70 protein-coding genes are annotated in these 54,503 nt (G+C 61.7%); 27 read left to right on the forward strand and 43 right to left on the reverse strand.

Translation table 11 applies throughout. From position 1 onward, the window contains the following. Positions 1-458 precede the first annotated feature (458 nt). The 5 genes from CPI83_RS30815 to CPI83_RS28800 all read right to left on the reverse strand — a co-directional run bounded on the left by CPI83_RS30815 (position 459) and on the right by CPI83_RS28800 (position 3,816). Positions 459-614 carry a hypothetical protein gene (locus CPI83_RS30815; protein WP_157920636.1) on the reverse strand — a complete coding sequence of 52 codons (156 nt, stop codon included), beginning with the start codon at positions 612-614 and terminating at the stop codon, positions 459-461. A gap of 839 nt (positions 615-1,453) precedes the next feature. Further along, positions 1,454-1,801 carry a HepT-like ribonuclease domain-containing protein gene (locus CPI83_RS28785; protein ID WP_157920637.1) on the reverse strand — a complete coding sequence of 116 codons (348 nt, stop codon included), beginning with the start codon at positions 1,799-1,801 and terminating at the stop codon, positions 1,454-1,456. A gap of 36 nt (positions 1,802-1,837) precedes the next feature. Next, positions 1,838-2,134, reverse strand: coding sequence for a nucleotidyltransferase domain-containing protein (locus CPI83_RS28790; RefSeq protein WP_097388274.1), 297 nt, complete (start codon positions 2,132-2,134; stop codon positions 1,838-1,840). Between the two features lie 132 nt (positions 2,135-2,266). After that, positions 2,267-3,313, reverse strand: a complete 1,047-nt coding sequence (locus CPI83_RS28795; RefSeq protein WP_157920638.1) for an HNH endonuclease signature motif containing protein — start codon at positions 3,311-3,313, stop codon at positions 2,267-2,269. Positions 3,314-3,579: 266 nt separating this feature from the next. Next, positions 3,580-3,816: a hypothetical protein gene (locus CPI83_RS28800; RefSeq protein WP_097388276.1), complete on the reverse strand. Its 237-nt coding sequence runs from the start codon at positions 3,814-3,816 to the stop codon at positions 3,580-3,582. A 295-nt stretch (positions 3,817-4,111) separates the two neighbouring features. On the opposite strand from CPI83_RS28800, the gene CPI83_RS28805 reads away from it, so the two are divergent. Then, positions 4,112-5,542, forward strand: a complete 1,431-nt coding sequence (locus tag CPI83_RS28805) for a protein kinase (RefSeq protein WP_097388277.1) — start codon at positions 4,112-4,114, stop codon at positions 5,540-5,542. Between the two features lie 221 nt (positions 5,543-5,763). Here CPI83_RS28805 and CPI83_RS28810 read toward each other — a convergent pair whose 3' ends face one another. After that, positions 5,764-6,876, reverse strand: coding sequence for a hypothetical protein (locus CPI83_RS28810; protein WP_097388278.1), 1,113 nt, complete (start codon positions 6,874-6,876; stop codon positions 5,764-5,766). A gap of 317 nt (positions 6,877-7,193) precedes the next feature. Beyond that, a complete protein-coding gene (locus CPI83_RS28815; protein ID WP_157920639.1) occupies positions 7,194-7,409 on the reverse strand; it encodes a hypothetical protein in 216 nt (71 codons plus the stop codon). A gap of 86 nt (positions 7,410-7,495) precedes the next feature. Between CPI83_RS28815 and CPI83_RS28820 the strand changes: the two genes are divergently transcribed. Further along, entirely contained in the window at positions 7,496-7,975 is a 480-nt protein-coding gene (locus CPI83_RS28820; RefSeq protein ID WP_097388280.1) for a DUF4333 domain-containing protein, read from the forward strand. Here the strand turns inward: CPI83_RS28820 and CPI83_RS28825 are convergent. Together CPI83_RS28825 and CPI83_RS28830 are read right to left on the reverse strand one after the other, a co-directional pair. Next, the gene (locus CPI83_RS28825) at positions 7,959-9,335 is read right to left on the reverse strand and encodes a hypothetical protein (RefSeq protein WP_097388281.1); all 1,377 of its coding nucleotides are present in this window, start codon (positions 9,333-9,335) and stop codon (positions 7,959-7,961) included. The two genes, CPI83_RS28820 and CPI83_RS28825, sit on opposite strands and share 17 nt — an antisense overlap. 196 nt (positions 9,336-9,531) lie before the next feature. After that, positions 9,532-9,777: a hypothetical protein gene (locus CPI83_RS28830; RefSeq protein WP_232816957.1), complete on the reverse strand. Its 246-nt coding sequence runs from the start codon at positions 9,775-9,777 to the stop codon at positions 9,532-9,534. 207 nt (positions 9,778-9,984) lie between these two features. Here CPI83_RS28830 and CPI83_RS28835 point away from each other — a divergent pair, with 207 nt between their 5' ends. Further along, on the forward strand, positions 9,985-10,548 hold the full coding sequence (locus CPI83_RS28835; RefSeq protein WP_097388282.1) for a GtrA family protein: 564 nt from the start codon (positions 9,985-9,987) through the stop codon (positions 10,546-10,548). A gap of 76 nt (positions 10,549-10,624) precedes the next feature. On the opposite strand, the gene CPI83_RS28840 is transcribed toward CPI83_RS28835, so the two are convergent. Then, the gene (locus tag CPI83_RS28840; RefSeq protein ID WP_343229963.1) at positions 10,625-11,167 is read right to left on the reverse strand and encodes a metallophosphoesterase; all 543 of its coding nucleotides are present in this window, start codon (positions 11,165-11,167) and stop codon (positions 10,625-10,627) included. Between the two features lie 185 nt (positions 11,168-11,352). Here CPI83_RS28840 and CPI83_RS28845 point away from each other — a divergent pair, with 185 nt between their 5' ends. The 12 genes from CPI83_RS28845 (at position 11,353) to CPI83_RS28895 (ending at position 19,602) form a co-directional block, all read left to right on the forward strand. Beyond that, a complete protein-coding gene (locus CPI83_RS28845; RefSeq protein ID WP_097388283.1) occupies positions 11,353-12,123 on the forward strand; it encodes a hypothetical protein in 771 nt (256 codons plus the stop codon). 99 nt (positions 12,124-12,222) lie between these two features. After that, positions 12,223-12,438, forward strand: a complete 216-nt coding sequence (locus CPI83_RS28850; protein ID WP_097388284.1) for a hypothetical protein — start codon at positions 12,223-12,225, stop codon at positions 12,436-12,438. A gap of 159 nt (positions 12,439-12,597) precedes the next feature. Beyond that, positions 12,598-12,774, forward strand: a complete 177-nt coding sequence (locus tag CPI83_RS30820; protein WP_097388285.1) for a hypothetical protein — start codon at positions 12,598-12,600, stop codon at positions 12,772-12,774. A gap of 30 nt (positions 12,775-12,804) precedes the next feature. Then, positions 12,805-12,957 (forward strand): hypothetical protein, encoded by a 153-nt coding sequence (locus CPI83_RS30825; protein ID WP_157920640.1) that lies wholly within the window; start codon positions 12,805-12,807, stop codon positions 12,955-12,957. Between the two features lie 274 nt (positions 12,958-13,231). Next, a complete protein-coding gene (locus CPI83_RS28860) occupies positions 13,232-14,023 on the forward strand; it encodes an ABC transporter ATP-binding protein (protein ID WP_097388286.1) in 792 nt (263 codons plus the stop codon). Continuing rightward, complete coding sequence (locus tag CPI83_RS28865) at positions 14,020-15,633, forward strand: ABC transporter permease (RefSeq protein ID WP_232816959.1); 1,614 nt, start codon at positions 14,020-14,022, stop codon at positions 15,631-15,633. Before CPI83_RS28860 ends, CPI83_RS28865 begins: the two co-directional genes overlap by 4 nt. Positions 15,634-15,700: 67 nt before the next feature. Next, positions 15,701-16,816, forward strand: coding sequence for an alpha/beta fold hydrolase (locus CPI83_RS28870; protein ID WP_097388288.1), 1,116 nt, complete (start codon positions 15,701-15,703; stop codon positions 16,814-16,816). Between the two features lie 186 nt (positions 16,817-17,002). Further along, on the forward strand, positions 17,003-17,500 hold the full coding sequence (locus tag CPI83_RS28875; protein WP_097388289.1) for a hypothetical protein: 498 nt from the start codon (positions 17,003-17,005) through the stop codon (positions 17,498-17,500). Positions 17,501-17,554: 54 nt separating this feature from the next. Beyond that, complete coding sequence (locus CPI83_RS28880) at positions 17,555-18,118, forward strand: hypothetical protein (protein ID WP_097388290.1); 564 nt, start codon at positions 17,555-17,557, stop codon at positions 18,116-18,118. A 133-nt stretch (positions 18,119-18,251) separates the two neighbouring features. Further along, complete coding sequence (locus CPI83_RS28885; protein ID WP_232816960.1) at positions 18,252-18,632, forward strand: DUF6188 family protein; 381 nt, start codon at positions 18,252-18,254, stop codon at positions 18,630-18,632. Positions 18,633-18,748: 116 nt separating this feature from the next. Then, the gene (locus tag CPI83_RS28890; protein WP_019748128.1) at positions 18,749-19,099 is read left to right on the forward strand and encodes a hypothetical protein; all 351 of its coding nucleotides are present in this window, start codon (positions 18,749-18,751) and stop codon (positions 19,097-19,099) included. A gap of 65 nt (positions 19,100-19,164) precedes the next feature. Continuing rightward, a complete protein-coding gene (locus tag CPI83_RS28895; RefSeq protein ID WP_097388605.1) occupies positions 19,165-19,602 on the forward strand; it encodes a hypothetical protein in 438 nt (145 codons plus the stop codon). On the opposite strand, the gene CPI83_RS28900 is transcribed toward CPI83_RS28895, so the two are convergent. From CPI83_RS28900 to CPI83_RS28910, 3 genes are all read right to left on the reverse strand, one after another. Beyond that, positions 19,580-20,332, reverse strand: coding sequence for a hypothetical protein (locus CPI83_RS28900; RefSeq protein ID WP_097388606.1), 753 nt, complete (start codon positions 20,330-20,332; stop codon positions 19,580-19,582). The two genes, CPI83_RS28895 and CPI83_RS28900, sit on opposite strands and share 23 nt — an antisense overlap. Then, positions 20,329-20,886, reverse strand: a complete 558-nt coding sequence (locus CPI83_RS28905; protein ID WP_157920641.1) for a hypothetical protein — start codon at positions 20,884-20,886, stop codon at positions 20,329-20,331. Before CPI83_RS28905 ends, CPI83_RS28900 begins: the two co-directional genes overlap by 4 nt. A gap of 143 nt (positions 20,887-21,029) precedes the next feature. After that, on the reverse strand, positions 21,030-21,434 hold the full coding sequence (locus tag CPI83_RS28910) for a hypothetical protein (RefSeq protein WP_097388293.1): 405 nt from the start codon (positions 21,432-21,434) through the stop codon (positions 21,030-21,032). A 421-nt stretch (positions 21,435-21,855) separates the two neighbouring features. Here CPI83_RS28910 and CPI83_RS28915 point away from each other — a divergent pair, with 421 nt between their 5' ends. Further along, positions 21,856-22,074 (forward strand): hypothetical protein, encoded by a 219-nt coding sequence (locus CPI83_RS28915; protein WP_157920642.1) that lies wholly within the window; start codon positions 21,856-21,858, stop codon positions 22,072-22,074. Positions 22,075-22,271: 197 nt separating this feature from the next. Here CPI83_RS28915 and CPI83_RS28920 read toward each other — a convergent pair whose 3' ends face one another. From CPI83_RS28920 to CPI83_RS28930, 3 genes are all read right to left on the reverse strand, one after another. Next, positions 22,272-22,958 (reverse strand): nucleotidyl transferase AbiEii/AbiGii toxin family protein, encoded by a 687-nt coding sequence (locus CPI83_RS28920; protein WP_097388295.1) that lies wholly within the window; start codon positions 22,956-22,958, stop codon positions 22,272-22,274. Next, positions 22,951-23,445 (reverse strand): helix-turn-helix transcriptional regulator, encoded by a 495-nt coding sequence (locus tag CPI83_RS28925; RefSeq protein WP_157920643.1) that lies wholly within the window; start codon positions 23,443-23,445, stop codon positions 22,951-22,953. Before CPI83_RS28925 ends, CPI83_RS28920 begins: the two co-directional genes overlap by 8 nt. 145 nt (positions 23,446-23,590) lie before the next feature. Next, positions 23,591-23,848, reverse strand: coding sequence for a hypothetical protein (locus CPI83_RS28930; protein ID WP_097388297.1), 258 nt, complete (start codon positions 23,846-23,848; stop codon positions 23,591-23,593). A gap of 201 nt (positions 23,849-24,049) precedes the next feature. Between CPI83_RS28930 and CPI83_RS28935 the strand changes: the two genes are divergently transcribed. Further along, the gene (locus CPI83_RS28935; RefSeq protein ID WP_097388298.1) at positions 24,050-24,307 is read left to right on the forward strand and encodes a hypothetical protein; all 258 of its coding nucleotides are present in this window, start codon (positions 24,050-24,052) and stop codon (positions 24,305-24,307) included. A 524-nt stretch (positions 24,308-24,831) separates the two neighbouring features. Beyond that, entirely contained in the window at positions 24,832-25,953 is a 1,122-nt protein-coding gene (locus CPI83_RS28940; protein WP_157920644.1) for a hypothetical protein, read from the forward strand. A gap of 225 nt (positions 25,954-26,178) precedes the next feature. Here the strand turns inward: CPI83_RS28940 and CPI83_RS28945 are convergent, their stop codons facing one another. The 3 genes from CPI83_RS28945 to CPI83_RS28955 all read right to left on the reverse strand — a co-directional run bounded on the left by CPI83_RS28945 (position 26,179) and on the right by CPI83_RS28955 (position 30,160). Beyond that, a complete protein-coding gene (locus CPI83_RS28945; protein ID WP_097388300.1) occupies positions 26,179-28,971 on the reverse strand; it encodes a hypothetical protein in 2,793 nt (930 codons plus the stop codon). A 129-nt stretch (positions 28,972-29,100) separates the two neighbouring features. After that, a complete protein-coding gene (locus CPI83_RS28950; protein WP_097388301.1) occupies positions 29,101-29,868 on the reverse strand; it encodes a hypothetical protein in 768 nt (255 codons plus the stop codon). A gap of 130 nt (positions 29,869-29,998) precedes the next feature. Then, positions 29,999-30,160: a hypothetical protein gene (locus CPI83_RS28955; protein WP_157920645.1), complete on the reverse strand. Its 162-nt coding sequence runs from the start codon at positions 30,158-30,160 to the stop codon at positions 29,999-30,001. A 141-nt stretch (positions 30,161-30,301) separates the two neighbouring features. Between CPI83_RS28955 and CPI83_RS28960 the strand changes: the two genes are divergently transcribed. From CPI83_RS28960 to CPI83_RS28970, 3 genes are all read left to right on the forward strand, one after another. After that, positions 30,302-30,625: a hypothetical protein gene (locus CPI83_RS28960; protein ID WP_097388303.1), complete on the forward strand. Its 324-nt coding sequence runs from the start codon at positions 30,302-30,304 to the stop codon at positions 30,623-30,625. 92 nt (positions 30,626-30,717) lie between these two features. Further along, entirely contained in the window at positions 30,718-31,128 is a 411-nt protein-coding gene (locus tag CPI83_RS28965; RefSeq protein ID WP_097388304.1) for a hypothetical protein, read from the forward strand. A 61-nt stretch (positions 31,129-31,189) separates the two neighbouring features. Further along, the gene (locus CPI83_RS28970) at positions 31,190-31,822 is read left to right on the forward strand and encodes a hypothetical protein (RefSeq protein WP_097388305.1); all 633 of its coding nucleotides are present in this window, start codon (positions 31,190-31,192) and stop codon (positions 31,820-31,822) included. 222 nt (positions 31,823-32,044) lie between these two features. Here CPI83_RS28970 and CPI83_RS28975 read toward each other — a convergent pair whose 3' ends face one another. From CPI83_RS28975 to CPI83_RS28990, 4 genes are all read right to left on the reverse strand, one after another. Then, complete coding sequence (locus tag CPI83_RS28975; protein WP_097388306.1) at positions 32,045-32,509, reverse strand: hypothetical protein; 465 nt, start codon at positions 32,507-32,509, stop codon at positions 32,045-32,047. Positions 32,510-32,708: 199 nt separating this feature from the next. After that, on the reverse strand, positions 32,709-33,320 hold the full coding sequence (locus tag CPI83_RS28980) for a hypothetical protein (protein WP_097388307.1): 612 nt from the start codon (positions 33,318-33,320) through the stop codon (positions 32,709-32,711). Between the two features lie 111 nt (positions 33,321-33,431). Continuing rightward, positions 33,432-33,665 carry a hypothetical protein gene (locus CPI83_RS28985; protein WP_202975886.1) on the reverse strand — a complete coding sequence of 78 codons (234 nt, stop codon included), beginning with the start codon at positions 33,663-33,665 and terminating at the stop codon, positions 33,432-33,434. 132 nt (positions 33,666-33,797) lie between these two features. After that, entirely contained in the window at positions 33,798-34,124 is a 327-nt protein-coding gene (locus CPI83_RS28990; protein ID WP_157920646.1) for a DUF3846 domain-containing protein, read from the reverse strand. A 228-nt stretch (positions 34,125-34,352) separates the two neighbouring features. On the opposite strand from CPI83_RS28990, the gene CPI83_RS28995 reads away from it, so the two are divergent. Continuing rightward, positions 34,353-35,300, forward strand: a complete 948-nt coding sequence (locus CPI83_RS28995) for a helix-turn-helix transcriptional regulator (RefSeq protein ID WP_097388309.1) — start codon at positions 34,353-34,355, stop codon at positions 35,298-35,300. Between the two features lie 5 nt (positions 35,301-35,305). Beyond that, the gene (locus CPI83_RS29000; RefSeq protein ID WP_097388310.1) at positions 35,306-35,548 is read left to right on the forward strand and encodes a hypothetical protein; all 243 of its coding nucleotides are present in this window, start codon (positions 35,306-35,308) and stop codon (positions 35,546-35,548) included. 189 nt (positions 35,549-35,737) lie between these two features. Here CPI83_RS29000 and CPI83_RS29005 read toward each other — a convergent pair whose 3' ends face one another. The 12 genes from CPI83_RS29005 to CPI83_RS29055 all read right to left on the reverse strand — a co-directional run bounded on the left by CPI83_RS29005 (position 35,738) and on the right by CPI83_RS29055 (position 40,512). Next, positions 35,738-35,950: a hypothetical protein gene (locus CPI83_RS29005; RefSeq protein ID WP_097388311.1), complete on the reverse strand. Its 213-nt coding sequence runs from the start codon at positions 35,948-35,950 to the stop codon at positions 35,738-35,740. 114 nt (positions 35,951-36,064) lie between these two features. Further along, complete coding sequence (locus tag CPI83_RS29010) at positions 36,065-36,391, reverse strand: hypothetical protein (RefSeq protein WP_097388312.1); 327 nt, start codon at positions 36,389-36,391, stop codon at positions 36,065-36,067. 283 nt (positions 36,392-36,674) lie between these two features. Next, a complete protein-coding gene (locus CPI83_RS29015) occupies positions 36,675-36,929 on the reverse strand; it encodes a hypothetical protein (protein ID WP_097388313.1) in 255 nt (84 codons plus the stop codon). A 14-nt stretch (positions 36,930-36,943) separates the two neighbouring features. Continuing rightward, the gene (locus tag CPI83_RS29020; RefSeq protein ID WP_097388314.1) at positions 36,944-37,171 is read right to left on the reverse strand and encodes a hypothetical protein; all 228 of its coding nucleotides are present in this window, start codon (positions 37,169-37,171) and stop codon (positions 36,944-36,946) included. A gap of 166 nt (positions 37,172-37,337) precedes the next feature. Then, positions 37,338-37,553, reverse strand: a complete 216-nt coding sequence (locus CPI83_RS29025; RefSeq protein ID WP_097388315.1) for a hypothetical protein — start codon at positions 37,551-37,553, stop codon at positions 37,338-37,340. 186 nt (positions 37,554-37,739) lie between these two features. After that, a complete protein-coding gene (locus CPI83_RS29030) occupies positions 37,740-37,967 on the reverse strand; it encodes a hypothetical protein (RefSeq protein ID WP_097388316.1) in 228 nt (75 codons plus the stop codon). Positions 37,968-38,054: 87 nt separating this feature from the next. Beyond that, entirely contained in the window at positions 38,055-38,339 is a 285-nt protein-coding gene (locus CPI83_RS29035; RefSeq protein WP_097388317.1) for a hypothetical protein, read from the reverse strand. A 101-nt stretch (positions 38,340-38,440) separates the two neighbouring features. Beyond that, complete coding sequence (locus CPI83_RS29040; RefSeq protein ID WP_097388318.1) at positions 38,441-38,674, reverse strand: hypothetical protein; 234 nt, start codon at positions 38,672-38,674, stop codon at positions 38,441-38,443. 175 nt (positions 38,675-38,849) lie between these two features. Then, positions 38,850-39,257 (reverse strand): hypothetical protein, encoded by a 408-nt coding sequence (locus CPI83_RS29045; RefSeq protein ID WP_097388319.1) that lies wholly within the window; start codon positions 39,255-39,257, stop codon positions 38,850-38,852. A gap of 329 nt (positions 39,258-39,586) precedes the next feature. Next, positions 39,587-39,754 (reverse strand): hypothetical protein, encoded by a 168-nt coding sequence (locus tag CPI83_RS30830; protein ID WP_157920647.1) that lies wholly within the window; start codon positions 39,752-39,754, stop codon positions 39,587-39,589. Between the two features lie 271 nt (positions 39,755-40,025). Continuing rightward, on the reverse strand, positions 40,026-40,235 hold the full coding sequence (locus tag CPI83_RS29050; RefSeq protein ID WP_118605424.1) for a hypothetical protein: 210 nt from the start codon (positions 40,233-40,235) through the stop codon (positions 40,026-40,028). A gap of 46 nt (positions 40,236-40,281) precedes the next feature. Beyond that, positions 40,282-40,512 (reverse strand): hypothetical protein, encoded by a 231-nt coding sequence (locus CPI83_RS29055; RefSeq protein ID WP_097388321.1) that lies wholly within the window; start codon positions 40,510-40,512, stop codon positions 40,282-40,284. Positions 40,513-41,030: 518 nt separating this feature from the next. On the opposite strand from CPI83_RS29055, the gene CPI83_RS29060 reads away from it, so the two are divergent. From CPI83_RS29060 to CPI83_RS29070, 3 genes are all read left to right on the forward strand, one after another. Continuing rightward, the gene (locus CPI83_RS29060; protein ID WP_097388608.1) at positions 41,031-42,275 is read left to right on the forward strand and encodes a lipase family protein; all 1,245 of its coding nucleotides are present in this window, start codon (positions 41,031-41,033) and stop codon (positions 42,273-42,275) included. Positions 42,276-42,335: 60 nt separating this feature from the next. Beyond that, the gene (locus CPI83_RS29065) at positions 42,336-43,280 is read left to right on the forward strand and encodes an alpha/beta hydrolase family protein (protein WP_232816967.1); all 945 of its coding nucleotides are present in this window, start codon (positions 42,336-42,338) and stop codon (positions 43,278-43,280) included. Positions 43,281-43,584: 304 nt separating this feature from the next. Next, on the forward strand, positions 43,585-44,772 hold the full coding sequence (locus tag CPI83_RS29070; RefSeq protein ID WP_097388322.1) for an FtsK/SpoIIIE domain-containing protein: 1,188 nt from the start codon (positions 43,585-43,587) through the stop codon (positions 44,770-44,772). Between the two features lie 694 nt (positions 44,773-45,466). Here CPI83_RS29070 and CPI83_RS29080 read toward each other — a convergent pair. The 3 genes from CPI83_RS29080 to CPI83_RS29090 all read right to left on the reverse strand — a co-directional run bounded on the left by CPI83_RS29080 (position 45,467) and on the right by CPI83_RS29090 (position 46,990). Then, positions 45,467-45,883, reverse strand: a complete 417-nt coding sequence (locus CPI83_RS29080) for a DUF2690 domain-containing protein (RefSeq protein ID WP_097388324.1) — start codon at positions 45,881-45,883, stop codon at positions 45,467-45,469. 187 nt (positions 45,884-46,070) lie between these two features. Then, positions 46,071-46,478: a hypothetical protein gene (locus CPI83_RS29085; RefSeq protein WP_097388325.1), complete on the reverse strand. Its 408-nt coding sequence runs from the start codon at positions 46,476-46,478 to the stop codon at positions 46,071-46,073. Between the two features lie 83 nt (positions 46,479-46,561). Then, positions 46,562-46,990, reverse strand: a complete 429-nt coding sequence (locus CPI83_RS29090; RefSeq protein ID WP_097388326.1) for a hypothetical protein — start codon at positions 46,988-46,990, stop codon at positions 46,562-46,564. Between the two features lie 52 nt (positions 46,991-47,042). Here CPI83_RS29090 and CPI83_RS29095 point away from each other — a divergent pair, with 52 nt between their 5' ends. After that, positions 47,043-47,609: a hypothetical protein gene (locus CPI83_RS29095; RefSeq protein WP_097388327.1), complete on the forward strand. Its 567-nt coding sequence runs from the start codon at positions 47,043-47,045 to the stop codon at positions 47,607-47,609. Positions 47,610-47,711: 102 nt separating this feature from the next. Here CPI83_RS29095 and CPI83_RS31110 read toward each other — a convergent pair whose 3' ends face one another. From CPI83_RS31110 to ligD, 5 genes are all read right to left on the reverse strand, one after another. Beyond that, on the reverse strand, positions 47,712-48,722 hold the full coding sequence (locus tag CPI83_RS31110) for a hypothetical protein (RefSeq protein WP_198586387.1): 1,011 nt from the start codon (positions 48,720-48,722) through the stop codon (positions 47,712-47,714). Between the two features lie 79 nt (positions 48,723-48,801). Then, positions 48,802-49,941, reverse strand: a complete 1,140-nt coding sequence (locus tag CPI83_RS29105) for a hypothetical protein (protein WP_097388328.1) — start codon at positions 49,939-49,941, stop codon at positions 48,802-48,804. Positions 49,942-50,157: 216 nt separating this feature from the next. Then, the gene (locus tag CPI83_RS29110; RefSeq protein WP_097388329.1) at positions 50,158-51,138 is read right to left on the reverse strand and encodes a hypothetical protein; all 981 of its coding nucleotides are present in this window, start codon (positions 51,136-51,138) and stop codon (positions 50,158-50,160) included. 1,193 nt (positions 51,139-52,331) lie between these two features. Then, positions 52,332-52,664, reverse strand: a complete 333-nt coding sequence (locus tag CPI83_RS29125) for a hypothetical protein (protein ID WP_097388332.1) — start codon at positions 52,662-52,664, stop codon at positions 52,332-52,334. Between the two features lie 716 nt (positions 52,665-53,380). Continuing rightward, positions 53,381-54,361, reverse strand: coding sequence for a non-homologous end-joining DNA ligase (gene ligD / locus CPI83_RS29135; RefSeq protein WP_232816961.1), 981 nt, complete (start codon positions 54,359-54,361; stop codon positions 53,381-53,383). Positions 54,362-54,503 lie beyond the last annotated feature (142 nt).

The raw sequence follows: 54,503 nt of genomic DNA on the forward strand, positions 1-54,503 counted from the left end.
TGGATGGGCTGGTCCGCATCTGGTCACTGTCAACACGCACCGGAATCGCAGCCGATAAGTTCGGGGCATGCCTACGGCTTTAGTACGACCCAGAATTCAGGAGCTCCTAGCCCTAAGCGAATCAGGCGACGGCGATGTCACCGGCGAGCCAGCCAGTTGACCTCGATCGAGCACGAGGCCACGCTAGCCACATCACGGCCGCGAACACGAACTCGTCACCTATCCGCGCACCAGAGCTCAGCGATACAGTCGGTCCACACACTCAATGACAAGGGCTGGGGAACTGAATGGATACCGCGTGGGACATCGACCTTTCAGAGCCACGCCTTGCGGCAGATCTAAAGAGCCGCAGGAACATGCTCAGTTCAGGAGGATATGTATGTCTCGGCTGCGGAGTGCCGGTGTCCCCCGGCGCCATAGAACCGCACAATATTCCGTCGCCCTACTTTGCGGCCCGCTCAGGACCACACGATGACGAATGCACCGTCGACGGCGACAAGAACCCCACCGTCACAGACACCTGCCGCCCCAGCAGAAAGCGCCGGAACCCCACCGGCACATATCCATCCGAGCTGATACTCGCCGAGTCCCACGACCAGGTCGACAATCGACACCCGAACCCGGAACACCGCATCCCATCACGATCAAGACCGAACACCCCGTCTGCCCAAGCGAAAACAGGCCACTCACAACGCGTCCGCACGCTAACGCACATCGCGCGAACCTTCGTCGAACTCCCTCTCGACCGTACCGAGATGCCCCTTCATATCCCCGGTATCGACACAAATCGGTACTCGACCGTCTTCAAACAACTGAACAACAAGGACGTCGATCAATACCCCGAACTACGGATATTCCACGCCGAACTCGCCTGGGCATCGGAGATGCGCACCACGGCAGAGAGCATCTCCATCCCCCTGTACGCCGGAGCCCGCGACCCGCAAAACCCCGCACGCGTCATCAACGGCCACCGCGTAACAGTTATCTGGTCCCACTGGACACCACGACTGCGTGCGCTACTCGAGCACAACCTCCAAAGGCTCCGGGATCTCCAACGTGAGCGAACTCGAACACACACCCCCACGCCGACTAAGTCCAAACCTCGCGTCTTCTTCGTAGGCAGACAAAGCCCCACTGATCCAACCGAATTCGTCCTCGAACACCACGGACTCATCGCCGCGTTCGACGCAACCCTCACCTACCCGCCAAGGACCAGCCGACCACAATTCACAATGCCGAACAAACCCCGACGCCGGACAACTCTCCCACCGAGAAGACCCCGCCGGTAGCTCACGCATCCCCGGCGGGCGCTGCATGACGTCGTCGATCTCGCTTTTGATCACCAAGACGGGCCCGCCGACTGCAACGTCGACAGGGCAAGCGGCACTGAGCTATTGGGCCCCGGTTCATTCGCACCTGCAACGTCTGTCAGATATCGCGCACCCCGAGATACCTATCGCAGTTCGCCCAGAATCACTTCGATTCGATCTCGGACACCATCCAGCCGGTATTCGACGACGTCCCACATGATGCTCGGATTCACCTCACTGTAAGCATGAGAGATGATGTTGCGCATCGCGATCAACTTGTTCCACGTATCGTCGTGGTGCTCACGGAAGAACTCCGGAAACTGGTCACGGATCTTCGCGAGATGCTCCCCCGCTACCTGCACTCGCATCAAGGTTCCATCCCACAACAGCGAATCGTTGACCAATGCCTCAATCGATCCCGGTCGCGAATCGCGAATCTTGACCAGTGCTTCAACGACAGCGGACAAATGCGGAGCCGGAGTCTTGAACATGGGTGTCATCCTAGCTTCGCGCGGCACGATCGAAGATCAGATGATTTTCACCATGTCAGGTTCGATGTAGGGCGCGAAGTGCCTATTGAGCTGGGTCACGACATCCGCCCCGCCCGGCAACCGGCGGTTCAACTCCTCCTGCAACGCCAAAAACGCCCACGGGTCTCCGTCTGCTGCAAAAGTCACCAGCAGATCGAGGTCGCTGTCAGGACGCGCAGACCCACGCGCGTAGCTTCCGAACACCCATGCTTCGGCTGCTCCGTAGCTCTTCAAAAGCTCGACCAGATCCGCGAGAGCAATTGGCAGTCGAAGCTCACTCACCGTCTGCGCCATAGCTGCAGTTTAGCGCCTTCCCACCAGCGCAAGCATCAGCTCAGTGCGAAGCGCATACATTTCTCGATGGGCACGCTGCGACTGCGGGACAGACGGTAAGGGGGTTCGGACCAGCAGGCGGCGGTGAGGTGATCAGTAGAGGTCGACGTCGCCAGCTTCCGGCCTGGCTTGCTCCTCCCAGAGTGGCACCTCGAAGTCGCCCCTTGACTGAACCTCCCTTTGACCCCCACTGGTCCCCGAGTCGTTTTGATAGTCCACAATCGCGATCTCGGCCGAGCCATCCGACTCGTAGGATCCCCGCACGACTACGATCCGTTCCTCGATTCGTACCTCATTGACAGTGATGATCATCAGACCCTCAACCGAACCCAGCTCTGCACTCGAACCCTCCTCCAAGGCTCCACGTAGCTGATCGGCCTGATCGTCCCTGATCGCACATTCGACAGCACCGAACGCGATGTCCAACAACTCATCGAAGTCCCACCTGAACACCTCTTCAAGGGCAACTTTCGCGCGCCTCGAACCTTCGTCCAGGACTATCGGACGAATCAGCGGGCCGTCTGCGAACGTACGCTGATCCAAGCACCCGTGATCGCTGTACTCACCTCTGTAGACGTAGGCAGAGAGGCCTTCCAACACTGCGGGCGCCTCGGATCGAAAACGGTCAATCAAGGTCGGGCCGAGAGTCAACAGGCATTCCTGCACCGACGCAGATGAAAAGTCTACTGCCAGAAGTTTGCTCATCGATTTCATGAGGCCGAACTCGGAACGAAGATCCATCACCGACTTCTCGACTGCAGCTTGCCTATCGTGTGCCCTTTTCAGCCAAACTGCCAGTGCCTCAACATCTTCGAAGGTGCCATCTGACTTGGTTGAGTTGCATGTGGTACAGATCGGAGCAAGGTTGTGCGCCCGGTGGAGGCCGAAACGCTCTGCCTGAGCAGGAGGGAGATACTTTTTCTTGATCGGTTCGAGATTGGCTGCGGAAATTGACCAGGGAACAATATGGTCGATCTCGGAACCAGCGAAAGTCACCCGGGTTCTGCAGAGATAGCACCGGCCCTTCCCTTCTTTGAGAAGAGCGGCCCGCAGAATCGCATTCGCCTCGCTGTCCCCAGGCCGGTAGCGAACCTCATATGTCTCTACGTTACTGGCCTTAGCCTTGGGAAACATCGTCACCCCGTGACCGTACCAACTGGCGTCGACAGAAAACGACCAGTTTTCGTCGTCGTGACACGCACTGTCCAGAAGCACGTCGCGGGCTCGTGATCAGCGTGGATGAGACAACCCAGACAAGATTCATCTCAGCATCAAACGGTCACTCGCAGGCGAGACGACGCCACCTCGCTCGCGTCTGACCGTGTCCGACCCGCTCTCGGCTATCGCGCACTCCACGGGCCAACTATGGGGAGTTCAGTACTGCCGACAAAGCACCAGGAAATGCGTCAGGTTTCAGTATCGGCTTCGGTGAAGATCAGCCGGAACGCAACTTGCACGGTCCCGAATTCGTCTTCGACGTTGAATCCGTTCTTCACGAACACGACGTTGCGATCGCGGTCAGCATCGGCGAAGTTGATCGCGGCCCCGGCTATCGCGATAACAGCATCGCGGGGTTCTGTGAACTTCTCTATTGTCGTCCGGCGCGCGGTAGGAACTCGGTCGAATCTGACGAAGCTAACCACCAGCCGTCAGGCCTTTCTCGACCTTCCGTTCGACATCAGATCGCGCGCCCGATCGGAAGTGCGTGATATGACTATCAACGCTGGCCGAGTGAGCCGATACGCAGTCCACGGAGTGCACCTATCTGTGTAAATCGAGCCGAAATAGCGCTCCGAGGGTATCGCAACCTGGATTGTGCAAATGGCACTGCCCTGATTGGACGCGCACCCACGTGCACCGCGAATGGCACCAGCGCGCAGAGGGCAGTAACACACGATCCGAGAAGAATGCCGCGGTGGACACAAGTATCGTCCACCCATGAGCAGGAAACGTTTGGCGGTTCAGGAAGGTAAATTCTACGGCCGGGATCAGCGCTGGGAGGCCGGAGATGTCGTGGCGCCGAACAAGCATCACGTGAGGTTCACGTGGGACTGTCGATCCGACACGTCCGGCCGATTCGTCATCAAGGGGTCTCGGTCTCGCGCAGAGGACACGATACGACGATTTCGAGACGAGGTCGCAGGCATGCGGCGACTCTCCGGCGCCGACACCTCGGGCGTACTCCCCCTCATCGACTCCTGTTCGACGGAAGACGAACTCTGGTACGTCATGCCTCACGCGGATATGTTGGCCGACGAGCTCGAGGGCGCCGACTTCAACGACGTGGTGGGCGCATTTGCCACTCTCGCCGACACACTGGCGAGACTGGCAGCGGACTCCAACCCAGTCTTTCATCGTGACATCAAGCCGGACAACATCTTCTGGCACGACGGCGGTCCAGTGCTGGCCGACTTCGGTATAGCTGCGTGGGCAGATTCCGAATGGAATGTGACTGCCGATGGCGACAAGCTCGGTCCCATTTATTTCCTAGCTCCCGAGGCCAGGTACGTCCGGGAAGGGCTCGACTGGCCGAAGGCCGACATCTATTCACTGGCGATGACGTTCTGGTCAATTGCGGCCCCGAGGCTGGTTTCGCTGACGGGCGAGTCGACTGTCCGCGTGCCCCCGCCTGGGCCGGTATTGCGTTCGCAGCAGCAGTTTTCGATGTATCGGTTCGGTGGGGGCGATGCCGCTGCCCTCGACGTTCTGATCGAGCGGGCGACGGCCTACAATGCCGAAGACCGCCCGACGGCTGCCGAGTTCCGTGACGAACTCCGCGCTTGGTTGGATTTGTATCCCGGCCGTCATACGCCTCCCGTACTAGTCCCTTCGAAAAAGGGGCGCGGGTTCGAATATCTGCAACACGTGCTCGATCAACTCGATAGATACCAGCGAGACTTTCTCGGGGTGATCCGAAGTGAGTGCGAGGTCGCAGTCGGACCCGTCGAATGGGACGACACTGCCCGTGTCGACTTCGATCCACGAAATGAATTTGGCTTCGACAATCAGCCCCGCTTGGCTGCCGTCATGGATGAGCACGGCCGCTTTGAACACGACGATTGGGATGGTTCTTTCGTCCTGGCGCTCCGTGACAAAGGTGAGCACAAACGTCTCGTCGTCGGTGGAATTGTCGACCACAAGGGCACGGTTGATCTGATGACCGAATACCAGGAACGCGTAGATGGGCGATGGAAACTCCTGGTGGCGGGTACGGATGCAGCGTTGCCGATCAACCGGCTGACGACCCGTAAAAAGATCCGTGGGGCGATTGCCGCAGCGCTCGATGCCGCGACCACTCCCCTCACCCGAAACGATGGCGAGCGCGAATGGATCGGTGAGCGCGAATGGATCGGTGAGCGCGTCCTCTGAATCGCACTAGTATCCCGATGTCTTTCGATTCTTCAGTTCGGCTGCCCTAGCCAGTGACACGGAAGGCGGTGAGACGTAGTCGACTTCCGACTACGTCTCACCACCTTCTCGGCTCACACGGCAACAGGTGCGGACACAGTCACCAACCGCGAGAATGGAACAGCCTGCGGCACTGCCGGTTCGGTCACCATCGACGTAGCGCAGGCGGAGCGCTAGCCCCTCTACCCGACAGGCTTCCAGGTCCCCAGCCGCGAGGCGGTGAATTGGCCGTCATTGGCGCCGATCGTGACGGTGACTTGCTGAGCGGAGGAGACGAAGTTGTTGTCGATGATGTCTCCGGAAACGCTTGTCCTCTCCCAGTATCCGTCCTTGAAGAGGCGGTCGGATGCAGTCGTCTGGTAGGTACCGGGAGGGATCTGTCCGGGGCCGGTGCCGACGATGTAGGTGGAGCTGGGGTACCAGCGTTCGATGTCGCCAGCGAGGACCCGGCGGTACGTCTCTTTGATCTTGTCGTCGCCGAACACCTCGATGCCCTTGGCGAGCATGTCGGCGTTCCAGGATTTCATCCAGTCCTCGAAGAGCTGTGTCGGGGAGGTCGGAGCGGTCTTGCTGTCAGCGCGCTCGTTCACCTGGCGGATGAAACTGATCATCGCCGTTGCCGGGAGCCGGACCGGGTCAGTCGTCGATCCCGAGGTGGTGGACGGTGAGAACATCTTCGATACCGGCCACCGCCGGTCGTACGCGAGCTTGTTGAACTGGTCCTCCGGGGTGTCGGCGAATGTCGGTAGCGCTCGGCGCACCAATTCGGTCGGAGCGAACGGGGTGTCCGCTATCTCGATCTCCGTGATCGTGAACTCGAAGTCCGTGCCGGTTCTGCTGGCAAAGTCGTCACTGGACCCGTCGTGCCGTGGGCCGGTCACCTGAGGCAGGAGACCGAAGGACATCTTGTATTCGAAGTCGTTGGTGATCTTTTCGTTCTTCGACGACCCCTTGTTGTCGAACGAGTAGTACGTATCGACGGGATTTCCATCATGGCGCACTTGGACTTTCGCGCGGAAGTTCTTCACTCCGCCAGGTGTGACCGGTTCGAGTTCGACGTGCACGACCGGGCGGTTCGTCCCCATGGGGCCTGATGCGGTCGCGGTCGAGTAGTAGAACGATGCACTGACACCGTCGACTTCGACGATCTTGCGATTAGCCGATTTCACGGACTGGTCGACGACGACTGTCCGGCTTTGTGCCTCGTCCTCGGCTGACGAGCTACCGCAGGCGGTGATGATTGTCGTCCCGAGAACTGCCGTCAGCCCGATGACGAGGCCCTTGATCACGCGCATGGCACGGCCGATTGTTGCCGGGGCGCTTGCTCGGGTTGCTGAGCGAGTCGACAGATCGGTGAAAGCGGCAGTGGTGTCATCTCATCCTCGGTATCCGGAACTTTGCCCACGCTTTACTGAGCGGGAGTCCAGAGAATACTTACCAGAGGGTGCGGCCGAACACCTAGCTCAGCGGTGTCTACCTCGGCGGCAGCGTCTCTCACCGCTGTCTGGTCTCCCTGTTCCACGCGGCGGCGGCACAGACACCTCGACGAACTTCTGACGCGCTCGCTGATAGATGCGCACCAATCGCCAAAGCGCGCCGTAGTCGCCGCTGTTCAATCCGAGTCGGGGCCAAAGAGGCTCGGTCCGACCCTCTCCTCGATCGACCTAAATGTGGTTCCGCGGCAGAGCCGCACCACCCCTGCTATGCCGCTGACGGCGCCGAGCGCCAGCATGACAATCCCGTTTGGCTCTTGGGGACCGAACACTGCGAGCGCGACGCCGATCACCACGACGGCGATCAGGATCGCCACGGTCCCCTCGATCTGCATGGCGTGTCCTTGCCCCGCGTATCGCGGACCTGGCGCCTGTTTCGTCATCGCTTCTCTCCCCTGTTCAGCGCCCAGACTATCGTCCGGTGCCGACTACAGCCGCGATCGATCCGGGGGCGCTCACGTGGGAAGATCCTTCGATGTCCATGCAGCAGCCAGGCACGCCGCCGTCCCGCCAGCCCCTGCTCTGGGCGTTGGGCGCAGTCTCGCTTGTCGCTGTCGCCGCCATCGTCCTCGCCGCCTTCCTGGTGGGCCGTCAGTCCACGCAGCCGGGATCCTCGCCCGCCACTGTCCAGGAGTTCACCTATCCGCCCGCCCCGACCACTACGGACGAGCCGGAGGCCAGCCGCTACTTGGACGGGATCGATGTCGCGAAAGGCGTGAGCAAGGTCGTCGCCGAGTCGTACGGCGCAAGGGATCTCACCGATATCCACTGCCCGGATCGAGAACCCATCCAGATCATGAACACGTTCACGTGCACGTTCCGGATCGCTGGCGAGGCTAGTGAGGTCACTGTCACGGTCACCGATTCCGATGGCTCGTTCGAGGTCAGCCGTCCGCGCTGACCTGGCGCTCTCCGGCCAGGAAGGTCGCCCATCCGCTACTTCCTTCGTGGGATTTCCACCACCTGTCGACCAGATCCACTTTGACAGTCCACTGCTCGGATTCGGGATCGGCACGTACGAATTGGGATGCAGGGAAAACCCAGGCTCTGCGGTCCTTGAACGCCACCAGGCGCTCCGATCGTCGCCGCCGTGCGACCTCGGATTCGCTGATGTCCAACAGGGCTGCGACGATGCGGATGTTCAGCAGCCATTCCGGCGCGTCTTCGTCGGCACCGACACGGACGGGCCGGTTTCTCATCAAACGTGTTACCGCAGCGTTTATTCCGTCGATGACGGCGTCATCTCGCCTGTCACGTACGCCGCCGTTCCCGGGGAATAGTTCTTGGACGCGCTTACCGAAGTGCGTGATCACCCGGCGGCGCCGACCGGGCGCGCCCTCCCACACTCTTCGTGGATCCACCTCGGGGGCGGCGTACCCCGGGACGGAGGTCAGTCCGTCGATCAGGGCATCGACTTTTCTCTTGGCGCCGTCCCTCACGATCATGGCCATGGCCGAATTGAACTCGATCCCGATGTCCTTCGGTTTGTCGGCTGTTTCGTTCGGTCCGCCGACACCCGGCGCCGCCTCGACATCAGCACAGAAGTGTTCGCTGAGGTAGTCGTAGATGTTGACTGCAAGGACGAGATTTCTCTCGACGATTTCCCAGTCGACGTTCACACCCAACTTGCCTGGATCGACTTTCAGCGCGTAGGACGGGTGCGCCGCAAAGGAATTCCTCAGCGCCTTGACGTACCCGATCTCGAGTTTGGTGTGCACCATGAACTCGGTACTGATTCGCAGGGCGGACCGTGGGTAATGCCGCGTACTGGCGTCGTCCGGGTTGGTGAGGTTCGCGATATGCGTGATGGTTTCGAGGTCCGCGTCGGTCCCCGCCGGACTTCGATCGCTCGACTTGATATTCGCTTTGATCCGCGAGATGACTTGCCTCAAGGACTTCGTAGTCGCACTGGAGTCGAAGACGCCCGCCACGTCGATGATCGCAACGCGCCCTTGTGCCCGCAGTAGACCGAGTACGGCCTCGCGCACCGCCGCGTTCGCCATGACGATCGGCTCACTGAGTGCTCGCGCCAAGTAGTGATACGTGTAGTAACTGTCGATCGCCTGCCCGATCAGGAGTTCCCCAGTATCCGAATGCGCCTCGTCGACCGGTATCGCTGCGCTCAACTGTTGGAGCAGTGATTGCTCAACACCTGACAGAACGGAATCGGTATCGGCGGACCGGTCGGCGAGGCCGAAGTTCTCCGCAAGTGGCGGATCGCTGTCTTCGGTTGGGCCGATAACACCGAACATCCCCATCATCGTCTATTCCGTTCCCTGTGGCAGCAGCGTCTCGACCATCCTGCCACCCCAGACATCTTCCTCTATGCGGACCGGAAAGCACCTTCACTGCGCCTACAACCGACGAATCGGCCCCCGCCGACCTTTCAGTCAGCGGGAGCCGAGAACCACAACACACAACAACACAGGCCCACGAGCGGTGGGACCGTTTCGGAACTTACAACGGCGTGACGATGCTGCGCAACGCGGTGTCGATGTGGTCACTGTTGTAGCCGTGATCGTCGCCGAAGGCGGAGTACCCCTTCACGGCGTGGAACAGATCCCACCGGTACCTCACGTCCAAGTCTTCGACGGCATCGGCGCGGGGGAACTCGCCCTTGCGGTATTTCTCCCGCACGCCATCCGTATCCACCGGCTCGATCAGTTCCTTCAGCGCCGCAACATGCTGCTCGGTCACCTTCACTGCGCACACCCTTTCTCTGCCTTTGATTCTGTTCTCCCACAATCGTATAGCGGATAGCGCCTTGACAGTCGGATCGGCGAGCTGACCAACCAGACCACGTTCCGCGTTGCGCGACAACACCTTCGCGCACTCGACATGACCTTCAGGCCACTGTCACGAATCCGTTGAGACGAACTGCGACTCCCCTGCTGCGGCTAGTGTCGAGCAATGGCGTTCGTCGGAAAAATTGTTAACAGGCTTCCCGAGCGAGTTCTCGTGAGAATTCTCCCTCACGCGGAGATGCTCAAGTTCCTGGTCGTCGGCGGTATCGCCTTCATCGTCACCACGGTGTTGTTCTTCGGCTTGAAGTGGACAGTGCTGCCCGAGCATCCGGTGACGGCGAACATCCTCGCGATACTGGTCGCCACGGTCGTGTCCTATGTCCTCAATCGCGAATGGTCGTTCGCGCAGCGCGGCGGTAGGCAGCGGCATCACGAGGCAGCGTTGTTCTTCGTGATCGCCGGGGTCGGGACGGGCATCAATCAGATTCCGCTGTGGACTTCGCGGTACGTATTCAATTGGCGGCAACCGGAAGTGTCCATGGTGATGGAAAATCTGGCGGATTTCGTCAGCGGCTCACTGATCGGAACACTTCTGGCGACAGGCTTCCGATGGTGGGCGATGCGCCGATTCGTCTTCCCGGACGAAATCCTCGACGGCCCTACTGGTCTCGACAACGACGTCCCGCCTGGCCTCGATGTTCCTCCTTCCGAGACGACAGCGCACGACTGACCGTTCGAGGCGAGCACATTCCACGCCCGTTCCCGTCCAGCATCTCCTGAATTGCCACCGCCCACGGCCGGTGCGGTCACAACGTGACGATCTGCATCCCGTGCGTGTAGATCACGCTCGTCCGTCCCACCTGTTCGAGAACAGGGTTCGGATACGTGTGCCCGTGCAGCAGGTACCGCGGGCCGACCACGTCGACGTACTCTCGCAGCGCCGTGATGCCGACGTGGGCCGCGTCGCTACTGTCGTTGATCCCTTCCGGCGGAGCATGGGTGACAACGACATCGACCTTCCATGGATACGCGGCGAGGATCGCGGCGTATTCCTCCTGCGTGTACAGCACGTCCGGCTCGTTCTTGTACCGCACACATCCTTCGAGCCCGACGACACTCATCCCGTTGGGGAGCCGCCCTTTCCTGCCGTGCAAGTCGGTGATGCCGAGTTCGTCCAAATATCCTCGGGAACAGTGATTCCCGTAGACACCGAACTTCGGAATCGTCACGGACGCCAGGTCGCGGAGGTAGTACTTGTGCAGGTCTCCGCAGGTGATGACGCACTCGATGTCGTTTTCGACGATTGTCGTCAGAAGGTCCACTTCGGCGGGCCGGTCCGCCAGAATCATCGTTCGCACGTCTCACCTCGAGATTGGGCCGGTCGCATCACGCGACAGCGTTGTACCGCAGATGTTTACACATATGCAGCTGGCGTGGTTCGCACGGCGGTTCCGCGTCGCGACCGCTCCCGCAGTCAGGTCCGGTGACCGGAGCGGTACGCTCCCGACACTTGTCTAACTAGCAGGAGGCCCTTGTGCAGTCCCGTCGACGCTTTTCCGCCGCAGCCGCGATCTTCTGCGCTGCCGTGTTGGTCTCCGCTGCGTGTTCGAACGACTCGACACGGGGTCAGGCGGTTGCAGCGGACGCTGCCTCCACCAGCACGACGAAGACCACCGCCCGCGACGTCTCGGCGCCGTCACGGCCGTCCACGACGACGAGAGCGCCCGGTGTGTCCAACAGTGGGCCGACGGCACCTGAGGTCGTCGAGCAGGGATGGAGCTTGGTCGCGGACGGCGACTTCGTCACCTACGGCATCCGGGTCCACAATCCGGGGTCGGCTGTCGCCTTCTCCGAGGTCACGGTCACCGCCCTCGACGCGTCGGGCACACCGTTGGAAACGAAGCAGGAGACTGTGGCCTTTCTCGCCGCTGGCGCGGACGCCTACGTCGGCGGCATGCTCATCGATTCGTCCGCTATCGCCGATCTGAAGGTCACCACCGATCCGGGCCGGTCACCGTCGCGTTCGGATCCGCAGGTCACCGTCACCGCTGAGGCCAAGCTCCTGGGAACCGGGTACGACACTCGGGTCGCATTGACCGCGCAGTCCGACAGCGCGACCACCCTCAAGTCCCCTCAGCGGATCTTCTACGTTTTCCGTGATGCGGGCGGCGAAATCGTCGGCGGCATGTTCGGTTTCACGCAGAGCGCCATCCCGCCGAACGGCACGATCAACGAGGCCACGCCGGTCACCGGATTCGCTCCGGCGACCGCCGCCTCCGTCGAAGTCACCGTCAGCGCGTTCTGACTACGGGCTCACCGATTGCGTCATACTGAAGGTCGAAGCAAACGCGCACGCCGCCAGTCGATTCCGCGCAGGAATCCAGGAAGTAGAGAGAGCCACCGTATGAGTGCCACCAGCATCAGTCCCGGGGACACCGTCCAGAGGATCGTCGCCGACGGCGTCGGCACGAACCAGGACCGTTTCACCGCACGCGTCGTCGCTGTCGAGGGCAGTTACGCCAGCCTCGAGGACGGCCGCTGGTTCGACGTGAACGGCGAAGCACACGACATCGCCACACCGGGCAAGGTTCACACCGATCTACTCCGCAAGATGTTCTGACGCACCCTCGCACCCTCGCAACGGCTCCCACCCCTTCCCCGGGTTGGGAGCCGTTCTTGTCGCTGACAGTCCACTAGTGCACGACCGCCATAGCCGAGAACCCGTCAGCCGCATCACCTTCCCCGACCGCGACACGAACTTCTCACCTATCCTCGACGCATGAGTTCCCCCGCCGCTGAATCAGATTCACCACTCAAAACCTTCCGATTCCACTGGAAGGACGGACACCCGAGCACCGACTACCAGGGCACCAGCGCCCGCGACGCCCTCACTCGAAACGGATACGGACAAGGCGTGATGGTCGGCCTGGATTACTGGGAACCACTCGACAGCTAACCGCACCTGACCGCATCGGAGAAACAGCTCATGACAACGAACGAACCCACCCGCAGCGACCTCGTCAGCGGCATCCCCGAGAACATCGCTGGCCCCGACCCCGACAGGCCAAAGTATGTTCCCGGCGTGCAGTGGAACCCCGAGGCCGGGCACTACGAATCCGCTGACGCAGATCGGGTGTAAATTCGACTCGTACACAACAACACTCAAGCCCCTGCCCACCGAGAAGGTCGGCAGGGGCTTTCCCGTGCACCCACGATGGACCGTTCACCCTGGTCCGGCGGCGACGCTCCACCTCGCTCGGTCGCGAATACCACCATTCAGCATCACCCCCTCGAACTCCATTGGCGCCCAACATGCCGAACACGCACGCGGCCTGAGACCTACACCGGCAGTGCGCCGCCCGCTCCAGAACCAGGCCTCCGCGCCTGCGCCTCCATCCAGTTACCCTCGACCAATGCACCCTCTCCCCCACCCTGGACAGTTACCGCCCGGACCGATGGCTTTGCATGTGGAACACCTCTGCATGGCGTTCGGCGCGAAAGTTGCCGTGAACGACCTTTCCCTCGCGGTGCCCTCCGGTTCGATGTTCGGTTTGGTGGGGCCGAATGGAGCGGGAAAGACGACCACACTGTCGATGGCTGTCGGATTGCTCCGCCCGCACTACGGTCGCAGCCTGGTGTACGGCTACGACGTATGGAACGACCCTGTGGCAGCGAAAAGTCTGCTTGGGGTTCTGCCCGACGGTTTGGCGCTGCCCGCCCAGTTCACCGGTAATGAACTGCTCACCTATTTCGGACGCCTGCGCGGCATGCCCGAGGACGTCATCGCGTCGCGCCGAGATGAATTGTTGGCCGCTCTCGATCTTGCCGATGCAGGTGGAACGGTCATCGCCGACTATTCAGCGGGCATGACGAAGAAGATCGGGTTGGCCTCGGCCTTGTTGCACGGCCCTCGCCTACTGGTACTGGATGAGCCGTTCGAAGCTGTCGACCCTATTTCTTCGGCCGGAATTCGGAGCATTCTGCTCTCCTTCGTCCACTCAGGTGGCTCCGTCATTCTTTCCAGTCACGTTATGGCCCTTGTCGAACAACTGTGTACTCACATCGGAGTCATCGCACACGGTCGCGTAGTGGCCTCCGGAACGGTCGACGAGGTGCGGGGCGACAACACACTCGACGAGGCATTCGTTCGTCTTGTCGGTAGCCGCAGTCCCAATCCCGACGGCCTGTCATGGATGCGCTCATGAGCTTGCCAACGACGTGCACCGCCCCAACCTCACTGTGGCGCACTGTTCTCCGCATGCGCGTGACCCTCTACAAACGCCAATTCACCGGCGGAAGGGCCGTCATCAAAGTCGTGGCAGCGCTGTTCGGCGTTCTGGGGGCAGCTCTGCTGTGCCTGCAAGCCTCGGGGACGAGCGCGAACTCTTCCGAACTCGTCGGCGGCACAACCAGTCTCGCACTGTCGGCTATCGGCGTGATGTGGATCTTGATGCCGATCATGTCCGGTCTCTCGGACGACAATCTGCACCCCCGACAGTTCCAACTACTCCCCCTCGAACCTGCCCGGCTCGCCCGAGCACTGTTCTCGACGTCGCTGGTCGGTATGACCGTCCCGATTACCGCGTTGGCTGCCGCAGCGATACCGATCTATGCAGCAACCCACCATGCTGCCGCGTTGCCTCTGGCGATCGTTGCGTGGCCCACAACGGTCCTGCTGATGGTCGGCACCTCACGGGTCGCGATGCTGGCGATGTCGCAGCTCCTGCGGAGTCGTCGCAGCCGCGAACTGGGACTGTTGGCATTCGGCACGTTCTTCGGCGGTCTGTATCTGCTGCAATTTCCGCTGCAGAGTCGCCTCGGCACGGTCGTGGACGGCGACGTCACGTGGCCGCTCACGGTCGCGCATTCGATCCCGTTCGCGTGGGGAATCACCAGTGTCGACGCAGCAGCAGGAGGCGCCTGGCTCCTCGCCGCCGGAGTAGTCCTCGCCCTGGGGCTGGTCGATCTCGCACTGCTGTGGTCATGGCAACGCCTGGTCGTTCGCTTCTTCAACGGGAAGGTCGCAGAATCAGCGGGCGCCACTTCCGTGCAATTGAAGAACCAGGGCCGCGACATTCGAACCGGTTGGCGCGCATCCCGACTGGGCACCGTCATCTCTCGCGAGCTTTCGCTCTGGCACGGAGACATGCGCCGACGAACACAACTGCTCTCCGTTGCCATCATGACCTTGGTCTCCGGCTTCGGACCGCTGATCTCGTCATCTATCCCCTTCTCCGCCGCATGGGGTGCCTGGTTCCTGATCTACCTGGCAATGGCAGCCGGATCGAATCTGTACGGATTCGACGGCGCATCGATCTGGCATCTGGTGATGATCCCCGAAGCCGCTGCCGCTGACGTCCGGGGCCGACAAATCGCGTGGGCGATCGTGATGACACCCTTCGTGGTCGTCGCAACAGCTGCTGTACGGATCTTCGGGGACCTCGGGACCGACCGACTGGCCGTGCCGATCGCCGTCGGCATTTCGATGATGGGAGTCGGTGCAGGATTGGTAGTGGCGATATCCGCCAAAGCGCCCTACCCGGTTCCGGAGATGAAGAAGACGTTCTCCTTCAACACCCGCGGGTCTTTCAACGGCTCGTCCTTCGGACTGATCATCCTCGCCATCGTCATCTTCGCCGCGACAACGGCGCCCGGCGTTCTACTCGGGGCGCTGCTACCGAACCCGGTGAACTATTTCGCCATCCCTGTCGCTGTTGCGATTGGTGCACTTGGTGCTTGGATCGGGGGTCGCGTCGCGATCACCCGCATGCAACGCGAGCCGGACCGGATCCTGTTCGCCGTCACGACAACATAGCCGCCCGGAACAACCCGCAGGGGCCACGTTGGCAGCAATTCCAAGCCGACCGGTACGGTTACAAAGCATGTTCACCGTTTGCCGCCGCGTCTCGATCGCCATCTCCTCCCTCGCCCTTCTGACGAGTTTTTCCATCATGGGTGCTCCTGCAACACACGCACTTCCGGCGCTACCTTCGGGTTCGTCGGCGACGGGATCGATCGAGACGCCTGCGGGTATCGACAGCGAGGTGACCTTCGAATCTCGCGGGATCACGTTTTACGGGAGCCTGAGGTCACCCTCGGGCGTCGAGCATGCTGATCTCGCTGTGCTGCTTCTGCCGGGAAGCGGTCCGACCGACCGCAACGGCAATCAGGAGAACGCCATGGTCTTCCCGAATACTCTCGCGCATGTGGCAGACGCACTTGCGGCACAGGGGATTCCGAGCCTTCGGTTCGACAAGTTCGGATCCGGGCGCACAGGCCTTGCAGGTACGTCGCCGGACGCTTTCGACTACGGCTTCGACATGCAAGTGGATGACGCGCACAGCGCGCTCGACGTGCTCGGCGACCTGACGTCCACACCTGCCACGCGCACGGTCGTACTCGGGCACAGCGAAGGCGCCCTGACCGCGCTCGCCCTGCAACAGCGCACTGCACTGCCGCTCGCGGGACTCGGCCTGCTGCAACCTCTCTCGCAGCGATACCTTGATCTGCTCTCGCACCAGATAAGCGCCAGCCTCGACCGGACTGTGCAGGGTGGGCAACTTTCGGAGACCGACGCTGACGCCGCACGCGACAGTCTCGCTCGCACAGTGCAGTCCCTACGAGTGAGCGGCACCATCCCCGCCGACCAGGATCCGCTACTAGAAACTGTCGGTTTCGTCCCCGCCAACGCCCGCTTCCTCTCCGAGGCCGACCGCTACGATCCAGCCGGGCTCGCCGCAGCCCTGTCGCCTTCCACGCCCGTCCTGATCACGTGCTCCGAAAAGGATCTCAACGTCAGCTGCGACCAGGTGCACCGTTTGCGCTCGGCAGCCTCACCCGAGGCGACCACCTTCCTGCAGCTGACGACCGCGAACCACGGACTCGGCGACATCGGTGTCCTTGCACCCGGGCAATGGGACGCGATTGCGCCGGTGCCCCTCTCAGGCCAGTTCACGCAGGCACTGAGCCAGTGGATGACGTCGGTCGCGCAGCGCTAGCCGGACAACGTCTTAGAACACCTCCCTCCGGTGGGTGGCACGTTGCGCACCTCGATCGAGCGACCCGCACATTCGGGCCGCCCCCTTGGCTCGGCGCCACTCGCCCAGAGCCGCTATCGCAACGAGCGAAGGCAACACACCTCGTCCTCGACCAAGATCTCCAGTCTGTGCTGATCTAATCGGGGCATGATCACACAAGGCTTGGTCGATGCCGAGCACCACACGTTCCTCATCTCCGCGGCAGACACCGATCCCACGGAAACCTATTCCGAGGGGCAGGTGTTCGACGCAGGCAACAACCTGATCTCCGTTCACACCGGCATCGCCTACGGACCGGTGAACGTCACCCTCGAACAGCTCTCCGGCGACGACGAAATGTTTCTCAACGGTGGCCCCGCGATCGACCTCGACGCCTGGGACAACGTCGAAGAGGTCCACGTAGTGTGCCGCCAACCGATGCTCTTCATCACCTTGTCGAACGAAATCGTCGAGGAGTTCGGGGAACTCACCTCCCCAACCGGCGCACGTTGCTTCCGAATCGCCACGCGAGGACGTGCTGAGCACTGGGACATGGACGTCGACTCCGCCACCGAGGACTATCTCATCCAGACTTGGCCCGCTGGCAGCCCGTCGATGATCCGCGAGATCAAAGCCACCGACGGTGTGTGGCCCGTCGAACACTGAACCGGCGCCTGCCGACCACCCTGACTGGGACGCCCGTTTTGAAGGAGTGATGTGATGTTGGTCGAAAGCAAGCCCTGGCCGAGTATGCCTGCCCTCACCCTGGAAATTCACGCGCCTCGGCTGGTCACGGGGCACGAGATTCGCGTCATCGGAGTTTCCTTCGGCTCAGAAGGTGATTCCCTTGTCATCGATGCCCTTCTATGCGGTGCGCCCAGAATCTTGTTCAACGTGGCGTCGATGCCGTTGGCAGTGGTGTCGAAGGAATCGGACGGACATCCGATCGTCTACGGCGTCGACGGAATGCTCCCCGACGGCGGAATCGACGAAATCCCCCTACTACCGGGACTTCCCGACGGGTCGATGTCCTTGTACCGCGCCGGGCTGGTGTTGGGCGGCGACTTCCGCGTCCAAGCACAGGCTTACCGTGTGGTGGACGGGATCGTGTACTTTTCGCTGCACTGCAGAACCGAGCAGGGGACGCTCATGAACTACGACGTCGCCTCGATCACAGTCGATCTTCTTCGAAGGCGAGCTGACGGCACCTGCGACATCGACATCCTCGCCGCATCCGGCGCTCCCTCCACAGAAGGAAGACTCACGGCACAGCCGGTGGATTGAGGCCGAGGGCCGCGAAGTCGTTCCCGATTGCCGCCCTGGTCGACTGACGATCACATGACAGTGCACCGGCCCTACGTTCTCCCGCCCATGCGGGGCACAGCAGGTGCCGTCATATCCTTCTGAGGTGAACGCGATGAATCTTCCAGGCGCCGGACAGCGGGTTGCCCGTGCCGAGGTCGGTCACGCTTTACAGTTCGAAACTGACGAGCGCGTTCGATACTTGGTCGAGGAGAATCCCGTGCTCACTCGCCCCGACGACACCGAGATGGCCATCACCCTTCCGGCACCTGTATCCGGGGTAGACATTGCGGCAGAACTGATCGGCGCGACAATCGAACTCAGCACCTGCCCCGCAGACGGGTCACTCGTCGTACTGTTCGACACCGGTGCCGTGTTGTCGGTGCCACCGTCGCCGGACTTCGAAAGTTGGAACGTTTCCGCACCCGGGAACGTGCTCGTCGTTTCGACCCCTGGTGGCGCGATCGCAGTGTGGAACTGGCCAGACCGCGACTGAGGTGACCATCCGCGAGACCAGCATCACCGCCCGGGGTCACGCGCACGGCGACACGTCGGCCGCATGATTAGCCCGTGTCGAACCGTCCTGAACGCCAAGTATGAGGAGACTTCGCGATGACTTCCGATCCCCCGCAGGATTCTTCAGCCGAATCGCCAGATCACTATCCTCTGGTCCTGGAGGTAGCCGACGACTATGTTCACGGCCGAAGATCTCTGCACTCCTTGGTGACCTTCTACGAATCGATCGTCGACAAGTACGAGGAAGAACAGCGCGACCGGCATGAAGTCCTACGCTGGGCATGGCTGCAGATCGAAATCATGAATGCGCTACGGCACGACGATCCGAGCCGCGCACCGCAAGACGAGAAAAGGGTGCGCGAAACCATCGATGAGTTCGTGACCACATTCCGGTCGCTCTATTCCGCCTCAGCGGTCACCGATGATGCTGGCAATCAGCAAGTTTGATCGCTCGGTGAGGGTGGCGCTGACGACAGCGCCGCAACTCGGCGGCACATGCCATGATCATGCCCATGACTGGCATTCGGATCGCGTGGCTTGCGTTGGCAATCGCGGTGGGGGTATTGGGATCTGCGAGCGCTCAGTGGCCGGTGTACGAAATCACCAGTTGCGAAATCGGTTTCGATTCGTTGAGTTCGGCGGTATGCCTCGGCACTGTTCACGAGTACTTCGGTCGCCAACTGTTCCTGGTGTTGGCTATTCCCGTGGCGCTGTGCATCGTTCCCGCGGTGATCCCGCGGCCTGTGGTGTCTTGGCTCGTTGCCGGTGCGATGCTCTCCACTGCGGTGTGGGGCTTCGCCGTCGCGTTCAGCTCCACAACCCCGTCTCTGATAGCGATGGTGGGGAGTGTTCCGGCGGCCTTGCTTGCGTTGGTTCTCGCCGCGACGCATCAGGTGATTGCCGTGAGGGACAGGGCTGCCGCGGGGACTACGCTCCGAGCCCGACGTTAGTCCAGATGTCGAGGTAGGTGGAATAGTCGACGAGGTACGGGGCCTCGTCTGACGACCACACCACCCCTCGGACGGCGTCCCCGTCGACGTACAGACAGAGGTATCCGCCGCCACCGGAGTGGAACGTTGCGACGCAGCGCGAGGGCTCGGGGTACTCGTCGGGGGCCAGACCGTCCAGGATTCCCCACTCGAAGGCGTCGATGCGAAACATCTCTCCCAGCGGCAGAGGCCCGACCGTTCTCCCAGCGATGTCGTACCAACCGTTGTGAAGGTGAGTGTAGAACCGCGTGAGACTCACCGGAAAGTGGTGCCACGCTGCAGGGACGTCCTCGTCGTCGGTGACCGGCCTCCCACCGAGGTAGTACATGTCGCCCCCGCCCGCCGCGGTCATCCGGTACAGGAGAAACCACTCCCGCCGAGATTTGAGCAAGGCAACGTCGACGAGACTGGCAGAGATCGTCTTGTAGGTGTCGGACATGATCGGTCGCCCAAAGTCGTCCCACCGCTTCAAAACTTCCGCTACGCGCCACGCACGGTCCCCTGAAAGCGCGTGCAGCCAGTACTCCGGCAGCTGCCGACGGTCCTGGCTCGTGAGGTCGTCGATCTCGACCAACTCGGGTGCGCCGACAAATCTCGCAACATGCTCCAGATCCACTACGTCTCCCATCGAACCGACTGCGGGACTTACCGTGCGTTGGTCAGTGCGTTCGGTCCCTCGGATTTCGGTCATCCGAGGAACGGAACCGTCTCCCCCGTGCGGCCCTTCCGCGACAACCACTCTTCGATCCCGATGACATCGACCTCGGAGATCGAAGCGTCGGCCAAGCATTTCCTCGTCAACTCAGCAGACTTCTCGTCGATCAGAACCCATACCAAGGATGCGGGATCGCGATCAGGCATTTCGGCGATGGCGGTCAGTTCGTATCGAGCGAGCCTCGGCCACAATTTCCATTGTGCGGCGAAGTACTCCATTTCGTGGCGCACGCCGGTGTCCAGGTCGATCACGTACTCCCACAGCCGTCGGACCACGACCAGAGTTCTGGTTTCCCGTTCCCACGTGTCGTAGGGAATGCCGAGGTCGGGCGACTCGGCCAACGGCAACCAGAAGGCGTATTTGCTTTCCACGAGAGTGACGAATTCCTGAAATTCGCGGTGTGTCTGCCTCACTCGGGCTCGGACGCGCTCACGCGCGATGTGTGCATCAAGCCTGGCACTGTCTCGCTCTCGGGCGAGGCGGGCATCGAATGGAGCACTGTCGCCGGTTGCCGAAAAGTCGCTGGACATGATCGCACGGTACCAGTCGGCGTCCAACAACACCGCGCGTAGATCAATCGTTCGGGCGAATCACTCTGCAGTTCAACATATCAGGCACACTGATGCCTCTCCGTGTGCGCCTTCGTCGAGACCCTGACCAACTCTCGACGTGGTCACCGGGATGCAGAACGCGTACGCATGAGACCGAAGATCCGTGCGGCGATCATGGCAAGGGATCCAGCCACAACAGCCAGTGCCGAGTACACCGCGATCGATAGACCCCACGCGGGCCCTCGGACCGCGTAAACGCCGGAGTCGACGTCGAAGCCCCGGCACTCATGCCCGACGGGCCACCACATGGCCACATCGTCGACGGTTCCGCTGGCGCGTTCCCAGTTCGGCGCGCGGTAGCCGAATTGCGCCGGGAACGTCTCGCGGCACCCACCGGCGTTCGACCACTGGTAGTCCGCCGCCCACAGCACACAGAACGCAAAAACAGTTCCGCACAACACAAGTGCCACACTGGTCCGGATGACTCGATCAGTCGACCAGCCTGCGAGGATCATCAAGATCAGCACAACGATCGATTCTGTGTGGCGAACTCCACCGGGCCATCGCCGTCTGAACATTTCGCCGACACCGCCAGCAATTGCAGGGCGCCGGTCCCGACGTGCCGACCTGTTGATTTCTGTGCCACGCGTACTCCCCCATTCGGATCGGCCGCGGGAACAGACGTTTGATTTCGTTCCATTCGCCTCATAGTCCGATGTCCACCCAGCCTGCCAGCTTTCGACTGCAGAGGAGACCGACGCATCCGGTGATCATGCACGACTTCCGGACTCGGGTTGATGCGGAGATCCGTTGTGACATGTCCACCACGACAATCGGAAGGATCGATACACTCGTGCCCTCCGCAGATCGCGAACTATTCCGTCGAAAGGCTATGCAATGGGGACGCTTTGGTTGGAATCCGATGACTTCGGAGCTAGATGGGGCGACGTGCCCGATAGCGCATCGGAGAAAATACTCGAGAAGGCCACCACGCTGATCGGATCGCCGCACGCTGTGACCACAGCATGGACTCAGCCCGGCAATGGCCAATTCCTGATAGCCCGGGATCAGGTGCACACCTTCTGGAATGACGCGTCGGAGGCTCACGTCGACGAGATAACGGAGGTGGCGACGGAGCTGCTGGGAGAGCCAGACACTGTGGCGTAAGCGACTCTATGCGCCGGTGCCGTTACCCGAAAATGAGATGACCCAGAGACGCTCAGAACTCATCACAGAAGGGGTCGGACTCAATCGAGTTCGACCCCTTCCTCCGTTTCTGGCGATCGTCGCGGGCCAGCCGTCGATCACGTTTACTCACCCACCGCCAGACTGGTTCTCACTGGCCCTTTTTCGCGTAAGCCGCCCTATCGGTATAGCCGCTGTATGCGATCCCACAACAAAGCCTTGGGTGTGGAATCCATCTTCAGTTCGCGAATGCACTGATCGAGCCGGTGAGGATTGTCTCGGTGGTAGTCGATAGCTTTGTCGAGGTCCCTCACGACAGACGAACCGTAGGCTGCCTCGGCCTTCTCAACGGCCTCGTCCATGAGGCCGTTGCTGGGCTCCATCATGGCGAGGTCGATCAGGTCTCGGCTGAAAACGGAGGTGTCTGCCCATCTGTCGGAGTTCGCAAGAAGTTTACTTGTTGCCATGTCGAGTAGGGACAGCGTCGCCACCCCACATACCTGGTCGTCCCGCCCCGGAATTTCGAAGCTGATACGCCCTTCAGAAACGATCTCGAACTTGATGGGTGTACCGCCGACATCGAGAATCGCCCGGATCCCGTACTGGTCCGCCACGGGGTCACGGACCAACGGGACCTGGCGCACCATAATCGATTTGAATCCTGAGCTCTTGATCAGCTCTCGGAGCGTTCGGTACCCGGCTGCGCTCGAAACCATGAAGTCGACGTCGATCGACTCCCTGAACTCTCCGAAGCGGAGTGCTATCGCAGTCCCTCCACCGAAATAGCAACTCGTGTCGCGAAATAGTTCGCTGTTGAGTGATTCGAGAACAGTTTCGATGAGGTTGTGATGGCCTCTGCTAAACAAGAAGAACTCCCTTGCTGTATTTGTCCGCCAGAGCCTGGATCAGAGCTTTTTCCTTGTCGCTCATAGCGGCATGGTCGAGGTGACGCCAATTGCGCTCGTAGGTCCTCAAGGCCTCGAATCCGTCAAGGCAACTATCGGCATCGAGCTGCCAAGCTGCGGCGCTCAGTAGCGGGTAGTCACCCACTCTCACCTTCGCTGGAGTTTCGGTGTTCACTGGTTCGTCCGCGCTGCTTTCCGTCCACTGCGGGCGAGCATCCGTTAGCTGAAGATGCAGACCCACCGCCTCGGCGGCATTCACCAGTGCTCCTACCGTGACTGATGGCGCGCCGCTCTCGACTCGATGCAGCGTTACCCTTGACTGTCCAGCGGACTCAGCTGCGACGGTCGCACTGATCCCTAGCTGTCGTCGACGATCTTTCAAGGCCGCGCCGATAGCAATCAGCGACTGCTCGCTGGGCTCGGATATGGAGGGATTCTTCGACGGCATGTATCTCATTCTATACATTCAACCGCTTCGGTCAAGGTTGGCGCTGTCACTCTCAGCTGCGCAAAAGTAGGCGGGCGCAGACGCTGTGGTTGCCACCCTCGCCACCGGCGAACCCCCATCATCCTTCCTCCGTATTGCCATCCTCCTACTCGAACCAGCCAGCAAGGTCGGCACACAACTCTCGTGCCACACGAACTACCTCCGGCCCTTCGTCTTCCGGAGAGAAGTTGGCGATTTCGCTTGTGCGAGCGAGGACGGAATCAGCGCTCTTCTTCTCGTCCAGCATGGGATAGACATCGGAGGCCAAGTGCCGCGCTTCTACCGCCACTTTCACGACGTCTTCACTTCGGGGGTCGACAGAATTGATCAAGGTCATCAGGTCTGCAACCGGGTTGTTGCTCATAATCGAATCCTTCTGTCGTAGTGCCGGTGCGGCGACCGGGAGTTACACGGGCTGTGCGTGTGCTGGACGTTCGTAACCACCATGGCGGGTCTCAAATGCTTTCGCGCTGACGTGCGGTTACCCCGTTGCGGCGGCGCCACCACGCGGCGCCGGGACAGAGGAGAGCAATGAGCGGTCACGGGACCGGCGTCAGGAAAACTGATGGCACGAAGCTCGGGCAGCGAACCGTCCGATGTCGACGTAGTAGGCAGCGAGAACCGTAGCGACGCCGAGAAGGTCCTACCCGGCATGTTACTTCGCGCCGACGGATTCGTTCTCAAGTTCGTCGTCGTCCTCGATTTCCCGTTCGAACCCGCATTCCTGGCACTGCCCGATGGTCGGTTCACTGGCGTCGGCCGGGGCGATGAGCTTAAGATCCAGGTCCTTGCATTCCGGGCACAGGTACTTGTTGAATTGTGACATCGTCGCTCTCCTCTGTTGATTTTGTTTGTTCGCAATGTATCTGACTGGCTCCACCTGTGTTCCACGCAGCTTGGAGCCCAGGCAAGTGGTGTGGCGACCGCCGTCTCGAGCGTCACCTCCCGGTTCTCGTGAGAGCACTTTGTCGCGAAAACATCGAGGCTGCAGTCACATGCGCCGATTGCAGCGCTGTCGTTGACCGCGTGCCGATCGCACACCGTTCACCGGGAAAGATGTCGCAGATCATCCTAGTTCCTCTCTAAGACAAAGGTTCATGGTCAGTTTCGATTTCCCGGATGTCGTCGATTGATTGCTCGACGAACCACAGTCGACGGCTAATGGCTACTATTTCTTTGTGACCAACGGGGGGAACACCTACGAACTGCCGACCCTTCTCCCGGTTCAGGCTCGGCATCTGTACGTATCGCCGATCGAGAAAGAAGGATTCCGTGAATCGAGTTGGACGAGTGGGCGCATCAATTTGCGTGGCAGCGTTTTTCGCTGTGGCAGGGTGCAGTAGCGACGTGAGTGCCGACGACCCGAATGCAGGTGAGTCGACATCTTCGGCGGACGCCGAGAATGCAAGCAATGCGTCTACCGCTGTGGATCCGTGCTCGGTGGCATCGGTCCCGGGTCAGATGTGCCGGACCGTAGCATCAGCACCAATTGAGCACGCGGACTTCACGAATCAGATTGCGGTATCGATCAACACCTCGCCGACGATCGAAGTTCGGGTCGCGACGAAGGCAGGGGGCGTCGCCACGCATCAGGTGTATCCGACCTCGACGTCCGGCGGCGGTGGCCTCGGGCCGACGGGCGACTTCCCCTCCAAACAGGATCACTTCCTCACCTCTGTCAGCGACGTGACAGGGGACGGCGTCCCCGAAATCATCGTCCAGACTGGACAGTTCGCCGATCACTCCGAGTACCAGGTGCTCCGCCTGGGCGAGAACGGGACGTTGGCTGTGGTGAACGCCCCGACATACAACAAGTGGACGACCGGTAACGACGTGTGGGCGACATACAACACCACGGACCCGGACATCGGCTTCTTCCGTTGCCCGAAGCCGGGGCAGCCTGGTGTCACCACGAATCCCCTGCAGAGCATCAACGTCAACGATGACGGCCGCGGAACCCGCGTCGACTATCTCCACGATCACAAGTCCGGCGCGTGGACTCAGGTCGCACAGGAACCGGTGACGATGCAGATGGGTGTCTCGACGGAGCCGTTCCGTGCATTCGACTGCACCGATGTCGCCACTCGTACCGATCGCACCCCCGAAGACAAGAACACCCCGTTCACGCCGGAGACCGCAACGTCGACTGTCGCAGCGCCGAGTACGTCCGAGGCCCAAACATCTACTGTCGCAGAACCGTGCACGTTCGATCCCTACCGTGGCAGGGCAACCACGATCTCTTTCGACTCCGGGCACCTCGACTGCGCTGACGCCCAGCGCATCGCCCACGAGTACCAGACCAGCGACATTCCGCCTGGCGGCAATGCCGCGCACCGGGACAACGGCGAGTGGCATTGCTCGTCACCGACTGCAGGCGAGAACGAGCGGACCGGCCGCATCATGAGTTGCTCCGCATCGGGTGAGGCGTCTCCGTCGTGGCATTTCTATGTCGTGGTCGAACCCAGGTAGCCCACCTGGTTCAGCATCACCGCTGTTGGTGTGCATGCGAAAGTCCCCCGCGGTCCGTATGGACGGCGGGGGCTTTCGTTTGTTCGCTGCGGTTTCCGAAGGTGGGGCGGTCAACGATCGCGTCGACGGGAGGCCTCGGCGACGACGATGTCGATCTCGACTTCGGTTGCGCCCGCGCGACGGGCCTCGCCCAGGGAGAAGCCGGATCGCTCGTCCACAGCACCTCTACGGATCCACGAGGCACGGGACCTCGACATGCCCGAATCCCGCGAGGTCGATCTGCCGACCGGGATGCCACTCCCCCGGCGCCTGGTACCGATGGCTGCGGGCGTGGGCGTCGAGCACCGACAACGTTTGTCCTTCAACCGGGTGATCATGAGCGCGGGCGATCGAGATCAGCCCCCACAGGTTCCTGGGGTGGATTGGGTCGCCCAGCTTGAGAGTCTCGAGGTGCGGCTGCCAGAGATCCTCGGCCCCGGTGCCGTAGTCCTCGTCGAATCGTCTCCTGGCGGTGGCGGTCTGCTCAGCTCTGATCACTTCGGACACAGCCTTGACGTACTGGTCCACCACCGCGTTCTCAGCTTGGGCGCGTTCACGCTCTTTCGCTGCGGCGGCGGCAACTCTGCCGGTCCAGGCGTCTACCCGCGCGAGTGCGTCCACGTCGGCCCACGCGAGTCGGGCACGGACGTCGCCGTATCGTGTGGCGCTCTCCGGCCACCAGGGGATGCCGACTTTGTCGAACCGTGGCCACGACGGATCGTCCGGGGAGGCGGAGTACTGAACGAACGACGGGCCGTACCGATTCCCGCGCTCTTCGGTCAGGTGAACACCGTTGCGGTCCTTTGTGATCTGGAATGTACGCGCGGTAATGAGGTCGTCGTCGATGTTGCGGTATTTACGCAGCCCCTGCTCGCGCAGCGGCGTTTCCTCGGGCGGTAGCGGGTTCGTCCAGGAGTACGAGATCAGCTGCCGCGAGGACGGGCGCCGCTTGTCGTGGGTTTCGGTGATGCACAGCGCGATCGCGGCGGACTGCGCGCAGGCTTCCGCGATCACCGCTTCCCGTTCGGGGCCGGTGAGGTAATGCATCGGGTTTGCGGCGAAATTCCAACGCTCCCAGTCTTCGTGCGCCCATCCTGGCCGCAGTAGCGTCGCACTACGCACAGGAAGGTGCTGCCAGCGCTCTGTTGTCCCCAATGTGCCGTCGGCGTCGATCGGGGTGATGTCGAGGAACACGTGAGGATCGTGCGCGGGCGAGGATGCCGCGTAGACGTGCCAGGCCCCTTTCCTGTTGCGTGCCACGCACACCGCTCCGGGGACGGCGCGCCCGGCCGCGATGATCGTCGCCGTCGACGGGTCGGCGTCGTGTGAACGCCGGGAGCGGTATTCGGCGAGGATCTGCCGGACAGCTCGGCCTTCGTGGGTGGGGTTTCCATTCAACGGCTTCGCCCACGTGTTCGCGAGTTTCCACCAGTGCACCAGCTCGTCGAGCACACCGTCGACCGTTTCGGGCTCAGCCCCGGCATCGATCAGTTGCGCCGCCAGCAGCACACGAAACGGGCCCTCCGTCTGGGCCTCTGAGTCTTTCGCTGCGATCGCCGATCGTAGAGTCGGCACCATCGTCAGGAAGTGGGCGCTGCGATCGTCGCGACTGTTGAGGTAGTACTGCAGTTCCTCCCGGGTGGCGAGGTCGAACGGCAGCACCCACGAATCGGTGGGCAGCACCAGGCATGATGCACGGGACGACGGGGTCACCGGCATTTCTCCGCCGTAGACGTATCCAGGCCGGTCGGGGATCGGGACATCGCGCTTCCACACCGTGTCGGTGCGGGTGTAGCGAACGATGACACCTCCGTCTCGGCGGTCCTCGATCAGGTGCGGCACACCGGATTCGGGGACGCATCCGACGCTCCGCGGGTGCAACCGCGGATGCCGAGCGGCGCGGTACCGGCCATCACCGTCCCGCCGCAGGTCGTCGAACGCCGACGCGTGCCAGTCTCCGATGATCCGCATCCCGGGGCGCATCTTCGCGTTCAATCGCCGTTGCCACTGTCCGAACGACTCGCGGCCGTCGCCCAGCTGGATGGACGTCTCATCGTCCTGAATGAGGACGACTGTGCCGCTGTCCTGCGCCTCGACGGTCAGCAGATTCACCCCCGCCGGGGGCAGTGGATGCCAGACCGGGGTGCGTTCGACGATTCCCTGCAGCACCAGCATGATTCGCATGTAGTGACGACGACGGGCGTCGGCCTGCCGTTCCAGTTTCATCCACTCGTCGGAGCCGGGAACCAGCGGCTCCCCGGCTGCGCGGCCGAAGCCGAACAGTCGCCGATCGAACACTTCCACGAACTCAGCGCGACGAGGCAATACTCGGTCGCCGACGGTGATGTCCGCTGTCAGTAGGTAGAGCTTCTCGCCGTTGCGCAGCAGCCACCACGAGCGGGAGTTCTCAGCGTCCCGGGCCTCGTCTTCGAACGCGCTGCCGGAATCGCTGCGCACCCGTGTCGGGACCAGCACCACGACACCACGCTGTTCGGGCAGTACTCGGTCCAAGTTCGCCGGGTCGGCGGTGATCCACTCGGTGAACGCGTCCAGGTCTCGTGCGTCCATGCCCGTGGACCGGCGGTCCATCAGGACGAGAGATTCCTCGGCCATCACCAGTACTCGTTGGCGGATGGTGATCGGGGTGTCGGCTGCGGCGGGGGCTCCGTCGCGGATCAATTCGACGTGCTCGTCGCGGCCGAGGTACAGATCGACCGTCCACATCATTTCCTGCATCCGTGCGAGTTGCTGCTTCATCGGCGAGATCTGTGCGTCCAGTTCTGCTCTCTGCCGCGCGAAGTCAGCTTCCAGTTCGCAGCGACGGCGTTCCAGTTCCTCGCGCAGTTCTTCGTGCCGCGCTTGGGCACTGCGCATCGTGCGGGCGAGGTCGGCGCGCCGCGTGGCGACGGCGCGTTTCGTTTCGGCGGCGTCGCGTCCGCCGCGGGTGACGAGTTCGTCGAAGGTGCCGTCGGTGGGCATCGATGTCTCCTCATTGGGGGCAGGCCGTCGAGTCGAGTGGTAGGCGGTGTCGATCTTTTGTGTCGGTGCGCATTCAGGTCAGCTGCGAGTGGGTTGGTGGCGCTTCGCAGCTGACCCAGGCAATGCGATTCAGTGGCCGCGGGATGGTGTGTCTACGTCGTCGTTCACTCCGATTTGGACGGGGAAGCTCCCCGTATTGACCCCGCCTATCCAAGTTTCTGTCGCTTCGATGAGTGCGGCTTTCGCGCTATCGATCGAATCGAGATCAATCTCTGTTGCGTCGTCCTCGTCGAAAGGTTTATCCGGCAGATCCTCAGCGAGTTCGGCGATCGCCTTCTGGAGTTCTTTGATTCGAGCAGACACCTGTGATGGCGTCAGGAGTGCTGCGCGGACGAGAGCCAGATCGAACTCCGCCAGCGTGAATTTGGCCGCGCCAGCCGCATCCCTGTACTCTTCCGCAACCCGGGCAATGCGCAGGGTGAGGCGGTCACTCTCCCTACGAATCTGTTGCAGACGCCGTTCATCGGGTGTTTCGCCCCTGTTGCCAAAATTGTTGGCAGGATTGGAAAACTCCGGCTCAATGGCAGCTTGCCGAGCGAAGATTTCTCGATATTCCCTCAGTTGAAGATTCATCGGTGTGAGCCGGTCGCGCTCGATCTTTGTCGTTGTGGATACAACATCTGCAACCAAGTCCACGGCGCGCGTCAGCGTTTCGCTGTGCTGCTTGGCGTCGAGTTCCTTCTGTTTGATCGCCGTTTGGTGATCGCGGTCTTTTTCCGCGTTCACGGTTGCGGTCTTCCCGGTGAATCGTGCGGCGTAGAACGCCGCGCTCCCGGTGATGCCACCTCCGAGGCCAGCTGAAAGTACTAGTTGAATCCATGTCGACCACTCGGCCATGTTCCCCACCCTCAAATCAATTTTTCCACGCCGCTACGGCAATGAGCTGCTCTGGTACGTGAATATGGGAATTGTTCCCGCCCTTCACTATTCGGATTCTAGTTCGAATCCGATACCGACGGATGAGCTGTCAGTCCATCGTCATCGCGGCGATCCATTCACTCGGATCCATGCTGTCAAGGGTGAGATCTCCGTCGCGTTCCTTGAAATCACTTTCCCTGAGTTCAAGCCCCTTCACTTTCGCTTCCGCGATGTAGCGGGCGATCTTTTCCGTGTTCGCGTCACTTGCCATGATTGCCCTCTTCGTCTTGTCTTCTGCGCCGTCTGCGGCATGGATACTCACACATGAGTGTAACGGAGCGTCTACACTCGCGGGTATGTTCAGCGGACGCGCCCACCATCCACTGCACGCCAACCAAGCGAAGGAAACCCGATGAGCGAGAACACGTCCGACTACTTCGACAACTACTCAGCAGGCCTGACAGCGCTCGCCCACGAGTACCCGGACATCGAACCGCACTTCGGGCAGAGCATCCCCGGACTCGTTCCCACCCTCGCCGACGAAGAAGTCGCACCATTCCTCGCTTCCCTCATCGCCGCATCCGTCTCACCCGAGGTCGACCAAACCACCCGGAACTACACGACGAAGCTCCACAAGTTGATCCAGGATTTCCTCACCGCCCGACGCCTCGACCAACCCCAATCCAGCCGCGGACTCTTCCAACGGTTGCCCTCCACCTGGAAAAACGAGAAGTAGCACTATCCGCGGCGGGCTGCCGGAATCGCCAGACCCGCCGACGCCCTTCGCAACGCGCTTCCACGCGACCATCAACCAGGAGAACTTCGCAAATGAGCCCCACGACACAAGGCACTTGGGTCATCACCGAGGGCCGCGACTACACCGCGCTGGTCGGCGATCTCAACTCTCGCCTCAGCGGTCACCAACTCGTCGTGACGGAGATAGACACCGTCGAGTTCCCGGACCGGACCGGCAGGACTGGGTGGCAACGCCTGGCGGAACCGGCATACCTCGCACCGGGCAACGTGCACATCCCCGAACGGATCATCATCCCTGTCGGGCTCGGCATCACGATCCCCCTGCGCCCCACCGTCCACGACGGTCATATCGTGAACCCAATCATCGACGTCAACGGAGATCACGTCCAGATCCTGTGCCCCTACCTCTTTCACTCCCCAACGCGACAGATCGACTGCCGCTCGTGGAGCATCACCACCGTCAAGTGGACCGACAACACCTGACACGCACACTCGACGGACGATCCTTCACGTACGAACTGACCTGCCTGGCAAAGGAACACCCATGCCGCTGCCCACCTTCACAACGATCAGCAACACCCCGACCCCCTCGCCGACGATGACCAGAACCGACGCGGCAACCAAGCTCGGCCTCTCCCCCACGGCGCTCGACAAACTTGTCCACACCGGGATTCTCGACCTCCCCATCTCAACCGAACGCGTCTCCGCCCTCTCCGACCGGCCTCTGCTCTCGGTCACCTCAGGCGAACTGACCGTGTTGCGCACCGACAGCCCGCAACCCGCATCCGATGACGACGACCGCACAGTCATCGGGTTTCACACATCGATGGACAACGAAGAAATCTGCGACACCAGCCTCCGGTGGTGGCGCTGCGACCCGGCGCGTGTCGTCGACAACAAACTGTTCGTCGTCACGATCGCCACCATCCCCGTAGCGACCTTTCTCATCACCGCTCACATCGCCCAGCTGCCGTCCGGAAAGCGCACAGTGCGCCACCACTTCGACGGCCGACTCCTGGCGCGGCTACAGGCCGATGGGAGGGTTGTGCAGGTTTCCGAGGTTGCGGACCTGGGACGCCGAGTCCGTGAACTCATGCATTCGCGCATCATCACCCTCAGCGGTGGCCCTGTCGGTTACCTGGGGCCGGACCCTGAGCGCGCCCAGCCCCGCAGATGACCCTTAGTCTGACCGCACACAGAACGGCCCTCGACTTCGCATCGAAGTCGAGGGCCGAACCAGTTCGCAGCGGGTGAGCCGATGCACCACCCGGGATGGACTTACATCGAACGAATCGGAGCGCATTTCCCACGTCCGGTGGCGTACTCCGAGAGTGGAGACTCGAATGCTGAGACGTCCGGCTAGCCGCCACCGGGTGGCCATGATTCTCGCTCGCCTACTTCACTTCAGCCACGACCGAGCCGCCTTCTCGGCTTCCGTCTGGGCTGCGCGAGCGATAGGTTCACGCGCCTGCTGGGCGGCAGCGATCAAAGCGTCCAGGGTCTCGAGGTTCGCCGAGGACCCCTTCGACGCCAGGAACGCTTCGTAGGCGGCGCGAACAGCTCGCCCTGCCTTCACCGAGCGGATGTAGTTGATTGCGTCGACGACATCGGCGCCTTCCGGCGGGGCGAGTACGGCTTTCTGGCCGTCCCAACCCTTCATTATCCGCACGTAGCGCTCGCCCCCAACGGACTGGTTGGACCAACGTTCTTCGCCAGTTCGCGGGAAGTCTACGACGACGTCACGGGTGAGCACCTTGGTGATAGTGCCGCGCTGGACCGATGTGACGGCTCCGCTTGACGAGTAGATCGCGGCGACGGCCGCGCCGGGAACAGCCCATTCCAGGTGATTACCGGTGGTGCTCATGGTGTTTCCTTTCGGAGTCGCCCACAACGCCCTGGCGGCGGCAGGTGATCGACGTAAGCGGTGGATTGGCGCCGTGTCATCGCCTGGCGAGGCCACCGAGTTGCTGGACGCGACGCCGTGCCGCATGGTCGTCCATGTTTTGGGTGCATCCGCAGGTGGGGGATGCCACCGGCGCAGTGGGAAGGTTCGGCGCTGCGCATCACGTCTCCGGTGGCGTTCCGATGATGTTGCGGCCCGCTTCGGTGATTTGCCAGCCGTCATCGGATTCGTTGACAGCGTAACCGTTTTGGTCCAGGTGGAACATGCCGCCCACTACGAGATCTCGCATCCCGATGTTGGATTCTTCGCTGGATCGGCTCGGGTCTACCGTGACCGCTATGCGAGTGGGTGTCCATACTTCGCCGTCTGCGAGGCACTCCATGATCATGGATGGGATCGGTCCGAGCGCTGCTTTGGCTTGTGGGGGCAACGGCTTCGGCCGTGAGCGCTGCGAGTCGACTCGGGCCGGTTGTGGGCCTTGAAGAGGGGATCGCACCACGTATTCCGTCTCAGGCATCGACGCGGGCGTAGAGGGCCGCTGGTCGGTCCGTGCGCCCTGGCGGCGGATGAGACCTCGAACTTGGTCTGCCGGGTATCCGCTGACCCGTTTGATGCGGCGACTGGCCAGTAGTGCACGGGCGCGTGATTGTGAGACTCCCCAGTGGTCGGCCACTTTCTCGATCGGCCAGAGGAATTCGCTCAGTAAGCCAAGGGAATTCGGATGATCATTGTCCTCGCCGGACGGATTGCCGTTCGTTGGTTCACTGGCCATGAGACAAACTTACGAGCGTTTTGCTCGTAAGTCAATTGGGCGGGGTACGACAAGGGGCACCACCGAGACCGGTGGCGCCCACTTCCCCCAACGACCGATGCCCTGGGGGCCCTAGTAGTCCTCGTCCCACCGCTCACCGGCGTAGGTCGGATCGAAATCAGGGGGCGCCTGCTCGGGATACCTGGCGCGAATCTCTTCGTCTCGCACCAACCGCTCTTCCCAGTGTTTGTCACACCGAGGGAACGACTTGCCCGTGGCGGACAACGCAGTTCGGTACTCGACGACCCCGCGGCAATCACTCGTATCGCGGTCCAAACAAACGGGCGGTTCCACATCATCAGCCATTTGCGAACACTTCTCTCTTCAGTCGGTGGAGCGGCGAGTGTTATGTCACCGTATCGCCCACGCCCCCAGTGCATCTACCCAATCGCGTGAAGCGCGGCCGATACCCTCGGCGCCGAAGGTCAGCAGTCGGCTCTAGGTGTGCGCTATTTCCAGCAGGGAACTCTTCTGCTCGTCCGTGAGGCTGACGACGTCGTCTCCGTCGAGTCCGGTGAGCACCGCAACGCCGAAGCATGGTGAAGCCGTGAAGCCGTGCGACGCCGCGATAGCAGTGGCACGTTGATTGAGTGCCAGACCGCCTGTGGGGATCGCATCTTCGTTCAGCCACAGGACGATCTCGGGAGCAAGGAACAAGGGGCGGACTGCGTCGCACTTGATGACGTCCCGGAGAGCGCCGTCGACACCGTTTGAGTCGGCACCCAATTCGACCTCCCCAGCTGTGCCGTCAACGTCAATCCGCATGCCGTGTACAGGCATTTCCAATCCCCATTCCTCGCATGCCGTCGACTCCGACGACCGACGCTGCTTTCCCTTATCAGCCCGACGGTACAGCATCATGAAGCCCGATGCGCGCCATTTGTTGCGCCTGGCGCGACATCGAGGGTCGAATTGCGTTACATTCATTTCGAGTGCCCATGCGGAAGGAACCCGCGAATCAGCCGCACGTCCGCGACAAGCCGAGGAGCAACGATGGACAACCTCACAACCGTGATCGAGAAGGCCCTGACTGCACGCGGCCTCGGCAAGTCCGAGTTCAGCGAAATGGTCGGGGTGAGCCGCTCGACGCTGGCGCGGTGGGACACGAGCCTCCCGCAACCAGCGACCCTGCGAAAGATCTCCGATGTGCTCGAGATCCCGCACAGTGCCGTCCTCTCTGCCGCCCTTGCGAGCGCCGGGTACCTCGGCGGCGCTGACACGTTTCCATCTCCGGACGTGTACGTGGTCGTCAACGAATGCGACCCTGACGACAGCCAGCAATACCTCAATGCAGGGCTTCCAGGAGCCGGTGTCGTCGGCGTCTACACCACGGAAGGCGCCGCCGATCGGTATGTCGAGACCGCAAACCGAATCAGCAACGTAAGCAGCGAGTTCCGAAAGCACACCCTTGAACTCGACACACCTGCCGTTCCTTCGACGGTCACCGTCTACACGAGCCGATGGGAGTACCTCAGCGACACCATTCGCACCACCGAGTCGATCCACACGAGCGTTCCTGAACGACTCGGGGAATCGGGCACCAGTCCGGTCGACGCCGAGGAATTCCCGCACACGGGCCTTGTCCAGGAACTGGTCATCAGCTCTCTGGACCCTCGACGCGGGGAAGACATACTCAAGTGGTTCCTCGAGACCCTCCGCACTCAAGGACGCGTGCGAATCCCGGTCGACGCGGAGCGTGCACCCGAACCTGTCTTCGAATCCTCATCGTCGGCCACAGTGATCCCGTCCTCGTTCCGCGACTTCACCGAACGCGCTGACGGTGCCAAGCGGTCGCCAAGTACCGACGAGAACATTCGCGCGGCCCTCAATTACATCAAGAACAGTTATCCCGGCGTCCCTCGGTACTCCGCCACAACCCCAGCCGATCTCATCCAAAAAATGCTGGACCGCGGCATCGGCGACGCATCCAGCAAGGGGTAAATCGTATGTCCACCATCAAGAACGCCGAAGACCTCGTGGTCGGCGACGTATTCACGCCGCCCGCAGAATGGCTCGGCGGACACACGTTCACCGTCATCACCCTCGACAGACCCCACAAAGCCGATCACGACGGGGCCGACAACTACGACGTCGAGCGCGACACGATCAACATGCTCGTCAGACGGGACGGAGCAAACTACACGGTCTGGCTCTGGCCAGATCAGCCCGTCACGATCGAAGGCGACTGAAATGTCTGCAGTGGAGGGCATCCGAACGCTCGAACACATCGACGAAAGTCCACTTCACGGGACAGTCAACAGAAAATAGGCTCTCTGACAAGCGAATCGAGCACCACCCTGAACAGCTTTGGGTGGTGCTCGATTCTTGTGCTGGCTGCGTGTGGGAGGAAGTTCGTCTACCCTCCGTCAGCAGCGCAGTCAGAGGTAGCGCCGACCGACCTCGTCGGATGGTGAGATCTCCCAGCCGGACGGGTGCATTCGGTACACCACGACGCCTGGCCCCGAGTAATCCCACTTCGAGGAGACGCCCGAGTAGGCCGAGTCGCCCTCCGCGAGCGTGATGACTGCCTTTTTCCAGCCCTCCCCGAGGTCCTCGCCCGCGTCCATGATCGCTTGGTGGTCGTAATGCATCCTGCACTCCTATCCGTTTATCACTGAATTGTGGCGTAGGTGACGGCGCTCGTCGTCATCGTTCCACGTCGCCGCGCCGCTCACGCGGCACGTGGTCGACGAGACCTCTGACGATCACTGAGCAGGTTTGGGCGTAATCACCATCTCCCGAAACGGCATTCCATCCCCGCATAGTCGCCAGTCGGTGCTGCGTATGTATCCGGCTTCGGCGACCTTGTCGTACGCGATCAGCTTGGTTGCTGCGGTGCCCAGCTCGTCAACTGACCCATTGTCGTGTTGGATCCATAGGTTCTTCGTCTCACGGTTGTACATGGCTTTCATCGCGCGCATCCCCACTCGTTGGTCGTGGCTGCCCTCACCTCCGACTGTTGAGGGAGTCGCAGCCGATTCGAGCGTGAACGTAGCGTGCGCGGCGCCCTGATCGCTCACCCAAACCTGCACGGCTACAACGCACCCCGCAGGCGCAGGCAACTCTTACGGCCGTCACTATGTCAATCCCACTTTTGCCGAGACGACAGGGCTCACGATGTTTGGTTCACCGTTTGCGGACACGGCGATCGGCCACACAACGTGCCCGCACGCCGCACCGATCCGGCCAGGGACACGCACTAACCATGTGGGCAACAAAAACTCGCCTCCACACGCATGATGCAGTGGAGGCCGCACTTCGAGTGCGCTGGCCATGGGGAGGTCGGACAGTGCCGAACGCAGCCGATTTCCGATTTCAGTCGAGCATCCCGCGGGCGTAGTCGTCGAAGAACTTTCGTGTCTCCTCACTGACGGGAATGCCCACGATGTTTACCACGCGGGTGCCGCCGTTGTCGTCGCGGACTCGGTATTCCCAGGTGTCGTCCGTGCACTGACGGACGACTTCGGTGATGGTCGCGGTCCCTTCCCACCGCGCTTCGGGGTAGCGTTCGCCTTTGCTGAAGATTCGTGTCCCGATGGGAAGTTGGATCCGGTTGTCGTGGTTGGCCATCGGCCGATCCTCGGTCAGCTGGTGGTCAGTGCCTGGGCGATGTTCTTGGCTTTGAGTCGGTCGAAGATCGCGTCGATGTCGTGCTCGGTGGCACCGGCGTCCAACGCTGCGCGAGTCAGGAGTGCGTACTCTCTCGCGACCACCAGGTTGGTCCGATCGACCGGCCCGCCTGAGGTTTGGAATTCTCGGTCCAACTGCTCGAGCCATGCCTGCAGTTCGTGCAATGCCTGTTGCTTGTCCATTCTCGGATCCTACAGCGGGACATCAGTTTCGGCGCGGAACCGGCGGCGATGATGCTACGGATCATGTTGCGGTTACACCGAATTGCGGGCCGGTCGCATCGCAGTGCGATGTGACCGGCCCCTCCCGCTCCGAGTGCGGGAGAAACGCCGATCCAGTCGACCGTAGCTAGAAGCTGGGCGCCGCGAGGAAGTAGACGTCCACGCCGTTGTACTTGTGGGGCGCCTCGGTGATTATCCAGGTGTAGGTCTCCCCGGCCTTGAACTGGCCGGTCATTGCGGCGATGACGATGCCGGTTCCGTCACAGGTGGCGTCGTACAGGGTGGTCGATGGGTCTCCGCCATCCTTGAGGCCGTTGACGGTGAACGTCTTGGTGTTGCTCATGTTCTTTCCCCTTTGTTGACGCGTCGAGGACCGCCCGCGTGCCGGGTCGGTCTGTGAGTTGCCGAGAACGGTAGTGTCCCGGCACGCTGATACATTGGCCGCAATTGTGTTGTATCCCAACGACTACCGGAAATGGTAGTGCCGCTTGGCTTCGCTGTGTCGGATTGCGCCGCGCGACGGCTATGCTTACTTCGCCGCGTCGACTGCTGCCATAGACTTCCTGATTGCCTCACCGCATGCCGTGCATGTGATGCCGTTCCCTGCGGCGGTGAACTCCTCTGTCAGTTCCAGTCCACAGGAGGTGACGGATTCACCGTCGCCTGCGTCGCCGTCAATTTTGTGACTGCGCCCGTTGGGTTTACGGACATTAAAGACTTGAAGTTGGATGCCGTCCATAGTGGCGTAGAACTTCATTCGGTTCCTTCCTTCTGTGGGATACGACCCTGAATGCTGCGGGACTGACGCACGCATGCGTCTGCGTCCTAATGTCAGGACGGAGGATCAGTGATCGCCGACCTCTGCGAGGAGCGCTGAGGTGGCGTTCTCGCGGATCCCGTTGAGCACCTTCCACACTTCGTCCTCGACCTGTTCGAAGGCTTTGTCGAGTGCTGGCTGGATGGTTTCGGTGGGAAGGTTGCACAGTGCTGCCAGCTGATCAGGACCGACGTTCTTGTTGCCGTAATACCAGTCGTCGAACAGGAATTGCAGCGACGCTGGGTTCGACGGGTTGCCGTTCTGCTGGGCGTGACGTCGGCCGGTGGGGTCGGTGGCGAAGAGATCGGACATAGTGGGGGTGCTCCTCGGTATCAGGTCAAGGAATGGTGAGACGATTCTTCGGTTGCGGTGCTGTGGAATCCTCGCGACCGGTTCAGCAACAGGGGCTGTCGTCAGATCTCGATACCGGTTTCCCATTCCCCGCCGTCTCGGCGTTCTTGGGTGGCCATCTCACCGTTCGGTTCGATCAAGATTGACCATTCGAAGCCGTCGCCCTTCATGAATACTTCAGTCGCGCCGCGTTCGTCGGTTGCTCCGAGTCTCCACTCCCCGGGCACGTTGTACCCCTGCCAGAAGGCGACGACTTCCTGTTGCTTGGGATTGAGCGCTGATATGTCGAATGCCATGTCGGGTCTCCTGTTGATTCTTGTCGATGCGCGTCGTCGGTGCTGTACGCCGCAGTGGGCGTTGTCGTTTCGCGATGGTGGCGCCGTTGACCGGATTCGCTGTCTCGCTGTGTCACTGTGGCTGATTCCGGGCGATCCCGGGCACCCAGGTTGCCACGAACACTCAGGTCGGCCGCTATACGGTGATTCCGTCCACCCACGTGCCGCCAGGTTCACGGGAGGATTCGGCGGACTCGCCGAACGGTTCGATGGTCAATGACCATTCGATGTTCTCGCCCTTCATGATTGCTTCGACGACACCGTCTTTGTCGGGCTGTCCGATCAGCCATTGACCTGGCACATTGAAGGACTGCCAGTGGCTGATGACCTCTTGTTGGCGGTCGGTCAATTTCGGTACTTCGAATGCCATGGACTTTCTCCTGCCAGTCTCGATCTGTGTGTCGATCTGCGTGTTGGTCAGCGCGGCGAAGTTCTGTGCGGTTTCGTTGTGCTGCGTTGGATACGTGGCACCTTCGCCGAGGTGATGAGCGGGGCTGATTTGACTACGCGCTTTGTGCGCCTGAGGTTTCGCGTTGGTCAGCATGGGAGCCGCAGTACCCGTCGTACCCTTCTCCGTCGTCGAGGGAGTTCTCGCAGTCCGGCGCGTCGCAGGTATCAGGGTCGTAGTCGGCGAGTTCACTGTCAGACGGCGTCGGCGGCTGGACTGAATTCGGCATGTTCTGTGCTCTTTCGCTTTACGTGTGTGTGTGGGCGTGCGCCGCTCACGAGCATCCCTGACGATATGACACTTCAGTCACCTATGGTCGGGTGCGAAAGTTGCTGCGGCACGGACGATACTCATGTCTCGTGACGCTTGCCCGTGCCCGGGGTACGGGTGCGGTCTCACCGACTTTCGCGTGATTGTGTGCGCAGCTAATCTGGCTGGCTGTTCCAGTAGGTGGTGTAGGCGTCGATCTCGTCGGCGGTTGCGACGTGCCAGTTGTGTTCGTCCCCGGGTTGTGGGTATCCGATGACCGGCACGGTTCCGGCGCCGGATCTGTCGGTGTTGTGGGCCATTTGTTCGTCGGCTTGTTCGGTCACAGTTTCATCCCTGGTGGGTGTTTCGTTCTGCGGGTGGCTTTCTCGATTGACTATTGATCGCGGGGGTCGGGTTGAGGGATCCGAATTCACCCTGGTCTTCGATGTGCCGCCTGACTTCGGTCCACTCGCCGCTGTATTCCACGCGGGTGAAGTCGCAGGAGCAGGTTGGCGGCAGCTCGGTGACGGACGGGATGGATGCCACGTAGTGCAGGCCCCCTGCCGCGCCCCTTGGAATGCACTGGACAGCTGCGGGACTCGGGCCTGGTTCTACTCAGCTGATCGGGGTGTCGACGATGTTCCAGGACTTGATCTCACCGGCGTCGGTTCTGACGAGGTATTCCCAGGTGCCGTCCACTGCGTGCTGTTTGACGACCTCGACGATGGTCGCGGTCCCTCGCGCGATAGCTTCCGGGTACTGCTGGCCACGGTGCCGCACGCGGGCGCCGACTTCGAGGGGGGTTTGGTTGTTGTGGGAAATCACGTTCACCCCTGTCTGTCGGTGTGCCTTCCCCTCCACGTGCGCGGGCTCATCCGAGTGTCGCGACCAGGGCGCGGGCCTTCGACTTCACCTTCGCGGGTATGTCGGCGGTGCAGTCGGCAAGGCCGTTCGTCCACACGTCACCGAGTTCGTACCCCTCTGCCGATCGCGTGACCGCTGCCGTGAACACTTCATCGTTGCGGGTGTCTTCGACGTGCGCATTCTGCCAGTCGACGGACACCGCCCACGGTCCGACGTTGCTGCTCGCTGCCATCGCCATTGGAGCTCCTCGTGTGTAGTGGAATTGGATCGTCTTTGCCGTGCCGCATGACGCGGCAGGGTGCTGGAAATTGCTTGACAACAAGCTAACTCAGATCGCCGTCGTCGTGTCAGGTCGTGTTCACGCGAGAGCATCGGCGTTCACTGCAGCGTTCCCCCGTGCAATTCCCTTATCCTGCTCATCGCCACGGCGACAAGGCACTTCCACCTCTGAAGTGCGCATATTCTCGGGCGCTGGTGGAAATCACCTTCAGGTGGTCAGCGATTCCGCAGACGGCGACTGTGATCCATCCCCCTCTCTGGCGTAACAAAATATTTGCCAGCAATGATCAGGCGATCAGGGACTACGGGCACCATGCAGACCCAGACAAAACGAATCCGATAGTTGTTAAAGTTATTTCACGAACCTGAGGAATGCCCACACCAGTGCGCCCCCTCATTCGACTACCCCTAGCATCTCGCCCGCAACACGCGCGCGTGCTCGGAGCAGTCGATGCAGCCCCCGATGAAAGGCGACACATGCGCCCCCGTACTGCCCGACCACACGCCCGAAGGATCGGTGCTGTCCTCGCCGCAGCGGCAGCCGCCGCCACCGTTGCCACGGTCACCGCGCCGACGGCCAGCGCGGTACCGATCGTGTACCCGGCAGCATTGACCGACGGCTTCTACAACGCCCCGGCAGACCTGGCCGACAAGGCGCCCGGCGAAGTACTGGCCGTCCGCTCCGTCCCGCCACCGGCGTTGTTCTTCGACACCACCGCCGTCCAGCTGAAGTTTCGATCCACGAACTCACAGGGCGCTCCCATCGCCGCAGTGACCACGGTTCTCTCCCCCACCGGCGCCGCACCCGCTCGCCCAGTGCTCTCGTTCCAGCACATCGTCAACGCTCTCGGGTTGCAGTGCGCACCGTCGCAAGCTCTGTACACCTCGGACCCGAACCTGATGATCCGTGAAGCACCCGCCCTCAACGGCGCACTGCAGCAGGGCTGGTCCGTCGCCATTCCCGATCACCTGGGGCCGACCAGCGCGTACGGAGCAGCTCGACTGGGTGGGCAGATCACCCTCGACGGGATCCGCGCTGTCAAGAACCACACGCCGCTGGCCCTGACCGACAGTCCTGTCGGGTTGGCCGGTTACTCCGGTGGCGGCATGGCAACTGCAATGGCCGCGGCGCTCGCACCGACGTACGCGCCGGAACTCGAGCTCGCTGGCAGCGCCTTCGGCGGCGCTCCGCTGAACATCGGCAAAATGGCGAAGGGCCTCGGCGATGCACCGCACCCGGTGTTCGGGTTGGCGATGGCCGCAGCAATGGGACTCGAACGTGAGTACCCGCAGCAGATGCCCGTCAGTGAACACCTCAATCCGGAAGGTGTCGCTTTGCGCGATTCGATCGCCAACGCATGCACCAACGACATCATCGCGGGCGGCGCGGGCCGCAGCATCGCCGCCGTCGCAGACACCATCAACGGAACCGCGCTGCTCGACGACCCGTCGATCCAGGCCGTCTTCGCCGATAACAGTGTCGAAGCACTCACCTCCGTTCCGAACGCACCCATCTACGAATGGCACGCCAACGACGACGTCCTGATCCCCGTCGACGCGATCACCTCCACCATGCGCCGCTACTGCGATGCCGGTGTCCCGGTCCAGTCCGAATCGGTGTGGAGTCCGGACCACCTCTCCGCGGCCGTGGTTGGTCTTCCCGGCGCCATCTCGTTCCTCACTGACCGCTTCGCAGGCGTCACCCCGACCAGCAACTGCTGACCGACAGGTAAAGGAATCACTGTGCACAAACACACCACGCACCGCATGCGGCGAACCGCCATGCGCATCGGTGCCACCGTTCTCGCCGGAGCGATCGCGTTCGGCGCTGCCGGTACCGCGACAGCCGCACCGGCGAACCATCGGGCGCCCGCCGGAGGATACGAAGAGGTCTTCATTCCCTCCGAGATGGGGCCGGTGAAGGTTCAGATCCAGTGGGCAGCGCGCGGCGGCGACGCAGCGTTGTATTTGCTCGACGGTCTCCGCGCCCGCGATGACGTCAACGGTTGGACCCTCGAAACCGACGCCGCGCGCCAGTTCGCCGACGACGACGTCACTTTGGTCATGCCGGTCGGCGGTGAGTCGAGCTTCTACACCGACTGGCTCGCACCGTCGAACTTCAACCGCCAAGGCGTGACGTACAAGTGGGAAACGTTCCTCACCGAGGACCTGCCCGATTACCTCGCGACGCGCGGTGTCTCCCGCACCAACAACGCGGTCCTGGGACTTTCCATGGGCGGTAGCGCCGCCCTGTCCCTGGCAGCGCATCACCGCGACCAGTTCAAAGCCGCAGCAGCGTATTCCGGGTATCTGAACCTGTCCGCACCGGCGATGCGTGAAGCCATCCGAGTCGCGATGCTCGACGCGGGCCGCTTCAACGTCGACGCGATGTGGGGTCCGCCGTGGGGCAACGGTTGGCTGCGCAACGATCCGTTCGTGTTCGCACCCACCCTCAAGGGGCTGCCGATCTACGTCTCCGCCGCGAGCGGCCTTCCGGGACAGCACGACCAGCCCAAGGGCATTGTCGGACACGTCAACAACGCCAGCGCCATGGCGCTGGAGGCACTGTCCCTCGCTCAGACCCGCGCCTTCCAGATCCGCCTCGACACTCTCGGCATCCCTGCGCAGTTCAGTTTCCCTGCCGCCGGTACGCACAGTTGGGGTTACTGGCAGGACGAGTTGGCCAAGTCTCGTCCGATGCTGCTCGACGCCCTCGACGCACACTGATCCAACTGGCCCAGCGCGCGCCCCGAACCGAACAGGTTCGGGGCGCGTTGTCGTTTCCTGACCCAGATCGACTGCGACACCGCCCATCCCGCAAGGTGGTGTTGCGGAGTTGGTGCGCGCCAGATAGTTTCATCGGTACACGGCTCACCACGCGAGCCGTTCCCCGTTGAATCCGTTCCCGTGCCGGACGATTCTTTGGAGGGCAAGGGTCTCGGACTCGCGTGAGAAACAACCCCTGTATGTGCAGCGCATCCAGGTGGGCACGGAACCGGATGCACAACTGACACATGGAGGATCAAAAGTCATGCGAGACAACACCGCAATGAAGAAGAAGGCCCGCGCCCGAGCGCAGGCGACCGGCGAAAAGTACGTCACCGCGCAGAAGCAGATCGCCGCACAGGCTCCCGAATCTGTCGCCCCTCGATTCCCGACCTTCGCCACACTGCCGAGCCCGACGCGGATACCGACAGGCGTCGACGAAGCGAGCGAAATGTACCCCACCTTCCGCATGCAGCTCGGGATCGACGAATCCGGTGACGTCGTCGGGGTCGACCTGGCCAAGAATCCGCACGCGCTGTTCTTCGGCGTGACCGGATCGGGCAAGTCTGTCCTCACCCGTACGGTGATCGAGTCGTGCCGGTCCGCTGGGTGGATGATCTTCCTCTGCGACGGCAAAGGCACCGACTACGAGGGTCTGCATCGGCAGCCCGGTATCGTGGCGATCTCGCAGCGCACTGCCGACCACATGCGCATGGTGAGGATGGTGGCCGACGAACTGCGCGGCCGTCAGGCAGATGCCTGGGAACGCAGGCAGGCGGGAGAACGCGGTCCGTTCCCATGCCCGCCACTGTTGCTGCTGCTCGACGAGTACGCCACGATACGCGCGAGCATCCGGGACGTATACGGCACCGATTTCCACGAGTTCGATTCGGATGTTCAGCTCATTACGCGCATCGGCCGCGAATTCAGGGTGCACGTGATCGTGGCTACTCAGGACCCTTCTCCGCGCGCTATCCCGGCGCCCTTGCTCGAAAATCTCAGCACACGTGTCGCGCTCGGCCCCTCGGACAACGCGGCGACGTGCACCACATTCCCCTATCCTCATCGCGCGACAGCACGCCGAATCATCGAGTCCTTCGGAAGCCACGCTCGCGGCAGGGGTTTGGTGGCGTTCACCGGTGAGGACGGCTGCAGCCGGATCGTGGAGATCCAGACGTTCATCGGCTATACCCCCGGCGATGCCAAGCGCGCTCCGGACGGGGACGTCGACGTCACGCACACCGCGCACGAGGTCAGCATCAAGGTCCCCTCGCTGTACCCCCGACTGTGGTTCCAAGTCGACGGCCCCCATTATGGGCAGCCCCTCAGCGCTTTGTACGCCTGCCCGACGGTCGCGCTCGATCGACCCGACGGCACCGCCGACCCTGACATGGAACAGTACGATCCGCTTCATCCGTCATATCTCGGCACGGCTGACGCATTCCGCCCCTGATGCTCCGATTCACGGAGAACCGATCGGCCTTCTAGCTCATACCTCGCCCTGACGTCGTGCCCCGAACTGCTAGCCGGTTCGGGGCACGACGCATCGGCCGGTTCTCTCATATTCACTGTGGCCTTGCATCTTTCATTGCAGGCTCGAGCGCCGTCACCAGGTATGGAGTCCTCACCGCGCAGAATTCACTTCGTCGAAGGTGCAAAGAGGACGGCACCCATCGAGAACCTCATCGGCCAAGCCTGCGTTTTCGGATCGATCGTCTCTGCCGTTGGTGCACGCGACGAAATGGCTGATCGACTCAACCGCGACTCTGGCGTTTGCAGAAGTGTCGGGAACAGCTGCCGAACACGTTGCGCTCGCAGCGAAGGCCGTCGAGGAGGCCCGCTCGCGCAAGACCGCAAGCACCGAAAGTGAACTAGCCAAATTACTAGTGGTCGTCCACGACCTCCCTGCGGTGAAGGAGCAGTTCAAATCTGTGCCCGATGGCGTCGAGCTACCTTGCTTCGTTCGAACGTGATCTCTCATTGCTGATGCGGGAGTGCAGGGAACTCAACATGCGTGTTCTTCCGAGTATCTAGTGTCCTCACAACTGTGCCCCGCTTTATCATCCGGCGGGGCACACTCGTTATCGGATCGGAGATCTAGCGCTACCTCGCTCGACGAAATTCGGAGTCACCGGCCTCGTCAGGTCTCACAAACACGCTGTGTCCGTGACACCCCAACCGCCCCATATCGATGCCTTCACACAAAGGCTCGGCGAGTAGATCATCTTCGACCACGAATTGGTGCCGTTGTTGTTGCTGTACTCCTGGGGGTAACCGCCGTACTGCACCGCCTTGATACTGCTGGTCACAAAATTTGCTTGCGCCCAGTTGGTTTTGCACGTCGGCGACCACCGGAGGTTGACCTGCGCGGTTCCACCACTCCCGTACACGTATGCGCTGGCTATTGTTTTGGCATCGCCGGAGCACCCCGACGATAGAGGGTCGACGCCCGAACAGTAGTCGCCGTAACAGGTGACTGCCGATGCCGACGGCACATTGACAAGAGCCGCGGAAAACGTCAACACCACTACTGCTGCAGCCTTTTTCAGGAAACTGACCTTCACTGTCGGATCCTTTCGCTCGGACGAGGACGGCCTGGGTGCGCACTACCAACCGTTCGGGAACGCTCACGCTAGCTCGGCGGTCACCCAACTAGTGGATGAATGCACGCCAATTCAGTCGAACAGATGACAAGGCCAGGAGAACCGGACATCACCCGCGCCGCCGAACGCCCGCTCAGATCTCCTCGGATCAGCGGCCGGTGACCAGTGGAGCGAGCGTGAAGATCTCGACCGACTCGTCGTAGTCGACGAGTCCGCGAATCAGGAGTCCGAGCAGGTGTCGTCGCATACCCGGTCCCGGGTTGCGGGCGCTCCACGTCCGACGCTTGCGGACCTGCCCGTAGACGTCGAGTTGCTTGGGTGTCGCGGCTGGGCCGACCATGTATTCACCGACGCGGCACGAGGTGTGGATCCGGTACCCGTCTGCATCGGTTTTGCAGTCCGGGGCACACTCGTCGATGTACTCCGCCGTCCATTGCTCGTGGGCGAAAGTGGCGGACGAGTCGAGGTCGCGGAGTGCTTCCTCGGTGGTGCGCACGAACGCGGCGAATTCGTCTGCAAAGACGAGCCTTCGGATGTTGCCGTCGTCGTGCAGCATGTCGCGATGCCTTCCTGTCGTGGGCTGGTGCGGCTCTGCAGTACACCCTGCGTCGTGGTGGACAGCGCAGGGGTGTCGCCTTGTCAGAGGAGGTCGGCGAGGCGATCACCGAGTTCGAGCGGGGTGCGCGTCACGAACGGCCGGAGCAGTCGATCGAGTTGCGGAGTTCTTGTGGCGAAATTGTATTCCGTGCAGCCCTGCGGGACTGATCGGCCACAGATACCGGGTAGCTGCCAAGCGTAATCGGCGTCGAGGACGACGATTTCGGTGACCGGCGAGGATCCGCCGTCGTCCTCGCCTACACACACCTGAATGTGGATAGCTGTGTCCTGTTCGGGCCGCTGGACTCGAAATCCTTTTCCGTGCAGTGCGGTTGAGATGATCGCGAGCCGTACGACATGTCCGTCGATGGCGAGGCGGCTGGGTCTCACCAGCTCGGCCGTGTGTCCCGATGTCCTGATCCAGTCCAGGAGGATGGCGGTTCCGTGCTCGACTACCTGCGCTGTGCTCACTAAGCCTCCCAAAGGTCACCAACATTACCGAGTGAAATGCTAGCATGGGTACATGGCACGCCAACCGCACGCACTGACAGTCGAACCGGTCGATCTGTCTCCCCTCCTAACCCACACGATCCCAACCGTCGCAACAGAACTCGATATCTCCCGCCCCATGGCAGAAAGACTGATCCGCGCCGAACTGGGCGGACCGGCGAGTTTCGACGGCACAAACCTGACCGCGACCAACGAGGCCATGAACGCCCTCCTCACCCAACGCGACAGGTGGGCGGACACCTCCGTCCACGGCATCGCGGTTCGCGTCGGCCCGGCGTGGTGGAGCCCCGAGGAAGGTCGCTACATCGGATGGCATCGTCGACTCGACGGCAAGTATCGGGACGACGCCATCCGCCAGGTCTGGGCCGTCCGCGGCGCTCCGGAACTGGTCGGCGCGGCGTTCCTCGCGACCATCGGCGGCTGGATCACCGAAGTCCGCAGCATCGTCGACGTCGAACCCGTTCACGGCGGATGGGCGTTCGATCTCGGCCCATGCACCCAGACCCAGCAGCGCGCATATTTCGGAAGGCGCATCCCGTCGACACCCGGCCGTCAGGTCATCCGGCTCGGCGAGTCCTGACTTCCGCGGCGTTCGACTACCAACTGTTGGCGCCGCAGCATCACGACCGAGCAGTAAACCTCCGTGACCTCGTTCATGCTTGACCGGGTGGCCGGTTTCGTGTCACGTCGAACGATTGCCGCCCCGCCCCGGCGGATCTATCCGCTTCGCGCGGTCCACCGGTTCCCCCGGGTGAATGCGTTGCCGGAGTTCGTCGGCGGCTGCGTCGTCCAGGTCGGCATGAATCGTGCCTGCAGCCCAGTCCCACAACGGAGTCGACCAAACGTAATGGGGAACACCCCATCTCGGTTCCCATCCCTCTACACTCCGCGGACGGCGAGAGAGCATCGCTACACGGTTCGACGCATCGAAACCCCCAGAGTCCGTTGCGCGGATGCTGTCCGGGGTGAAATCGACAGGCACTCGGACCGTCAACTGTGCATCGGTCACGTTGTTCGTGAACCACTGCACCTGCTCGCGTTGCGCGGCAGGATGCTCGTCTCGAAGCAGCTGCTGATGCTCTTCCGGTGTGACAGCAGGCCCATCCCACACGAACAGCGACTCATCCATTGTTTCGCCGACGGTGACGTCGACGAACCGCGAGCCTTCCCCAACCTCGTCGATGCGGTAGCCGAGCATCTGTCCGGATTCAACATCGACCCAGATCCGAAGCGGATACGGCTTGCCTTCCGGGGGCGCGAGTTGCACTGTCCAACAATCCCGTCCAGCGAACTTGGTAACTTCCACTTCCCCGACAGGCTGGGCGAAGTCGTTTCCGGCCCATTCTGCGGCGCTGCGGCGGCGGAGCAGAAATTGGTTGGGACCTAGATAGATAACACGGTCGGGTGAACCGACGAGTGGCCGGTCGGATCGGCCGGTGAAATCCCATGCCCGAACGCCGTCGCTGATAAAGACCGGTTCTCCGTCGATATTTTCGACTCTGATCTTGTTGCCGTACAGCCAGACCCGGCAGCCATGACCTGGCACCACCATCATCGGAGGCGGCCCACTGTAAGCGAATCCGCCGGTGAACGACTCGGAAACGCCCTCGGCACGGACTCCGTGAATCGTTCCGCGGAGAGGAAGATCGGGACCGGCAGTCAGTGCCGTGAGCACTTCGATCCAGGCAGTCATGTCCGCAGCCTAGCCCTCACATCGTGCTCAGGCCGCCCGCCCACGTAGTAGCGGCGGAACGTCGGGGCTGGTAGACATGTCAGCTGCCAAAGATCGAGCCGAGGGACCCGGCCGGGGATGACTGGACCGTGACCGTTACTTCGAGGTTGACGGGGGCACCGACACCGTTGTCGGCAGCCAGCCTGAACTTGTAGCTACCGACGGCGGTCGGCGTCCCGGACAGGGTCGGGACACCCGTGACCGGATCCTTCGCGAACGTAGTTCCGGGCGGGAGCTTCGCCGCATCGACAACGGTCACGGCAGGAATCGGTGTTCCGATAGCAGTGAAGCTGCGAGACAAACTCGTTCCGACGGTGCCGGTCAACGTAACGGGCGCAGTGTCCGCAAACACCGGAGCGACAGGAGCCGGAGAAACAGTCGACGTCACATCGAGGGTCGTGGGGGTTCCGACCCCGTTGGAAGCGGTGAGTGTGAAGCCGAATGTGCCTGGGGTGGTCGGCGTCCCGGTCAGGGTCGGGACACCCGTGACCGGATCCTTCGCGAACGTAGTTCCGGGCGGGAGCTTCGCCGCATCGACAACGGTCACGGCAGGGGTGGGCGATCCGGTGGCAGTGAAGCTGCGGGACAGGCTCGTTCCGACGGTGCCGGTCACCACGACGGGTGTCGGGTCGGCGAACCCTGCACTGACAAGAGTGGGAATGGTCGGCGCCCGGAGGACCTCATAGGCAATGCTGCAGCACCGCGGGCTAGCCGCCGCCCACCCCTGAGCTCCAGCAGGGCGCTCGAATACGACGCCATCAACCTTCACTACCTCAGTGAGACGCGTCGCCGTGCTAGCTGCCGGATTCCAACGTGCGAGACGAATCCAGTCGCCCTCACTGAGGTCTGAGCGGACGACGGTGTAACACCACATGCCCATCCCGTAAGGCGTGCGGATGTCATCGACCCACGTGTCGAACCTGACGTTTGACATCCACTCCCCGTGCCAAGTGTCCTCGGGCGCGTCCCAGGGGCCCCAGTCGCTCGGCTTTCCGTCGTTGACCTGAAAAGCAAGGTTGTTTCCCTCCTTCGCGTCTGAACAGAACTGGGCATGGTAGGAGATTGCCGTGTCTGCCGACGCGACACCGACTCCTCCGGTAAGCGCAATGCCCGCGGCGACCAGGAGGGCGGCAGCGATGCGGCCCCATCGAGTCCGGCGACGTAGATCAGGTGTTGTCACGGTTGGTGCGCCTTTCCGACAGAATCCCCACGGGATGTATCCACACGGAGGTGCGGAGCGGCCACGGAAAGCAACCACGAGAAAGAAACATAACGGACACTCGCCTTGATATACGCACGCCGGTTGTGTTTCGGCGCAGTAGCGCGAAGTCTCGGAATCGATCAATTGATGGACTACGTCCAAACGTCGCGGACAGGAGTGTGGCGGCGGCTTCTATTATCCATCGATCACCGACGCGTGTGGACGGCGTGGGTCCCGTGACTTGCCGTGCTTCATGACTGTGTCAATCGCTACGCGCACACTGGAGCAAGCCTCGTCGTATGTCGCGGCCCCTCCCGCGTGAATGGTGTTGTTACGCAGGTCGGCGAGTTGCTTCAACGCCGGATACGGGGTGTAGTCCTCAACTCTGGTCGCCACCCACTTCGACCGACTTATCAAGCCCTGGCGACCGTTGTACTTCTCTCCGGTGGACGCTTCGGTTTTCGCTACCAGATCGATTAGGCAGATTTCTACTGCCGTCGCTGCGTCCAGCACAGCTTTCCGCGTGTCACCACGCACCAGAGCGGCCCTACTGTCACGCCACAATTGATGCTCGATCGGCGGCTGGTCCCCATCTCCTACTCGTTCCAGGATGGCGCGCAAAAAATTCTGGGAGAGAGGGGCGGGTGTCGGTGTCGAAATTCGAACTCCCCCGTCGATCCATTGACCATGCCGCCACGTCAGCAGACCTGGCCCGATGGAATTGGAGTCATAGATTGGCTGTCTATGGTTGATATCTTCGCCGGTCACGACGGACACCCAGTTCTCTACCTGCGAGAACCAATGTCCAATGTGATTGGCCGTGACATCAGCGATTTTCGCGGTCCGAGGCTGCCCACGATGATGTGGTGATTCCCAAACCTCCCGATCGTCCTCGCGCAGCTCTAAACCAATCCGTCGCAATCCGGTCGCGTTGTCGGTGCCGAAAGATGCGTATGTCGTCGACCACTGAGGAACCTCGTCCCCTGGTTCGACTGCCCATGCCTCATCGGGGACGCCGACGAGAGTGGGTGCAATCGTCAAGTCGGACGGTCCTACGCGCGGAGGTGTTACCACCGTTGCCCGCACCGGACCGATATAGGTTTCATACCGGCAATCGAGCGCATCCATCTCGACCCAAATATGGTGCGGCAGTGAATATTGTGCTGAGAGAATCATCCTTGCCCTATCCAGTCGGCGTTCAGGCGAACATTCCAGGATACAGGAGTGCCCTGACCTGAGCTGTCAGATTCACCTCGGAAGAGTTTGAGAGAGATTCGAAGATGGAGCGCAGCGCACGGGAGACACCGGTGCCGGGGTCGAATACCGTCACCGAGCCGGGGGAACTTAGCGGAGGTTCCTAGGAGGAACGCTGTGGGGGCGAACGCGTCAAACACGATCTAGTCAGAATTGAGTGGGGGTTGGCGTCGTACGAAATTCCAGCCCGTCACTGAAACGAGTGTCCCGACCGCGGACCCGAGAAGGGGTCCACCGACGATCAGTCCAATGATGAATCGATTAACCGAGACTGTCTCGATCCGGAACGATTGGAGATCGTGCGGCTGGTAGCTGGCTGTGTAGATCGTGAAGGGTTGGGAGACGTACCACCACAACACGGCAGCACCTACGAGCCCACACACCAAGCCGAATCCAGCGAAGACCAACACAGTAGCGGTCGCCGAACGGTGTTGCGCCTTCAAAACTTCTCTTCCAGAGCCACACACGCACGCTACCCAATGCGATGCATCCCGGTAAGGAGCGCAATAACACCGTGTCTCCCCAAATCCGCGAAGCGAACGTGGCCTCAACAGGTCAACGCACCACTACTGGTGAGATGGTGCGTGATCGAGGTTCCGCCGAAACCTCTAGTTGCTGTGTCAGTAGCCCCCTCCGCCGGTGCTGATGACACCCGTAGCTGACGCTGGCCGATTCAGGTTCTGTGGCACAGCTTGACCTTCAGGGCTGTAGCGATGACTACGAGCGATACTGCTGCTGTGATGGAGTTTTCCCACCCGAGTGCGAAGTAGTTCGCAGCTGAGTCGAAATCCAATGTCTTGCAGGAGGCTACGGGAAATGGGATCCACGCCCATCCTGCGTCTTCGAGCGCACCGCTGGAATACAAATTTGATCGACAGAGCGCTGGCGCAGAGGCCGGGAACCCCCACCGCGATGTCACACCGAAACTGACGATCAATCCAAGTATGCCGATTACCAGCGCGAGGGATGAGGCGTTGAAGAAAGCTCGTCCTACACCTCCGGATGAATTCATGTGCGCAGCGTACGTTCTCGCCGGATCCAGATACTGACCAGTCGAGCGTTCCGGCTTGGTGAAGCGCGCCCTGCTTCGTTCTGTCACCGCGGGGTCAGTCAGGTTATTGAGGAGACGTCCCCTTCTTCTGATTTCGATTGCACAACGCATTGACTGCCAGACTGGGGAGCTCGTTCACCAGACCGAGCGCAACAACCGCCAAACCTCCCACCAACAGCGGCTCTGTACCCCAATACGGGCCCAAAATGCGCACCGTACCAACGATACTCAGCACCCAGCCCACAGTCTGGGCACGACGAACCTGCCCGGAGAGGCGCGACGAGGACGCACTGGAGGCGGCGGGCAGCTGCCGACCGTAACCTTCACCGGCCGCAATACGAGCGGCGAAAAGGTGGAAGGTGATGGCGAAGGCCAGAAATCCCAATCCGATCAGCATGTGCGCCCTTTCAATTCCTTCATCGACCGTAGCCGCTATTGATCGCAACGAAGGCAGGGCGGTCAGATGTCATCCCTGTAGCGCTCCATCGTCTCCGCATGGCGGGCGTTGATGCTCGATGTTCGGGTATGTGATGAAATTCGACGATGAGGCTTTACGGTGCGCGCCCGGGTCGCTTGTTTGTGTGTGTTGCCGTCGTTGTCGGGGCGCTCGTGTTGGGGTTTGGTGGTCCTGCGGTGTACCGGTGGGTGGACGCACGATCTGCAGAGAAGGCGGCAGTGTCGATGGCAACGGACCTCGGGTTGCAGCTGTCCGACGACGACTCGGTGCTGTACTCCGAGACATACCCTTCGTTTCCCGACTCTTCTGCGTTCTTGGTCATCGAGTCGAATTCACCAGAACGGGCGGCGAACCTTCGGACTGATTCGGGGCTGATCTCCTGCGCCCCAACCGTTTCCTATGACCCGGACCAAGTGCCATCGGGATTCCGTCCAGCCTCGTCGGAAGGGTTGGTAGCGTGCGAGTCCCCGGTGACCGGCCGAGGCTACTTGCGAGCGGTGTGGAGTCCAACGGCAGGGCACGACAACCGAATGTTCCTGTCGGCAATTCAGATGTGAAGCTGGGGAACCGAAGCTGCTGGAAGGTCCGCTGAGGATGCGTCAGCGACCCGATCTGTCGGGCAAACCGTCCGGGGAAATATGGCCGAAGATCTCGATTTAGGTTGTATCCGTTCGCAATAACGGGGCGGTTATGTCGTCGACGGACTTATCGGTGCGGAGCCCTTTGTACGACGGGTGACGAAGTGCGTCGCCGGTGTACTCGCGGTATTCGACATCGCAAATAAGCAGTGGCTCAACCCATCTGACATTTCTGGCCACAGAGGGTGGCGGGGCGACTGCGAACGGGCTGGTGGGGCGTTCGAGTTCGTGGAGTTGCGCCCAAAGGTCCCGCCGCGTCCGGGCAGTGAAGCCGGTGCCGACATGCCCGAGTTGGATCAAGGAACCACTATCGTCGTGGGCGCCGAGGACCAACGATCCGATTCCGCGGCTAGCGGTTCCGGAGCCGGGCAGGTATCCACAGATGACGGCGGTGGTCTTCGCTCTGACCGGGCATTTGATCCACCGTGGGGACCGCTTCCCCGGCTGGTACGTCGAGTCCGTTCTCTTGGCGACTATGCCCTCGAGATGGTGTTTGCGGGCCACCTCGAGCATCGCGGCGCCATCGATGTCGAGCCAGTGCGGGGGTACGACGATCCGGTCGCCGATGAGACCCAGATCTTCGAGCACTGCCCGTCGCTCGAGGTACGGCAGCGGCATCGTCGATTCGCCGTCGACCGTGAGGACATCGAACGGGTAGTAGGTCACTGGAACAGATCTGCGGACCTGTGCAGTCGGGGCCTGCACGTGCATGCGTCGCTGCAGAAGCGAGAAGGATGGGGCCCCGCGGGCGTCGAGCGCGACGATCTCCCCGTCCAGGACCACTTCACGGTTGCCGAGCTGCTCAGCGAGCGCGTCGACGATCTCGGGAAACGACCGGGTGATGGCGTTTCCGTTGCGGGACCACAGGACCGGCGCGGGTTTGCCGGTGGCGGCGATCGCTCTCAATCCATCCCACTTTTGCTCGAACGCCCAGCCCTCCTTTTCTGGTGGTGGTCCGAGGGTCGCGAGCATCGGTTGGACCGGCTTGCGGGCACTCATCTTTCAAGTGTGCTCACCTTCGCCCTTGTTGGTAAGGTTTTCGCCCGATTCGCGGGGTCGGCTGCCATCGTGGGCAAGGCCCTCCATTCCATGTTCTGGCGTGGGTTCCGGTGTGACCGTCGCCGAGGCTTCCGGCGCGGCG

Source organism: Rhodococcus sp. H-CA8f (genome assembly GCF_002501585.1).
In the GTDB taxonomy this organism is placed as follows: Bacteria; Actinomycetota; Actinomycetes; order Mycobacteriales; family Mycobacteriaceae; genus Rhodococcus_F; species Rhodococcus_F erythropolis.

Coding starts and splice junctions, on each gene's coding strand:
- CPI83_RS28785 (WP_157920637.1), bottom strand. CDS start 1,801: ATGTTCAAGACTCCGGCTCCGCATTTGTCCGCTGTCGTTGAAGCACTG.
- CPI83_RS28790 (WP_097388274.1), bottom strand. CDS start 2,134: ATGGCGCAGACGGTGAGTGAGCTTCGACTGCCAATTGCTCTCGCGGAT.
- CPI83_RS28805 (WP_097388277.1), top strand. CDS start 4,112: ATGAGCAGGAAACGTTTGGCGGTTCAGGAAGGTAAATTCTACGGCCGG.
- CPI83_RS28810 (WP_097388278.1), bottom strand. CDS start 6,876: ATGCGCGTGATCAAGGGCCTCGTCATCGGGCTGACGGCAGTTCTCGGG.
- CPI83_RS28815 (WP_157920639.1), bottom strand. CDS start 7,409: ATGCAGATCGAGGGGACCGTGGCGATCCTGATCGCCGTCGTGGTGATC.
- CPI83_RS28825 (WP_097388281.1), bottom strand. CDS start 9,335: ATGATGGGGATGTTCGGTGTTATCGGCCCAACCGAAGACAGCGATCCG.
- CPI83_RS28835 (WP_097388282.1), top strand. CDS start 9,985: ATGGCGTTCGTCGGAAAAATTGTTAACAGGCTTCCCGAGCGAGTTCTC.
- CPI83_RS28840 (WP_343229963.1), bottom strand. CDS start 11,167: ATGATTCTGGCGGACCGGCCCGCCGAAGTGGACCTTCTGACGACAATC.
- CPI83_RS28850 (WP_097388284.1), top strand. CDS start 12,223: ATGAGTGCCACCAGCATCAGTCCCGGGGACACCGTCCAGAGGATCGTC.
- CPI83_RS30820 (WP_097388285.1), top strand. CDS start 12,598: ATGAGTTCCCCCGCCGCTGAATCAGATTCACCACTCAAAACCTTCCGA.
- CPI83_RS30825 (WP_157920640.1), top strand. CDS start 12,805: ATGACAACGAACGAACCCACCCGCAGCGACCTCGTCAGCGGCATCCCC.
- CPI83_RS28860 (WP_097388286.1), top strand. CDS start 13,232: ATGCACCCTCTCCCCCACCCTGGACAGTTACCGCCCGGACCGATGGCT.
- CPI83_RS28865 (WP_232816959.1), top strand. CDS start 14,020: ATGAGCTTGCCAACGACGTGCACCGCCCCAACCTCACTGTGGCGCACT.
- CPI83_RS28870 (WP_097388288.1), top strand. CDS start 15,701: ATGTTCACCGTTTGCCGCCGCGTCTCGATCGCCATCTCCTCCCTCGCC.
- CPI83_RS28875 (WP_097388289.1), top strand. CDS start 17,003: ATGATCACACAAGGCTTGGTCGATGCCGAGCACCACACGTTCCTCATC.
- CPI83_RS28880 (WP_097388290.1), top strand. CDS start 17,555: ATGTTGGTCGAAAGCAAGCCCTGGCCGAGTATGCCTGCCCTCACCCTG.
- CPI83_RS28885 (WP_232816960.1), top strand. CDS start 18,252: ATGAATCTTCCAGGCGCCGGACAGCGGGTTGCCCGTGCCGAGGTCGGT.
- CPI83_RS28890 (WP_019748128.1), top strand. CDS start 18,749: ATGACTTCCGATCCCCCGCAGGATTCTTCAGCCGAATCGCCAGATCAC.
- CPI83_RS28895 (WP_097388605.1), top strand. CDS start 19,165: ATGACTGGCATTCGGATCGCGTGGCTTGCGTTGGCAATCGCGGTGGGG.
- CPI83_RS28900 (WP_097388606.1), bottom strand. CDS start 20,332: ATGACCGAAATCCGAGGGACCGAACGCACTGACCAACGCACGGTAAGT.
- CPI83_RS28905 (WP_157920641.1), bottom strand. CDS start 20,886: ATGTCCAGCGACTTTTCGGCAACCGGCGACAGTGCTCCATTCGATGCC.
- CPI83_RS28925 (WP_157920643.1), bottom strand. CDS start 23,445: ATGCCGTCGAAGAATCCCTCCATATCCGAGCCCAGCGAGCAGTCGCTG.
- CPI83_RS28930 (WP_097388297.1), bottom strand. CDS start 23,848: ATGAGCAACAACCCGGTTGCAGACCTGATGACCTTGATCAATTCTGTC.
- CPI83_RS28935 (WP_097388298.1), top strand. CDS start 24,050: ATGGCACGAAGCTCGGGCAGCGAACCGTCCGATGTCGACGTAGTAGGC.
- CPI83_RS28945 (WP_097388300.1), bottom strand. CDS start 28,971: ATGCCCACCGACGGCACCTTCGACGAACTCGTCACCCGCGGCGGACGC.
- CPI83_RS28950 (WP_097388301.1), bottom strand. CDS start 29,868: ATGGCCGAGTGGTCGACATGGATTCAACTAGTACTTTCAGCTGGCCTC.
- CPI83_RS28955 (WP_157920645.1), bottom strand. CDS start 30,160: ATGGCAAGTGACGCGAACACGGAAAAGATCGCCCGCTACATCGCGGAA.
- CPI83_RS28960 (WP_097388303.1), top strand. CDS start 30,302: ATGAGCGAGAACACGTCCGACTACTTCGACAACTACTCAGCAGGCCTG.
- CPI83_RS28965 (WP_097388304.1), top strand. CDS start 30,718: ATGAGCCCCACGACACAAGGCACTTGGGTCATCACCGAGGGCCGCGAC.
- CPI83_RS28970 (WP_097388305.1), top strand. CDS start 31,190: ATGCCGCTGCCCACCTTCACAACGATCAGCAACACCCCGACCCCCTCG.
- CPI83_RS28975 (WP_097388306.1), bottom strand. CDS start 32,509: ATGAGCACCACCGGTAATCACCTGGAATGGGCTGTTCCCGGCGCGGCC.
- CPI83_RS28980 (WP_097388307.1), bottom strand. CDS start 33,320: ATGGCCAGTGAACCAACGAACGGCAATCCGTCCGGCGAGGACAATGAT.
- CPI83_RS28985 (WP_202975886.1), bottom strand. CDS start 33,665: ATGGCTGATGATGTGGAACCGCCCGTTTGTTTGGACCGCGATACGAGT.
- CPI83_RS28990 (WP_157920646.1), bottom strand. CDS start 34,124: ATGCGGATTGACGTTGACGGCACAGCTGGGGAGGTCGAATTGGGTGCC.
- CPI83_RS28995 (WP_097388309.1), top strand. CDS start 34,353: ATGGACAACCTCACAACCGTGATCGAGAAGGCCCTGACTGCACGCGGC.
- CPI83_RS29000 (WP_097388310.1), top strand. CDS start 35,306: ATGTCCACCATCAAGAACGCCGAAGACCTCGTGGTCGGCGACGTATTC.
- CPI83_RS29005 (WP_097388311.1), bottom strand. CDS start 35,950: ATGCATTACGACCACCAAGCGATCATGGACGCGGGCGAGGACCTCGGG.
- CPI83_RS29015 (WP_097388313.1), bottom strand. CDS start 36,929: ATGGCCAACCACGACAACCGGATCCAACTTCCCATCGGGACACGAATC.
- CPI83_RS29020 (WP_097388314.1), bottom strand. CDS start 37,171: ATGGACAAGCAACAGGCATTGCACGAACTGCAGGCATGGCTCGAGCAG.
- CPI83_RS29025 (WP_097388315.1), bottom strand. CDS start 37,553: ATGAGCAACACCAAGACGTTCACCGTCAACGGCCTCAAGGATGGCGGA.
- CPI83_RS29030 (WP_097388316.1), bottom strand. CDS start 37,967: ATGAAGTTCTACGCCACTATGGACGGCATCCAACTTCAAGTCTTTAAT.
- CPI83_RS29035 (WP_097388317.1), bottom strand. CDS start 38,339: ATGTCCGATCTCTTCGCCACCGACCCCACCGGCCGACGTCACGCCCAG.
- CPI83_RS29040 (WP_097388318.1), bottom strand. CDS start 38,674: ATGGCATTCGACATATCAGCGCTCAATCCCAAGCAACAGGAAGTCGTC.
- CPI83_RS29045 (WP_097388319.1), bottom strand. CDS start 39,257: ATGCTGACCAACGCGAAACCTCAGGCGCACAAAGCGCGTAGTCAAATC.
- CPI83_RS29055 (WP_097388321.1), bottom strand. CDS start 40,512: ATGGCGATGGCAGCGAGCAGCAACGTCGGACCGTGGGCGGTGTCCGTC.
- CPI83_RS29060 (WP_097388608.1), top strand. CDS start 41,031: ATGCGCCCCCGTACTGCCCGACCACACGCCCGAAGGATCGGTGCTGTC.
- CPI83_RS29065 (WP_232816967.1), top strand. CDS start 42,336: ATGCGCATCGGTGCCACCGTTCTCGCCGGAGCGATCGCGTTCGGCGCT.
- CPI83_RS29070 (WP_097388322.1), top strand. CDS start 43,585: ATGCGAGACAACACCGCAATGAAGAAGAAGGCCCGCGCCCGAGCGCAG.
- CPI83_RS29085 (WP_097388325.1), bottom strand. CDS start 46,478: ATGCTGCACGACGACGGCAACATCCGAAGGCTCGTCTTTGCAGACGAA.
- CPI83_RS29095 (WP_097388327.1), top strand. CDS start 47,043: ATGGCACGCCAACCGCACGCACTGACAGTCGAACCGGTCGATCTGTCT.
- CPI83_RS31110 (WP_198586387.1), bottom strand. CDS start 48,722: ATGACTGCCTGGATCGAAGTGCTCACGGCACTGACTGCCGGTCCCGAT.
- CPI83_RS29110 (WP_097388329.1), bottom strand. CDS start 51,138: ATGATTCTCTCAGCACAATATTCACTGCCGCACCATATTTGGGTCGAG.
- CPI83_RS29125 (WP_097388332.1), bottom strand. CDS start 52,664: ATGCTGATCGGATTGGGATTTCTGGCCTTCGCCATCACCTTCCACCTT.
- ligD (WP_232816961.1), bottom strand. CDS start 54,361: ATGAGTGCCCGCAAGCCGGTCCAACCGATGCTCGCGACCCTCGGACCA.